This is a genomic window from Hydrogenophaga sp., assembly GCF_035481345.1.
Lineage (GTDB): Bacteria > Pseudomonadota > Gammaproteobacteria > Burkholderiales > Burkholderiaceae_C > Hydrogenophaga.
The window spans coordinates 1-48,036 of record NZ_DATIGV010000175.1; the positions used below are offsets into that span (position 1 = coordinate 1).

Below are 48,036 nucleotides of genomic sequence, written 5' to 3' on the forward strand. Positions count from 1 at the left end.
CCTGTGCGCCGAGTCCGACGTGATCTCGCTGCACGCCCCCTTCAACGAACAGACGCGCCACCTCATCAACGCCGAGCGCATCGCGCGCATGAAGCCCACGGCGATCCTGGTGAACACCGCGCGCGGCGGCCTGGTGCACACCGACGCGTTGTACGAGGCGCTGGCCGCGCGCCGCATCCTCGGCGCGGGGCTGGACGTCTTCGAGCAGGAGCCGCCGGGCATCCACAAGCTCTTCAGCCTGGACAACGTGGTGGTGAGCAACCACATGGGCTGGTACAGCGAAGAGGCCATGCGCGACCTGCAGCGCAAGACGGCCGAGGAGGCCGCGCGCGCGCTGCGTGGCGAGGCCCCATTGAACTGGCTCAACCGGTGGTGAGCCACTCAACACACCACCAAGAACACCCCCCGATTTCAAGAAAGCAGGACATGAAAGAACTGATCGACGGATTCAATCAAGTGGCCGTGGCCTCCGTGGCCGACGCGGTGGACAAGGTCTGCGGCAAGCGCGGCTACATGGCCACCTGCATCAAGCCGCGCATCAACGACAAGCGCATCTGCGGCCCGGCCGCCACCGTGCTGGAAGCGGCCACCGACGAGTTCGTGCCGCCCCAGCACGCGCTCGACCTGATCGACGAGGCCCCGGCGGGCAGCGTCATCGTCATCAGCATCGAAGGCGGTGAGCCCGACGTGGCGGTGTGGGGCGGCCTGATGACGGCCGGCGCCGTGGCCAACGGGCACGCCGGCGCCGTGCTGGACGGTGGCGTGCGCGACCTCACCGAGATCCGCCGCGACTACGGCTTCCCGGTGTACGCGCGCGACGTGAGCCCCGGCACCACGCTGGGCCGCTACCGCACCGTGGCCTCGCAGGTGCCGGTGCGCGTGGGCGACATCCTGGTCCACCCCGGTGACATCGTCGTCGGCGACGTGGACGGCGTGGTGGTGGTGCCGCGCGCCCAGGCCGAAGCGGTGCTGAAGATGGCCAAGGAAATCGACGAGCGCGAACTGGAGCAGGCCAAGCTCATCATCGCGGAGAAGTCGCTGCGCAAGGGCCTGGCCAAGTACGGCCGCATCTGAGATGGCAGGAGGAGCCGTGGTGGCAGAAGACGCGCTCGACATCCTCGCCTTCGGCGAGGCCATGGTCGAGTTCAACCAGACCGGGGAAGGCCAGGGCCGCCTGTACTTGCAGGGCTTCGGCGGCGACACCTCCAACTTCGCCGTGGCCGCCGCGCGCCAGGGCGCGCGCGTGGGCTACCTGGGCGCGCTCGGCGACGACCCCTACGGCGCCCTGCTGCGCCGCCTGTGGGACGAGGAGGGCGTGGACCACGCCAGCGTGCTCGCCGACGCGTCGGCCTTCACCGCCATCTACTTCGTCACGCACGACGAGCGCGGCCACCACTTCAGCTTCTTCCGCACCGGCTCGGCCGCCAGCCGCTACACGGCGGCGCAACTGCCGCGCGATCGCATCGCGGCGGCCAAGGTGCTGCACCTCTCGGGCATCTCGCTGGCCATCTCGCCCACGGCCTGCGACACGGCCTACGCGGCCATGGCCATCGCGCGCGAGGCCGGCACGCTGGTGTCCTTCGACACCAACCTGCGCCTGAAGCTGTGGCCCGTGGACCGCGCGCGCGCGGTGATGAGCGACGTCATCGCGCGCTGCGACATCTGCCTGCCCAGTTACGACGACGTGGTCGCCATCACCGGCCTCACCGACCCCGACGCGCTGGTGGACCACTGCCTGCGCCTGGGCGCGAAGCAGGTGGCGCTCAAGCTGGGCGAGAAGGGCGCGCTGGTGGCGGACGCGAATCAGCGCCACCGCATCGACCCCTTCCCCTGCCAGCCCGTGGACGCCACCGGCGCGGGCGACGCCTTCGGCGGCGCCTTCGTCACGCGCCGCCTGGCCGGCGACAGCCTGCTGGAGGCGGGGCGCTACGCGGCCGCGGTGGCGGCCCTGTCCACGCAGGGCTACGGCGCGGTGGCGCCGATCCCGCGCGCGGACGAGGTGCGCGCGCGGCTCGCGGGCTGATCAGCCGCCGTAGCGGCGCTCCAGTTCCGCCCAGCGCGGGAAGCCGACGATGCGCTTGTAGTCCTCGAAGCCCACGCCGCTGCCCACCATCTTCAGCTCGCCGCTGCGCAGGTCCTCCAGGCTGTCGACCATGGTCTTCACCGAGCGCATCAGCAGCGAGATGCCGTAGATGACGATGCGAAAACCCAGGTCCTCCAGTTCGGCGGGCTTGAGGATGGGCGTGCGACCGCCTTCGAGCATGTTGGCCATCAGCGGCACGCCCTTGAGCGCGCGGCCCACCTGCTGCAGCTCGGCCACCGATTCGGGCGCCTCGATGAAGATGCCGTCGGCGCCCGCTCGCGCGTAGCGCTCGCCGCGGCGCAGCGCCTCGTCCATGCCGATCACCTCGCGCGCGTCGGTGCGCGCGATGATGAAGGTGCGGGGGTCGCGCCGCTGCTCCGCCGCCGCGCGGATGCGCCGCTCCATCTCCTCGCAGGGCAGCAGTTCCTTGCCCGCGATGTGGCCGCAGCGCTTGGGCGAGACCTGGTCCTCGAAGAACAGGGCCTGCGCGCCCATGCGTTCATACGTATGCACCGCGTGCACCACGTTCTTCACGTCGCCGTAGCCGTTGTCCACGTCCACCAGCACGGGCAGGTCGGACACGGCCATGATGTCGCGGTAGGCCGCGCTGAGCTCGCCCAGCGTCGCCAGGCCGATGTCGGGCAGGCCAAGGCGCGCGCCCACCACCGGAAAGCCGCCGATGAAGTAGGCCTTGAAGCCGGCCTGCTGGATGAGCAGCGCGGAGATGGCGTCGTGCGCGCCGGGCAAGACCAGCGGGCGCTCGCTGGCGACGAGCTCGCGGAAATGGGGGGACGGCGCGCTGGCCTGGGGGTCGAGGGACATGGGGTTCACTGATCGATCTTGATGTTGCCTGCCTTGATAACCGCGGCCCAGCGCTGGCCGTCCTCCTGCACGAGCCGCTCCAGCTCGCGTGGGCCGCCGCCCAGGGGCTCGGCGCCTTGCCGCTCGAACTGCGCGCGCAGGTCGGGGTCGCGCAGCACGGTGTTGAGGTGTCGGTTGAGTTCGCTCACCACCTTCGGGTCCAGGCCGGCCGGCCCCATCAGCGCGAACCAGGTGGTGCCGTCGAAGCCCTCGAAGCCCGCCTCGCGCAGCGTGGGCAGATCGGGCGCGAGCGGCGAACGCTGCGCGCTGCCGATGGCCAGGGCCTTCACCTTGCCGGCCTGGGACTGCGGCAGGGTCCAGACGATGCTGTCGAAGGCGAAGTCGATCTGGCCGCCGTTCAGGTCCGGTAGGGCCTGGATGCCCGTCTTGTACGGGATGTGCGTTGTCGGCAGCTTGGCGCGCTGCGCGAAGTCGGCGCCGATGAGGTGCGTGACCGAGCCGTTGCCGCTGGACGAGTAGTTCAGCGGCCCCGTGCGGGCGCGCGCCGCCTGCAGGAACTCGGCCACCGTGGCCACCTTCAGCGCGGGGCTCACCACCAGCACGTTCGGCGCCGTGGCAAGGCGCGCGATCGGCGTGAAGTCGCGCTGCGGATCGTAGGGCAGGGGCCGCAGGTGCGGCAGCACCGCGTGCGTGCTGCTGGTGGCCAGCAGGAAGGTGTAGCCGTCGGGCGCGGCCTTGGCCACGGCTTGCGCACCGATGGAGCCGGCCGCGCCGGCGCGGTTGTCGATCACCACGGGCTGCTTGAGCGCGGCCGAGAGCTTCTCGCCCACGATGCGCGCCAGCGCGTCGGTGCTGCCGCCGGCACCGAAGGGCACGATGAGGCGCAGCGGCCGCTCGGGCCAGGTGGCGGTCTGGGCGTGGGCGGGCGCGAGCAGGGCGCTCAGCAGGGCGAGGCCGCTGGCGCGCAGCCAGCGGGCGCCGTGGAGGGTGAAGGGCATGGCGTGTCTCCGGTTTGTTGTGGTGAATGCACCAGGTTCATGGGATTCGCGCCGCAATGTAGACAAGGCCGGGTGTACCCATCAAATGATTTGTTTCCATTCACCCAGATGCACGCCATTCATAATGGGCCATGGACTTTCGCCGCCTCGACCTGAACCTGCTGGTGGTCTTCGACGCTGTGCTCAGCGAGCGCAGCGTCACGCGCGCCGCCGAGCGCCTGGCGCTCACGCAGCCGGCGGTGAGCCACGCGCTGTCGCGCCTGCGCGCGGCCTGCGGCGACCCGATCGTCGTGCGCCAGGGGCACGGCATGGTGCCCACGCCGAAGGCGGTGGCCCTGCACCCCGAAGTTCGCGCCCTGCTGGCGCGCGCGCAACGCGTGTTCTCGCTGTCCAGCGCCTTCGACCCGCGCCAGTCGCAACGCCAGTTCCACATCGGCTGCTCGGACCACGCGGCCCAGGCCCTGCTGGGCCCGGTGCTGCCCGCGCTGCTGCGCGACGCGCCCGGTGTGCGCCTGCAGCTGCTGCACGCCGGGCGCAGCAACGCCGCCGACATGATCCGCGCTGGCGCGCTCGACCTGGCGCTGGGCGTGTTCAACAGCGCGGACGACACCATCGAGGTGCGCACGGTGCGCGAGTCGCCCTACGTGTGCCTGATGCGCGCCGGGCACCCGCTGGCGGGCGGGCGCTTCACGCTGGCGCGCTACCTCGCGGCCCGGCACCTGCAGGTGCTGGTGCAGCCCGGCGCGTTCGGGGGCATCGACCAGACCCTCGCGCGGCTCGGCCACGAGCGCGACATCCGCCTGGTGGCGCCGCACTTCGGTGCCGCCCTGGGCCTGCTGCTCGGCACCGATCTGGTGTTGACGGTGCCCGACGACCTGGCCCCCGGCGCCCGACTGCCGCCCGGCCTGCTGCGCCGCGCGGTGCCCTTCGATCTGGATCCGTTTCGCCACCAGATCGCCATGAGCCGGCGCGCGAACGACGACCCGGGCGTGGCCTGGCTCGTGTCCACACTGGTGTCGGCGGCTGTGCCGCCGCGCGCGCGGCGGCGTTGAGGCCGGCGGCGCGCCCGTTCAGGGCAGTTCGAGGTCTGTCTTCGTGTGGGGCTTCGCGCCCGTGGCTGGCGCGCGCAACTCCACGAAGAAGGTGCAGCCCTGGTCGGGCGCCGTTTCGCACCACAGCCGGCCTTCGTGGCGCTGCACCACGCGCTGCACCAGCGCCAGGCCCATGCCCACGCCGTCGTAGTCCATGGAGTGGTGCTGCCGCTGGAACATCACGAACAGGGACTTGGCCTTGGCCAGATCGAAGCCCACGCCGTTGTCGCGCACGAACAGCGTGTGCACCTCGCCCACGGCGGGCAGTTGGCCCACCTCGATGCGCGCCTGGGGCACGCGGCGCGTGAACTTGGCCGCGTTGTCGAGCAACTGGCCGAAGACCTCGGCGAGCAGGATCGGATCGCCCGCCACCACGGGCAGCGCCGGGTCGATCACCCACTCGATCTCGCGCGGCGCGCTCTCGGCCCGCAGGCGGCCCACGATGCCCATGATCAGCGGCGTGAGCGAGACCGGCGCCGGCTCGATCGCCACGCGCCCCAGGCGCGCGTATTCCAGCAGGCCGTCGATCATCTGGCCCATGCGCTTGGCGGCGTTGCCGATGGCGGTCTGGAACTGCATCAGCTCGTGGTGCTGCGCCGGGTCCAGCCCCTCCTGGGTGAGCGTGACGTACTGGCCGATGTGGCGCAGCGGCGCGCGCAGGTCGTGCGCCACCGTGTACGAGAAGGCGTCGAGGTCGCGGTTGGCCGCGTCGAGCTGCTGGGTGCGCTCGGTCACGCGGTGCTGCAGCTCCTGGTTGAGGCGCGCCATCACGTCGGCCAGGCGCTTGGATTCGGTGAGGTCGCGCGTGATGACCGACAGGCCTTGCAGGCCGCCCTGCGCGTCGCGCAGCGCGGTCAGCGTGGCGTGCGACCAGAAGCGCGTGCCATCGTGGCGCTGGCTCCAGCCCTCGTGCTCGGCGTGGCCTTCCTCCAGGCACACGTCCAGCATCACCTGCGTGTCGGCCCCGGCGAGCTGGTCGTCCTGCGGCTCGAACAGCGCGTCCAGCGAGCGGCCGAGGATCTGCCCGCGCTCGAAGCCGTGCAGGCGCTGCGCGCTCTCTGTCCAGTCGCTCACGCCGCCGTCGGGGTCGAGGAAGAAGATGGCGTGGTCGCGGATGGCGTGCGACATCAGGCGAAAGCGCTGCTCGCTGGCGTAGAGCTCGGCGCTGCGCTGCGCCACGCGCTCCTCGAGGTCGAGGTTGGCGTTGAAGACGAAGTCCTCGGTGCGGCGCCGTTCGGTGATGTCGATGAGCTCGACGAAGAAGCCGTGCACGCCGCCGTCGTGGCTGTCGGGCAGGTAGTGCACCTCGTAGTAGTGGGGCGTGCCGTCGGCGCCGGGGCGCTCGGCCTCGTGGCTGATGGCCTCGCCGTTGAGCGCCTTGGCCACGCGCGGCAGCACCTCGGGCAGCACCTCGGGGGTCAGCACGCGGCTGAGGTCGATGCCGATGACCTCGTCCGGGGCCAGGCCGTAGCCGGCCGCGTAGGCCGCGTTGCAGAAACGGCAGACCAGGTCCTTGTCGTAGTACGCCAGGCGCGAAGGGGTGCGGTCGGTGATGGCCTGCAGCAGGCGCAGCCGCGCCACGATCTGGCGCTCGATGCGATCGCGCCCGGTGACCTCGACCACGGCGGTGTGCGAGCGCAGGAAGCGGCCGCTGGCGTCGCGCACCGCGAGCGAGACCAGCTCCACGGTGAAGAAGGCGCCGTCCTTGCCGAACAGGCGCAGCGTCAGCGGCGGCGTGCGGCCCTGCGTGCGCAGCTCGTGCAGGTGGTCGCGCAGCTGGTTCAGCTCGGATTCCTCGCGCAGGCGCGCGAGCGTGGGAAAGTCCACGTCGCCGCCGGGCGCCAGGCGCTCCAGGTCGGCGCGGGTGTGGCCGAGCCAGTCGAGCAGGGTGTCGTTGATGGCCTGCACGCGCAGGCCGGTGTCCAGTGCGAGCAGGCCGCACGGGGCGTTGTCCCACAAGGCATGGCCTTCGCCGATCGCGCGCTCGCTGGCCGCTGTATCCATTTGTGCCATTCGTGGCCTCCCACCCGCCGCCGTCGCGCGGGCCGTGACGGGGCTAACCCCGGAGCGGCCACTCTAGCCGCCGATGGCGCGTCATGCAAATCGCCCCGCGCCGCAGCGGTGCCCGCGGCGGCATGGACGGCGGCGCGGGGCTCAGGCCGCGCGCACGAGCGCGGGGGCGGGGGCGTTCGCCTGCTCGCCCAGATACGCCGCCGCCAGGGCTCCGTCGGCGGCGATCTCGGCCGCCGTGCCCTGGGCCACGATGCGCCCGCCTTCCATCACGTAGGCGCGGTCGGCCAGGGCCAGCGCCAGGCCGGCCATCTGGTCCACCAGCAACAGGGTCATGCCCTCGCGGCGCAGCCGGTCCAGCGCGGCGAACAGTTCGGCGATCACCTTGGGCGCCAGGCCGAGGGAGGGCTCGTCGAGCAGCAACACGCGGGGGCGCGACATCAGGGCGCGCGCGATGGCCAGCATCTGCTGCTCCCCGCCCGATAGCAGGCCGGCGCGCTGGTGCAGGCGCTCGCGCAGCCGGGGGAAGCGCTCGAGCTGTTCCTGCACGCGCGCCTCGCGGTCCTCGGGCCGCAGGAAGGCGCCGAGGCGGATGTTGTCGAGCACGCTCAGTTCGGGGAACACCTGGCGGCCTTCGGGCACCAGCACCACGCCGCGCGCCACCACCTGCTCGGCGCCCAGCCCGTGCAGGGCCGCGCCGTCGACATGGATGCCGCCCTGCACGGGGCGGTGCAGGCCCGCTATCGCTTTCATGAGCGTGGACTTGCCGGCCCCGTTGGCGCCCAGCAGGGCCACGGCCTCGCCGCGGCGCACGCGCAGGTCGATGCCGTGCAGCACGGGCTCGGCGCCGTAGCCGGCGATCAGGGCGCCCACGCCCAGGGCTTCTTCGCTGTCCACCGGTGCACGGGGCGCTGGCGCGGCACTGTCCAGGCTTTCGCCCAGGTAGGCGGCCTGCACGGCCGGGTCGGCCTGGACTTCGGCGGGCGTACCCGCCGCCAGGCGCTCGCCGGCGTCCAGCACCACCACGTGGTCGCTGATGCCCATGACCAGGGCCATGTCGTGTTCCACCAGCAGCACCGCCACGCCCGCATCCGCGATGCGGCGCAGCAGCGCGCCCAGGCCTTGCTTGTCCTCGCGCGACAGGCCGGCGGCCGGTTCGTCGAGCAAGAGCGCGTCCGGGTCGGTGGCGAGCGCGCGCGCCACCTCGACCAGACGGCGGTCCACGTGCGGCAGGTCGGCCGCCAGCGTGTGCGGCGAACCCGTGTAGCCGCAAAAGACCAGCAGCTCGTGCGCGCGCCGGGTGCGTTCGGGTGCGCGGCGCCGTGCCGCGCCCAGCAGGGCACCGAGGCGTCCGCGCCCCATGGCGAGCACCACGTTGTCCAGCACGCTCAGCGAACCGAAGAGCTGCGAGGTCTGGTACGTGCGCGCCACACCGGCGCGCGCGATGCGCACCGCCGATTGGCCCGCGAGTTCACGCGCGCCGAGCGAGAACCCGCCCGCCGTGGGCAGGTAGAAGCCGCCCAGCACGTTGAGCGCGGTGGACTTGCCCGCGCCGTTCGGGCCGATCAGGCTGGTCACGCGGCCGGCCTCGGCGCGCAGGCTCAGACCGCCCACCGCGCGCACGCCGCCGAACTGCATGGTGATGCCCTGAGCCGCGAGCCCGGCGCGGGGACGCGCGTGCAGGCCGAGCGCGGCCTCGCCGGTTTCCAGCGCGGGTGGCGCTGCGGGCCACAGGCGCTCGCGCAGGCGCCGCAGCCCCCCGGCCACGCCATCGGGCGCAGCCCACAGCACCACGAGCAGCAGCGCACCGAAGAACAGCAGGCGGTACTCCTCCAGGCCCGACAGCAGTTCGGGCAGCAGGCCCACCACCACGGCGCCCACCAGCGGCCCGGCCACCGAGCCCGCGCCGCCCAGCATCACCACCAGCACGAACAGGATGGACTGCAGGAAGCCGAAGGTGTGGGGCGTGACGAAGCCCGACAGCGGCGCGAACAGCGCGCCCGCGGCCGCGGCCAGCGCGGCCGACACGGCGAAGGCCACGGTCTTGATGAACAGCGGGTTCAGGCCGATCGATTCGGCGGCGGTCTCCGCGTCGCGCACCGCGCGCAGGCCCGCGCCCCAGGTGCCGCGCGAGAGCCAGGCGTAGCCCGCGAGCGCGACGCCGGCCGTGGCGATGGCCAACAGCGCCACCGCGCGTTCGCCCTGCGCGACGCCGAGCGAGGGCGCGGCCAGGCCCATGATGCCGTTCTGCCCGCCCGTGAGCGCACCGGCCTCCACGATGCCGTGCTCGACGATGAAACCGAAGGCGATGGTGATCATCGCCAGGTAGGGGCCCTTCACGCGCAGCGCCGGCAGCGCCAGCAGCGCGCCCGCCAGGCCACCCAGCAGCGCCGCCAGCGGCCACGCGGCCCAGAAGCTCCAGCCGGCCTGGGTGGTGAGGATGGCGACTGTGTAGGCGCCGATGGCGTAGAAGCCCACGTGGCCGAAAGACACCTGGCCCGACAGGCCGAGCAGCACGTTCAGGCCGATGCCCACGATGGCCAGCAGGGCCACGTTGGCGAGCACGAAGACCCAGTAGCCGTTGAGGGTGAGCGCGAGCACCGCGCCCGCGGCCAGCAGCGCCAGCACGGCCGCGATCTGCGCGGGGGTGCCCAGGCCCAGGGGCATGGGCGTGGTGCGGGGGACGGCGGGCCGGTTCATACCTTCTTCACCTCCGCGCGGCCGAACAGGCCGTTGGGGCGCCAGGCCAGCGCGGCGATCACGAGCGCGAAGGTGAGGATCTGCGTGTAGCCCGAACCCAGCGTGGCCGTGATGGTGGCCTCGGCCAGGCCGAAGAGCAGGCCGGCGATCATCACGCCCCAGGCGCTGGTGATGCCGCCGAGGATGGCGACCGCGAAGGCCTTCAGGCCGAACAGCGTGCCCATGTCGGCCGCCACGTTGAACAGCGGCGCGATCAGCACGCCCGCGATGCCGGCGAACAGCGCCGACAGCGCGAAGGCCAGGGTCACCGCGCGCTGGATGGGAATGCCCATGAGCCGCGCCGCCGCGCGGTTCTGCACCACCGCCAGCAGGGCGGTGCCCCAGCGCGTGCGCCGCGACAGCGTGTGCAGCAGCGCGGCCAGCGCCAGGCCCACCACGGGGATGAGCAGTTGCAGCGGGTACACGCCCAGCCCCAGACCACCGATCTCCAGCGGCGATTGCGCCAGGGGCGAGGACAGGCTGCGCGGCTCCTTGCCGTAGGTGAACATCACCAGGTTGTCGAGCACGATGCCCAGGGCCACCGTGGCCATGAGCCAGGCGTCGGAGCCGCGGTTCACGAAGGGCCGCACCGCGAGCCATTCCACCAGCAGGCCGTAGAGCGCGCACAGCGCGAGCGCCAGCGCGATGGCGGCCCACAGGGGCCAGCCGAAGGTCTGCGCGAAGCTGAAGGTGAGCACCGCGCCCAGCATCATCGAGCTGCCCTGGGCGAAGTTGACCGTGCCGCTGACGGCATAGGTCACGTAGAAGCCCAGGGCCATCAGGCCGTACATGCTGCCCAGCCCGAGGCCGCTGATGAGCGCGGAGATCGCCAACATGCGAAGGCCCTCAGTTCGTGGTCATGCCCACGGGCACGATGCGGTTGTCGATGAACTGCGCCCAGACATAGTCGGAGCTGAGCACCGCGTCGTGTTGCGTGGCGCTGAAGGGCTTGTCGTAGGTCTTGATGAGACCCTCGTACTTGCCGATCTTGTAGAAGCCCTGGCGCACCGCGTCGCCCTCGGTGGAGCCGGCCGCCGCGATGGCCAGCGCCGCCAGGTGCGTGCCGTCGTAGGCGTTGGCCACGCCCACGGCGGGCGTGATGTCGGCCGGGCCCTTCACGTTCGGGTACTTGGCCACCATGGCCTTGATCACGCGCTCGCCCACCGGCGACTGCTTGCCGAAGAAGCTGTAGGTCTGCACGAAGTGCACGTCCTTGCCGCTGGGCCCCGCGAGTTCGGTGAAGCGACCGCCCGCCGGGCCCCAGTGCGAGACCACGGGCACCTTCCAGCCCATGCGATCCAGCGACTTGACCACCTGCGCCGAGGGGCCCACGTTGCCCACCATGAACAGCACGTCCGCGCCGTTGGCCTTCAGGCGCGTGAGCTGCGGCACCATGTCCACGTCGTTGGCCTCGAACTTCTCGATGCCCGCGGGCGTGACGTTCTTCGCCGCCATGGCCGCCGCCAGGCCTTTCTGGTTGCTCTCGCCCCAGGGGTTGTTCACCAGGATCAGGCCGGGCTTCTTCGCGCCGAAGTTCTTTTGCGCGTAGGCCAGCATGCCCTCGTCGACGATCTCGTCCACCGCCGAGACGCGGAAGGCGAAGTTGGGGTTGGCGCCGTTCTTCGTGATGCCCGTGCCCGCGGCCCAGGGGCCCATGAAGGGCACCTTCTCCTGGTTCATCAGCGGCACGATGGCCATGGACACCGGCGTGTCCAGGCCGCCGAAGACCACGGCCACCTTCTCGCGGTAGATGAGTTCGCGCGCGGCCACCACGCCCTTGGCGGGGTTGGCCTCGTCGTCGCGGCGCACCAGTTCCAGTTTGCGGCCCAGCACGCCGCCCTTGGCGTTGATCTCGTCGATGGCGATCTGCATGCCGCGCGTGATGGCCTCGCCGGCCAGCGCGGACTGGCCCGACAGCGCGGTGACCAGGCCGAACTTGATGGGCTCGCTGGCGAGCGCCGCGCCGCCGAACGAGGCCGCCGCGAGGGCGATGCCAGCCGCCAGCGCGCCGCGCCGGGTGGGGAAGGAGGAGAAGAGGGACATGGCGGGACTCCTGAAAAGGGGGACGGGGACGGTGGGGGGAAACGCTGCGCCCCGGTCGCAAGTCCTGTGCCAGTGTTCTCAATTCTGCTTTTGTGGTGTTCTCATTCCTGAATATGGATTGTTGACAATCTGGCACACGACTTGCGAACACACCGATAGCGTGCCGGCGCGGGTCCGTGTCGGTGCGAAACGCCCCAGGCCGGTGCGCCGCACCCGCCGCGATCCGTGGAGCCGCCCCATGTCCGACACCGCTGTCCCCACAGCCCCCCTCACGCCCGCGCAGGTCGTGGACGAGTACCTGCGCATCCTCATGGTCCCCGACCCGGCCGGCGCGCGGCGCTTCGTCGCGCCGGGCCTGCGCATCCGCTTCACCGGCCACCGCGAGATGGCCGACCCCGCCGAGTGCGCGGCCTTCAACGCGGGCCGCTACCGCTGGGTGAAGAAGCGCATCGAGCGCACCGAGACCGTGGCCGGCGGCAGCGCGGCCGAGACCGTGGTCTACAGCCTGGGCACGTTGCACGGCGAATGGCCGGACGGCACGCCCTTCGAAGCCAACCGCTACGTGGACCGCTACGTGGTCAGCCACGGCCTCATCACCGAGATGCAGGTGTGGAACGACAGCGCCGAGTGGCTGCTGGAGCCCTCGCTGAACCGCAGGCCCGCGCCATGACCGCCGCAACGACCGCCGCGCAGTACCTCGGCCCCTTGCCCGACCACGGCCGCTTTCCCTACCGCGCCATCACGCAGCGCCCGCATTACCGCTGGCCCAATGGCGCCGGCCTGGCGGCGTACATCGGCTTCAACATCGAGCACTTCGCCTTTGGCGAGGGTTTGGGCGCCAGCATCGGCCCGGCGTCGCCGCAGCCCGACGTGCTCAACTTCAGCTGGCGCGAGTACGGCAACCGCGTGGGCGCCTGGCGCTGCCTGGAGCTGTTCGACAGCCTGGGCCTGCCCACGGCCGCGCTCATCAACACCGCGCTCTACACGCACTGCCCGGAGCTGGTGGCCGCCTTCGTCGCGCGCGGCGACGAGCTGGTGGGCCATGGCCACAGCAACGCCGAGCGCCAGGCCGCGCTCGACGAGGCCGGCGAGCGCGAACTGCTCGCGCATTGCCGCCAGCAGATGCGCCTGCACAGCGGCGCGGAGCCGCGCGGCTGGTTGTCGCCCTGGATATCCGAGAGCCGGCTCACGCCCGACCTGCTGGCCGAGACCGGCTACCACTACACGCTCAACTGGTGCCACGACGACCAGCCCGTGCCGATGCGCACGCGCAGCGGGCGCCCGCTGTGGTCCGTGCCCTACCCGCAGGAGCTCAACGACATTCCCATGATCGTGGCGCGCCAGATGGACGGGAAGGACTTCGCGCAGATGATCGTGGACAACACCGACGAGATGCTCGAACAGGCGCGCGCCCAGCCGCTGGTCATGGGCATCGCGTTGCACCCCTACCTGGTGGGCCAGCCCTACCGCCTGCGCCACCTGCGCCGCGCGCTGCAGCACCTGGCCGCGGCGCGCGACCGGGGCGAGGTCTGGTTCACCACGCCCGGCGAGATCGCCCAACACATGGCCACGCTGGCCGCACACGAACCCAAGGCTTTTGCATGAGCGCCGCCGGGCCGTTCCCCAGGCGCTCAGCCCCACAGTGCGCCGCACGGAGGATTGATCAGTGAACCCCTTTCCCATTGAAGACCGCGTCGGCGCCTGGGTGCCGCACGGGCGTTTCGTCATCGAAGGCCAGGCGCAGGGCCCGTTGCGCGGCCTGTCCTTCGCGGCCAAGGACGTGTTCCACGTCGCCGACCATCCCACGGGCGCAGGCAACCCCACCTGGCTGGCCACGCACCCCGTGCCCACGGCGCACGCGCCGGTGATCGAACGCCTGTTGGGCGCGGGCGCCACGCTCATGGGCAAGGTGCTCACCGACGAGCTGGCCTACAGCCTGCACGGCGACAACGCGCACCTGGGCACGCCGCTGAACACGCGCTACCCCGACCGTGTGCCCGGCGGCTCGTCCAGCGGCTCGGCCGCGGCCGTGGGTGCGCGCCTGGTGGACTTCGCGCTCGGCACCGACACCGGCGGCTCCACCCGTGTGCCCGCCAGCTACGGTGGCCTGTGGGGCCTGCGCACCACGCACGGCCTGGTCAGCGCCGAGGGCCTGGTGCCGCTGCACCCGGGCTTCGACACCGTGACCTGGCTCGCGCACGCCTTCGACAGCTTCGAGCGCGTGGGCCGTGTGCTGCTGCCGGCCAGCGCCTGGTCGCCGCGCCGCCTGCTGGTGCCCCAGGACGCCTGGGACCTGGCCGACCCGCTGTTCGCCGCGCCGCTGGCGCGTGTGCGCGACGCGCTGGCCGCGCGCCTGGGCGTGGCGGCCGAGGTGTCGCGCTGGGCGGGCGATCAGGCCCTGGCCGACTGGCGCCAGGTCTACGCCACGGCCGGGGCGCACGAGGGCTGGCGCGTGCACGGCGACTGGATCACGGCGGCGCAGCCCGTGTTCGGCGAGGCCATCGCCGCGCGCTGGGCCGGCGCCAGCCGCGTGAGCGACGCGCAGGCACAGGCCGCGAACGCCGAGTGGGCGCGCATCCGCGCCGCCGTGCGCGGCCTGCTGGGCGACGATGGGGTCGCCGTGCTGCCCTCGGCCGCCAGCCTGGCGCCGCGCCGCGACGCCGCGCCCGCCGAGGTGGACGCGGTGCGCCTGCGCACCATGGCCATCACCTGCATCGCCGGCCTGGCGGGCCTGCCGCAGGTGAGCCTGCCGGTGGACACGCCCGAGGGCGAGGTGGTGGGCGTCTCCCTGCTCGGCGCGCCGGGCAGCGACCTCGCGCTCATCCGCCTCGCGGGCGAGATCCACGCCACCCTCTGACCCCGCCATTTGGTGCAGACTGCGCGCCATGCCGAACGCCGCCGCCCCGTCAAAGAAAAAGCCGCCGCGCCGCGCCGCCACCCGCGCGGCCGATCTCGACCTCGACCCGTCAGCCCCGCGTGCCGCCGGTGCGCTGGCCGATGCGCCCGGCGACGACGTCGAGGCGCGCATCTACCGTGCCGTGTTCGAGAGCGTGATGAGCCAGCGCCTGCCGCCCGGCACCAAGCTGCCCGAGGCGCCGCTGTGTGAGCTGTTCGGCGTGAGCCGCGCAGTGGTGCGCAAGGTGCTGCAGCGGCTCGCGCACGACCACATCGTGCAGCTGCGGCCCAACCGCGGCGCCACCGTGGCGGTGCCCACGCGCGAGGAAACGCAGCAGATCTTCGAGGCGCGCCGTGCGCTGGAGGCGGCCATCGTGCGCCTGGTGGCCGAGCGCGCCACCCCGGCCGACCTCAAGGCCCTGCGCACGCAGTTGCAGGCCGAGACCAAGGTGATGCACCGGCACGACCAGCCCGCCTGGGCGCGCCTGGCCAGCACCTACCACCTGCGCCTGGCCGAGCTTTCAGGCAACCCGATCCTGCACCGCTACCTGGTGGAGATCGTCTCGCGCTGCTCGCTCATCGTGGCGCTGCACCAGCCGCCGGGCAACGCGGCCTGCGAACACGACGAGCACGAGGGCATCGTCGAGCGCATCGCGCGCGGCGACGCGGATGGCGCGGTGGCGCTGATGGACCGGCACCTGCGCGACCTGGAGCGCCACCTGATGCTGGACAAGCCCGCGCCGCGCAAGGACCTGGCGCACCTGCTGGGACTGGGCTGAGGCCTGATCGCGCGGCGCGCCGGGGCGCCGCTCAGCGCATGCGCAGCATCAGCTCGGCCTGCGCGGTGCCGCCCACGGTGATGTGCTCCGTCATGGCGCGCTGCGCCTCGGGCTCGTCGCCGCGCACGATGGCGCGCACGATGGCGCCGTGTTCGCGGTGCGAGGCCTTCATGCGGCCCGGCCGCTCGAAGGACACCGGCCGGTAGGCGGCCAGCCGCTCGCGGATGCGCACGATCTGCCCGGCCAGGTAGCTGTTGTCGCAGCCCTGGTAGATGAGGTCGTGCAGGCGCAGGTTGAGCGCCGTGTAGGCGGGGATGTCGTCGCTCTCCACGGCCTGTTCGGCTTCGCGCTGCACGGCGTCCAGCGCCTGGCGCTGTTCGTTGCTCATGCGGCGCGCGCTCAGGCGGGCGGCCTCCGCTTCGAGCACCGCCAGCACCTCCAGCATGCCGAACACCTCGCGCGGCTCCAGCCGCGTGACGACCGCGCCGCGCCGGGGCGAGAAATTCATCAGCCCGGCGGCGGCCAGTTGCAGCAGCGCCTCCTTGGCCGGCGTGCGCGAGATGCCGAAGCGCTCGGCCACGGCCTTCACGTCCAGGGCGTCGCCGGGGCGCAGGCGGCCCTGGCGGATGTCGTCCTCCAGCGCCAGGCGCACCTCGTCGGTCACGGTGGCCGCCGGGGATTCGGCCAGGGTCGTCGTGTCGTTCATGGGTGGGCAGTGTACGGGGCCGGCGCCGGGCAGGAATTCATGCATCGCGGTTTACCCTGATAAGGAATCCACTTGACGGTGGAAACCCGTCCATATAAATTTATATACACAAAACGGAGACCAAAATGAATGCAAGAGACGAGGGCCTGAGCGATCTGCCCGAACTGGTGATCGCCGACGGCGTGGCCACGGTGACCCTGCGCCGCCCGCGCGTGCTCAACCGCCTGCAGGCCGAGGACGTGATCCGCCTGCGCGAGATCTGGGCCGAGGTGGAACGCGATCCGTCCGTGCGCGTGCTGGTGCTCACCGGCACCGGCCGCGCTTTCAGCAGCGGCTACGACCTGGACGAACTCGGCGAGCGCAGCGGCGCCATCGCGCCCGCCGGCCGGGCCGAGCGGCCGCTGCCCGACTTTCCGGCGATGACGCTGGAGCTGGAAAACCTGCGCGTGCCCACCGTGTGCCGCCTCAACGGCCCGGTCTACGGCGGCGCCACCGACCTGGCGCTGAGCTGCGATTTCCGCGTCGGCCGCAGCGACTGCGAGATGTTCATGCCCGCCAGCCGCCTGGGCCTGCACTACTACACCGAGGGCCTGATCCGCTGGTCGCACCGCCTGGGCACCAACGCGGCGCGCCGCCTGTTCCTCACGTCGATGACCATCAAGGCCGAGGAGATGCACCGCATCGGCTACCTCACCGACGTGGTGGCGCCCGAGGCCCTGGACGAGGCGGTGGACGCGCTGGTGCGCACCCTGGCCGCGCAGGCCCCGCTGGCGGTGGCGGGCATGAAGCGCTCGCTCAACCAGGTGGCGCGTGGCGAGCTCGACGTGGCCGCCAGCGACGCGCGCCACCGCGCCAGCCTGGCATCCGAGGACCTGCGCGAGGGCATGAGTGCCTGGCAGGAACGCCGCGCCCCCGTGTTCAAGGGACGCTGAAGGGCGAGGGGCCGCAGAGCCCCCGCCGGTCATCACAACGAAGGAGACAAGACATGAGCATTCAACGACGCACCCTGCTGCGCCTGGCGGGCGCGGGCCCGGCGGCGCTGGCCCTGCCCACGCTGCACGCCAGCGCCTGGCCCTCGCAGGCCTTCAAGCTGCACATCGGTTACAGCACCGGCGGCGCGGCCGACATCGTGGCCCGCACCCTGGCCGTGCGGCTGGAAAAGCTGCTGGGCCAGCCGGTGGTGTTCGAGTACCGTCCCGGCGCGGGCGGCGCCATCGCCGCGGCCTACGTGGCGCGCCAGCCCGCCGACGGCTACCAGCTCTACCTGGCCGACACCGGCAGCATGGCCATCATTCCCAACCTGCGCAGCGTGCCCTACGACCCGGTGCGCGACTTCACGCCGCTGGGCTACGTGGGCGCCAGCGGCCTGGTGCTGCTGGTCAACAACGATGTGCCCGCCGCCGACGTGCCCTCGCTGGTGAAGCTGCTGAAGGAGAAACCCGAGGCCTACGCGTACTCGAGCTCGGGCATCGGCTCGCCGCACCAGTTGGCGGGCGAGCTGTTCAAGCAGCTCACCGGCACGCAGATCCGCCACGTGCCCTACCGGGGTGCCGCGCCCGCGATGAACGACCTCATGGCCGGCCAGGTGCAGGTGGCCTTCGCCACCATCGCGCCCGCGCTGCCGCTGATCCAGGCCGGGCGCATGCGCGCCATCGCGGTCACCTCGGCGAAGCGCGCGTCCAGCCTGAAGAACGTCCCCACCATCGCCGAGCAGGGCGTGGCGGGCTACGAGGCCACGCCCTGGTTCGCCATGGTGGCGCCGCCGCAACTGCCCACGGCCATTGCGCAGCGCCTGCAGCAGGCCATGGCGCAGACCATCGCCGACCCCGAGGTGGTGGCCACGCTGGAGCGCTACGGCGTGGAGGACGCGGTCGCGCAGACGCCGGCCTGGTTGCAGGAGCGCGTGCGCGCCGACCACGCGAAGTGGGGTGAGGTCATCAAGACCGCCGGTATCAAGATGGACAACTGACACCCCCTGCCGCGCTTCGCGCGACCCCCCAAGGGGGGCGGCACCGGCGGCCCGGCAAAGCCGGTTCCGTGGCGCCCTGGCCTGGACCACTTCAAGTCAACACCGATGAATGAATCCAACGACATTTCCGAGGACTTCGATCGCCCGCTCGCGGGCCTGAAGGTGCTCGAGCTCTCGCAGATCATGGCCGGCCCGGTGTGCGGCGTGCTGTTGTCCGACATGGGCGCCGACGTGATCAAGGTGGAGCGTTTCCCGGGCGGCGACGACGCGCGCGGCTACCAGCGCCCGGGCGACCCGGGCCTGTCGCCGGCCTTCACCATGATCAACCGCGGCAAGCGCTCGGTGGCGCTGGACATCCGCACGCCCGAGGGCCGCGAGGCCCTGCTGCGCCTGGTGGCGCAGGTGGACGTGGTGACCGAGAACTTCCGCGTCGGCACCATGGAGCGCCTGGGCCTGGGGCACGAGGTGCTGATGCAGGCCAACCCGCGCCTGATCTACGCCGCCATCTCGGGCTACGGCCGCGTCGGCCCGCTGGCGCAGCAGGGCGGCTTCGACCTGATCCTGCAGGCCTTCTCGGGGCTGATCAGCGTCACGGGCGAGGAGGGCCGCGCGGGCGTCAAGCCCGGCATCTCGGTGGCCGACGTGAACGCCGGCATCCTGGCCGCGCTGGGCGTGCTGGCGGCCTACATCCGCCGCCTGCGCACGGGGCGCGGCGGGCGGGTGGACACGTCTTTGCTGCAGGCCTGCCTGCAGCAGACCTACTGGTTCGCCGCGGCGTACTTCTCCAAGGGCGTCGTCGCCAGGCCCATGGGCACGGCGCACCCGCTCATCGCGCCGTACCAGACCTTCGCCTGCGCCGACGGCGCCATCGCCATCGGCGGCGGCAACCAGGCCAACTGGCTGCGCATCGCCGCCACCCTGGGCCACCCCGAGTGGGCGGACGACCCGCGCTTCTCCACCGGCGCCGGGCGCCTGGGCCACCGGCACGCGCTGGAGGCCCTGATGACCGAGGTGCTGCGCACGAACACCGTGGCCCACTGGACGCAGGCACTGGCCGCCGCCGGTGTGCCCGTGGGCCCGGTGCAGGACGTGGGGCAGGCCCTGAGCCACCCGCAAACCCACGCCGTGGGCATGGTGATCGACAACCCCGACCCGCGCACCGGCCTGGACAAGGCGGTGGGCTGCCCGGTGCACTTCGACGGCCACAGCCCCACGCGCACCGGCCCCGCGCCGCTGGTGGGCGAGCACACGCAAGAGGTGCTGCGCGCGTTCGGCTTCGACGAGGAGGCCCTGCGCCGCCTGGCCGAGGCGGGCGCGATCCCGCCGGCCCACCAGCGCGCGCTGGCCTGAGTGGGGTTGCGGGGCGTGATCTGTCGCACGCCTCGCGCAGCGGGGCGGGTGGTGGGCCCGACCCGGGATGCATACCCTCTGTGCACAGAGGCCATCGTCACGTAGAGTCGCCGCACGCCCGATGAAAGAGCCGTCAGGGAGGCTGGCGGAGTGGGCGGGAGGACGCCTCGGCATGGCGGGAAACCGCAAACGCTCGGTACAACTCTGGTTGCCACTGCTGCCCGCGGCGGTGGCGCTGCTCCTGCTCGCGCTGATGGTCTGGTCGGTGGAGCGCGTGGTGGGCGACGAACTCGAGCGCCGCGCCGAGCAGCGCGTGGAGCAGACGTCGGCGATTTTCGCCGACCGGCTCTCGCGTGTGCTCAACGGCCAGGCCACCCAGCTCGACCTGCTCACGCTGGCGCCGCGCCAGAAGGTCTCGCGCGAGGGCTGGCGCTTACAGATGGATCGCCTGCGCGAACGCAACCGGGGCTATGTGTGGATCGGCGCCACCGACGCCGATGGCCTGGTGCTCGCCGCCAGCGATGGCCTGCTGGAAGGCGTGTCCATCGCCCAGCGGCCGGTGTACCTGAAGGGCCGCGAGGGCGCCTGGTTCGGTAGCCTGAACTCGCCCGTGAGCCTGCGCGAGCCGCTCACCTCGCACGACCGGCCCGCGCCTCGGAACCTCGCCGACATCGCGATGCCCTACGAGGACGCGGAGGGCCGCCCCGCCGGCGTGCTCGCCGCCCACCTGGACGCCGCGTTCTACGACGGGCTGCGCGAGGACGTGCTGGGCCCACCGGCCGCACGGCGCGGCCTGCAACTGGAACTGGCCGACGTGAGCGGCCGGCGCCTGCTGGGCGAGCGCGCGCCGCTGTCGCCCACGCAATGGCAGGACCTGCTGGACACGCCGGTGGGCGCGCCGCGGGTGTTCCACACCGAGGACGGCGAGAGCGTCCTGCTTGTGCGCCACGGGGTCGACCGCGCGACCTTGTCGCTGACCACCGAGTGGCAGGTGGTGGCCTGGCAGCCCATGGCCCTGGCGCTGGCGCCGGTGCGCGAACTCGAGCGCTACGTGCTGCTGTGGGGTGGCGCCACCGTGCTGCTGGTCGGCCTGGGCGGTTTCTGGCTGTCGAGCCGGCTCGCGCGGCCGTTCAACCAGATGATCGACGTGGTGGCCGAGCGCCTGGGCCCGCAGTCGGACGCCGCGCCGGGCACGGTGCTGCGCGTCATCGCCGAGCAGATGCGCCGGCTGCCCGCGCAGGGCAGCGGCGGCTCGCGCAGCGAGCAGACCCTGACCCAGGTGCTGCACGACGCCAGCCGTCTGCAGGCCGTGCTGCAGCACCTGCCCTCACCCATGTACCTGGTGGACATGGACTTTCGCGTGCTGTTCTGGAACGACGCCGCCGAGCGCATGTTCGGCTGGAGCGCCGCCGAGGCCGAGGGCCGCCACGTGGACGAGATCTTCCGCGACAAGGACCCGGACAACAGCGCGCGCCGCGCCATCCGCCCCGCGATGCTCGCGGAGCAGGGGCCCTGGTCCTTCGAGACCCACCTGCTGCGACGCGACGGCAGCGACATCTGGGGCGAGTGGCGGCTCACCAAGGTCTTTGGTGCCGACGGCGAGGCCATCGGCCTGCTGGCCCAGGTGCGCGACCTCACCGTGGAGCGCCTGAGCGAGATGCGCCTGCGCGAACAGGGCGAGGTGCTGTCCGCGCTGATCAACTCCGCCAGCGACGCCGTCATCAGCGTGGACCTGCATGGGCGCATCAGCCTGTTCAACCCCGCGGCCGCGCGCATCTTCGGCCGCGAGGCCGAGGCCATGATCGGCCAGCCGCTGGACAGCCTGCTGCCGCCCGAGCACCGCGGCGAGCACCTGGCGCTGATGCAGCGCTTCTCCAAGTCGACCACCAGCACCCGGCCCATGGGCTTCGGCCGCGTCAAGGGGGTGCGCGCCGACGGCGCCGAGCTGGAGCTGGAGGCTTCCATCTCGCACATCACCGTGCGCGGGCAGAAGCTGCTCACCGCCATCCTGCGCGACGTGACGGAGCGCGTGCGCGCCGAGCAGGCATTGGCGCGCTACCAGCTCGAGCTCTCCGAACTCACCCAGCGCCTGCTGACGCAGGAGCAGACCACCACGCGCGAACTCGCGCAGACGCTGCACGACCAGCTCGGCCAGACGCTGGGCGCGATCCGCCTGTCCTTCGATTCGCTGTCGCAGATGAGCCGCGAGCTGCTGCCGCCGCGCGCGCAGGAGCGCTCGGCCACCGTGGGCCGCCAGATCGACCACGCCATCGCCGAGGTGCGCCAGGCCCTGGTGCGGCTGCGCCCGCCCATGCTGGAGGACCTGGGACTGACAGCCGCGCTGGACAACGAGATCCGCCAGCGCGCGGCCGAGGCCGAGCCGGTGACGCTGCACCTGCAGACCGTGGGCGAGGTGATCACCCAGCGCTGGCCCGACGACGTGGAATACGCCGCCTTCATGGTGGCGCGCGAATCCGTGGCCAACGCGCTCAAGCACGCCGCGGCCAGTCGCGTGGTGGTGCGCATCGAGGGCGATGCGACCCACCTGCGGCTGGACATCGTCGACGACGGCACGGGACTTGCCGAGGAGATGGCCTTCGGCCGGCCCGGGCACCTGGGCATGGTCGGCATGCGCGAGCGCGCGCTGGCCATCGGGGCGCGGCTCAGCGCGCGCGCGCGCAGCGGGCGCGGCACACGCGTGACGCTGATCTGGACGGCCCGCCCCGACAGCGTCTTCGGCGAGCTGGAGGTCCTGAACGACCCCGAGAACTGATACACACGACAGAGAGGAGCCCCATGAGCGACATCTACCTGGTTGACGACCACGCCATGCTGCGTGACGGCCTGAAGGCCGTGCTGGAGGACGCCGGCCACCGCGTGGTCGGCGAATCCGCCGACCCCACGGCGGCCCTGGCCGAGATCGTGCGGCTCTCGCCTTCGGTGGTGCTGCTGGACCTGCACCTGGGCCTGCGCTCGGGCTTCGAACTGCTGGAGCAGCTCGTGCAACGCAAGTCACCCGCGCGGGTGATCATGCTCACCATGTCGGCCCAGCCGCGGCACGTGGCCGAGGCCATGCGCCTGGGTGCCTTCGGCTATGTGCTCAAGGGCTCGCCCGCGCGCGAGGTGCTGGAAGCCGTTGAGGCCGTGGCCGCCGGCCGCAAGCACCTGGGCGGGCCGGTGGCCCAACTCGCGGTGGAAGGCCTCACGCAGACCGAGGACAACGACCCCCTGGCCTCGCTGTCGGTGCGCGAGCGCCAGGTGATCCAGCTCGTGGTGCAGGGGCACACCAGCGCGGCCATCGGAGAGCAGCTGCACCTGTCGCCCAAGACGGTGGAGAGCTACCGCAGCCGGCTCATGGCCAAGCTCGGCGTGAGCGACCTGCCGGCGTTGGTGCGGCTGGCGATCCGTGAAGGCTTGATCAGCGCGGACGATCTCTGACACGCGCAGGGGGGCATACCCCCTGCCGGCGCATCCAGATTTCCCCGCAGCGCCGCCGCGCCGCGGCGCGCACCATCGGTCGCCATGAACCTGGAGATCGACATGCGCAACCCGACCTTGCCCCCGCCGCAGGACGACGCTCTGGTGGTGCTCGCGGTGTGCCCGCGCGGCCAGATCCTGGAGGACGTGCGCGCCGAGGTGGCGTCCTGGCCCGTGGCGGCCCGCGTGCGCTGGACGGCCGACCCGATCGACGCGCTGCGCATTGCCTTGCTGCATCCGTCCGTGCTGGTGGTCGTCGACGCCCGGCTCGATCGAGCGGGCGGCCGTGCCTTGGTGAGCCAGTTGGCGCGCTGGCGCGCCGATCTCGAGGTCTTTGCCTTCGACGACCCACCCGTCGAGGGCCCGCGCGCCCAGCCCAGCCTGTGGCACTGGTCGGAACTGCCGCGCGTGCTGCGCTGGTGGGTCCGGCGCCACCTGGTGCAACTGCCGCGCGCCCCGCTGTTCGACAGCCGCCCGCCCGCCGAGACCGAACCCCTGCCGCGCGCCGCCTGAGGCTGCGTGGCGCCCCGGTGGCCTCCCGGCCGTCGGAATCAGGCTTTCCTGACACAAGCTTGTCGTTTTCCAGCCGAAAGTCCTGAAATCCCTTGGAGGCCCCCATGCGCAACAACGGACCCGTCACCCAGCGCGAGCACCCCATGCAGGACGGCCAGACCCTGGTTTCCACCACCGACCTCAAGAGCCGCATCGTCTATTGCAACCCCTCGTTCGTCGAGGTCAGCGGCTACGAGCGCGAGGAACTGATCGGCCAGCCGCACAACATGATTCGCCACCCGGACATGCCGCAGGAAGCCTTCCGCGACATGTGGGCCACCATCCAGGGCGGCCACCCCTGGTCGGGCCTGGTGAAGAACCGGCGCAAGAACGGTGACCACTACTGGGTGCTGGCCAACGTGACGCCGGTGATCGACGGCGGACGCACCACGGGCTTCATGTCGGTGCGCACCAAGCCCACGCGCGAGCAGGTGCAGGCGGCCGAGGCGCTGTACGCCCGCATGCGCGAGGAGGCCGCGGCCGGGCGCGCGCTGCACGTGCTGTCCGCCGGCGAGTTGCAGCACCGCTCGCCGCTGGCGCGCCTGGGCCGAGCGGCGCGCTGGGCGTTCGGGCAGCGCACCGTGCTCTCGCTGCTGGCCATGGGCGCGGCCGGCGCGCTGCTGGGCGCCTATGTGCCCAGCCACGCCGGGGCCATCGGCATCACCAGCGTGGCCGCGCTGCTGGCGGGGGCCTGGCTGCAGCGCCGGGGCGACCAGCCGCTGGGCCGCATCCTGCAATCGGCCAACCGGCTCGCCGCCGGCGACCTGGCCACGCGCCGCGCCGACCGCGCGGGCGGCCTGATCGGGCGCATCCACCGTGGCCTGTCCCAGCTCAACGTGAACCTCCAGGCCGTGGTGAGCGACGTGCGCACACAGGTCGAGGGCATGCACCACGCCACCCGCGAGATCAGCGCGGGCAGCGCCGACCTGAGTTCGCGCACCGAGGCGCAGGCCGGCAACCTGCAGCAGACGGCGGCCTCGCTCGAGCAGATGACGGCCACCATCAAGGCCAACGCCGATTCCGCCGGTCGCGCGGCCGAGCTGGCGCGCGAGGCGCGCGGCCAGGCCGAACGCGGCGGCGAAGCCATCGAGGCGGTGGCGCGGCGCATGGCCGACATCCAGTCCGCCAGCGAGCGCATCACCGAGATCGTGGGCGTGATCGACGGCATTTCCTTCCAGACCAACCTGCTGGCGCTCAACGCGGCGGTGGAGGCCGCGCGTGCCGGCGAGCATGGTCGCGGGTTTGCCGTGGTGGCGGGCGAGGTGCGCTCGCTCGCGGCCCGCGCGCGCGAATCGGCGAAAGAGATCAAGTCGCTGATCCAGGCCGCTCAGCAGCAGGTGCAGGCCGGCGCGCAACTGGTGGGTGAGACGCGCGTGACCGTGCAGGACAGCGCCGGCAGCATCGGCCGCGTGAGCGCGCTGGTGGCCGAGATCAGCGCCGCCTCCCACGAACAATCCCAGGGCGTGATCCAGGTGAATGCGGCCGTGGCCCAGCTGGACAGCCTGACGCAGCAGAATGCGGCCATGGTCGAACAACTGTCCGCTTCCGCCGCTTCGCTGGCGGCGCAGGCCGCCACCGTCACCGAGACCGTGCGCGTCTTCAAGCTCTGAGCCCCCATGCAGATCTGGCGCGTCGACTCCCGTTCCTGGCTGTGGGTGACCGCCACGCTGTTGTGCGGTGGCCTGCTGACGGTCGTGGCCGTCGAGCACCGTGAGCAGGCCAACGAAGCCTATGTGCAGGCCCGGTTCGAGCTGCAGTCGCGCGAGTTGGCCGACGACATCGCCCACCGCTTCGAGATCGTCGAACACGGCCTGCGCGCGGCGCGCGGCGTGGCCCAGCAGGCCGGCGAGTACGGGCTCAGCGCGGCGGACTTTCGCGCCTACATGCAATCGCGGGACCTCGAGCGCGAGTACCCCGGTGTGCGCGGTTTCGGCTTCATGCGCCGCGTGCCGGCTGGCGGCGAAGCGGCCTACCGGCCATTGCGCCAGCGACTGGGCGTGGCGGACGCGCCGATCCACAGCCGCCAGCCGAACGCGGGCGAACGCATCGTGGTCGAGCTGGTGGAGCCGCTGGAGCGCAACCACCAGGCCGTGGGCCTGGATATCGCGCCCGAGCCAGGCCGCCGCGCCATGGCCACCGAGGCGGTGCGGCGCAACCGGCCCCTGATGACGCGCCCGACCGCGCTGGTGCAGGCTCCCGGGGCGCCCGCCTTCGTCGTGATGCTGCCGGTGTTTCGCCGTGGCATGCCCCTGGACACCCCGCAGGCCCGCGACGCGGCGGCCTATGGCTGGGTCTATTCGCCGCTCGTGTTCGCCGAGGTGATCGAAAGCCTGGCCTTGCAGGAGAAGCACGTCGCGCTCACGCTCACCGATATCACCGAGCCCGAACTGGCCGAACCGTTCTTCAGCACGGTGGCGCTGGGGGAGGCGCCGCAGGCCGGCGCCCCGGCGCAGGCGCTTCTGCGGGTGCCCTTCGGCCGCTCCTGGGCCATCCACACGGAGGCCCGGCCCTCGTTCGCCGCCCAGTTCAATCTGCCGCGCCCGGCCCTGGTGGCCTGGGTCGGGGCGCTGGGCACCCTGCTGGTCGCCGCGCTGCAGTGGCTCTGGCTGAACCTGCGCCGCCGCCACCGGCTGAGCGCCGAACTCAACGCCCACCTGGAAGAGCGGGTCGCCGAGCGCACGCGCTGGCTGGAGGACGCCGAGCGCTTCCAGCGCACGGTGCTGGACGCCGTGCCGTCCATGATCAGCTACTGGGACGCCGGCCAGATCAACCGGGTGGCCAACCGCGCCAACCTGCGCTGGCATCGGCCCCGTGGTGGCTCGCTGGCCGGCGCCAGCGTGCGCGAGGCCGTGGGAGAGGCGATCTACGAGCGCCTGAAGCCACGGATCGAGGCCGTGCTGGACGGCCGCCAGCAGGTGTTCGAGGTGTCCGTTGCCAACCCCGCCACGGGCGAGCCGCGCGAGCTGCGCCTGAACTACCTGCCGGACTCGCGCCACGGCGTGGTGCATGGCTGGTACGCCATCGTCGACGACGTGACCGAGCGCAACCGCAACCGCCGCGATCTGGAGACGGCGCTGGCGCTGCAAGCCACCGAGCGCTTGCGCCTGGAGAGCATCCTGTCCGGCACCAACGCCGGCACCTGGGAATGGAACGTCCAGACCCGCGAGGCGCGGTTCAACGAGCGCTGGGCCGAGATGCTGGGCCACGACTACGACGAGCTGCGGCCCACCAATGTGCGGGCCTGGGTGGACCACGTGCACCCGGAGGATCTGGCCCTGGCGCGCCAGCGCCTGCGGCGCCACATCGAGGGCGAGCTGTCGTTCTACGAGTGCGAGGTGCGCATGCGCCACGCCGATGGCCACTGGATCTGGGTGCTCGACCGCGGCCAGTTGCAGACGCGCACCGCCGACGGTGAACCGGAATGGATGTACGGCACCGCGCAGGACATCAGCGCGAGCAAGGCCATCGAGCAGAGCCTGCGCGAAGCCACGCGCGCGGCCGAGGCCGCCAGCCAGAGCAAGAGCGCCTTCCTGGCCAACATGAGCCATGAGATCCGCACCCCGCTCAATGCCGTGCTGGGCGTGGCCCACCTGCTGGCCGACACGCCGCTGGACGCCGGGCAGCGCCAGTTGCTCAACAGCGCGCAGACGGCGGGCCGTTCGCTGCTGGGCATCGTCAATGACGTGCTCGACCTGGCCAAGATCGAGGCCGGCGAGATGCGCCTGGCCGACGACCCCTTCGCGCTGTGCGGTCTGTTGCGCGAGGTGGAGTCGGTGTATGCGCTGCCGGCGCGCGAGAAGGGCCTGACGCTCTCGCTGCGCGTGCCCGAGGACGTGCCACCCTACGTGAGGGGTGATGCCGCGCGGCTGCGCCAGGTGCTGGTCAACCTGGTGGGCAACGCGCTCAAGTTCACGCAGCAGGGCGGCGTCGTCATCAGCGCCGAGGTGCTGCCGGGCGAGGGCGACCCGCAGTTGCGCCTGAGCGTGCGCGACAGCGGCATCGGCATATCACCCGAGGTGCAGGCGCGGCTCTTCCAGCCCTTCACCCAGGCCGATGAAACCACCACGCGGCGCTTCGGCGGCACGGGCCTGGGCCTGTCCATCGTGCGCCGCCTGGTCGAACTCATGGGCGGTGAGGTGGGCCTGAACAGCGAACCCGGCCGGGGCAGCGAGTTCTGGCTGCGCGTGGCGCTGCACCCGGCGCAGGCCTCGGACCTGCCCTTGCCCGCGCCGGCACCGGCGTCCAGCGACTCCCATGGCCTGGCGGGCCTGGCCGTGCTGCTGGTGGACGACAGCGAGATCAACCTGGACATCGCGCGGCGCATGCTGGAGCGCCAGGGCGCGCGCGTGCAGACCTGCGGCGACGGCGAGCAGGCCCTGGGCTGGTTGCGCGCCTCGCCGGCCGCCTTCGACGTCGTGCTCATGGACGTGCAGATGCCGGTGATGGACGGGCTGGAGGCCACCGACCGCATCCGCCACGAGCTGCGCCTGGTGGACCTGCCGGTGATCGCGCTGACGGCCGGCGCGCTGGCGGACGAGCGCCGCCGCGCGCTGCAGGCGGGCTTCACCAACTTCCTGGCCAAGCCGATCGACCCCGAGGAACTGATCGAAGCGGTGCGCCGCGCCGCGTCGGCGCGCGGTGCGGCCACGGCGCCCGCGCCGCTTGCCGTGCTTGCCGCCGCGCCGCGGCCGGTCCCGCCGCCGCCTCCGCCAGGCGCGCTGCCGGCGGGCTGGCCGTCCATCGACGGCATCGACGTCAAGGCCGCGCGACGCCAGCTCGGCGGCGACCACGTGCTGTTCCAGCGCCTGCTTGCGCGTCTGCTGGCGGAACATGGCGATTGGGTGGCCTTGTCAGCCGATGCCACGGTTGGTTGGGACACAACGGCCCGCGTGGCCTGGCGCGCCCGCGCCCACCGCCTGCGCGGCAGCGCCGGTGTGCTGGGGGCGCAGGCCCTGGCCCGCGCAGCCACCGCGCTGGAGTCGGCGCTGGAGCCGGACGCCGACCCCGCGCCTGCCGGACCCGCGCTGGCCGCCGTCCGCACCGCCTTCGACGCCTTGCGGGCCGCCGCACCCGACGAAGGCGTCGCACGGCGTTCGCCAGTGGAGGTGGCGCCCGTCACCGAGGCCGAGGCCCGTGCGTCCGCTGCGCGCATCGAGCGCCTGGCCGAGCAATTGCAGGCGCAGGACCTGGACGGTGTCGAGACCTTCGAGGCCTGCCGCGCCGCGCTGGAGATCCGCCTGGGTGTCGAGCGCGTGCAAGCCTTGGCGACGGCCATCGACAACCTGGACTTCAGCGGCGCGCTGCTGCTGCTGCTGGACGAGGGCGTGCGCAACGGCAGCGCCGCCTGAGGGGGCGGTCGCCCAGTCCGGCCTGCGGGGTGGTGCAGGGCCCGAACCGGACGCGGCGCGGCACCAGACGGTCTGACGGACCTGTGACGGCCATGCGGGCGAAGGAACGGCCGCGGCGACTGCGGCGACCCAGGGCTCTTTCGCATGGGAACCGGTATGCGCCGTCTTCTTCGAGAACCTTCGGACAGCACGACACGAAAGGAGCGCCGCACGACGGAATGCGAGACCCGCATCCGGAAGCGCGAGGCTTCGGGCGCCATGGAGGCCTTGGTGGCAGAAGCCGGCCTGCGAATCGATGGACTTGGCGCCCTGGCCGACCTCGAGCCCTTGCTGCGGTGCCTGACACCGCCGGTTCTCGAAGCGCAGCCGGCGCTGCTTGAGCGGCTGGCCCAGGGGGTGGTGCAGGCATTCAAGACGGAGCCCCACAACCTGGCGCGGGCGATGGACCTTTGCTGCCGCGCGCTGGTGAAACATGTGCGGGACCTGCCGGAGTGGGCACCGCCCGCCCCCTGGATCGAAGAGGCCGACGCCGCGCTGGTGCTGTGGATCGAGCGGACCCCCGACCTGGCGCTGGACGTCGCCAGGGCATTGTTGGCGGGTGTCGCGGACGTGGGAAAGCTTGCGCAGGCGTTTCCTGCGGCGAACAAGGCCTACAACCAGGCCCTGGGTGAATGGCGGTCCCGCCAACTCAATCTTGGCGCCATGCCGGATGACGTCATCAACATCGTGGTGGGCCACCTGGACCCTGATCGAGACCCTCTTCAACGGCAGGTCGGACGGCTTGCCGTGGCGAGCGCCGAGTACCTGGCATACCGTGGTCTGGCGGGTGTGAACAAACGGCTGAGCACGCTCATGCGGTTTCATTTGCGCAAGTCCGGGGCGGCCCGGCTCGGTAGGGAATTCGAGCGCCTGGTTGCCCGGCGCGTCGAGGCGCGCGAGCAGATCCGCCCTCTGGCGGAGCACACGCGCTTGGACGAGGTACTGGCTTGGCAGTTGTCCGTCTGGGGTCCGTCGATCTGGAACCAGCTGGCCCCTTATCTGCCACTCGTCCTGTCCAATCCGCCCCTGCGCGAGTGGGTATCGGTCAAGCTGCTCGCGGCTCAAAGCCGTGATGCCGTGCTGAGTGCATTCGAGTCCATGCTGGCCTCGGTCGAGTCTGACCTGGAGCGTTATGGGGTTTGCCGTGACCTGACCGAGAGGATGGCGCTGGAGGCAGCGCCTCGTTATCTGCTGGGGTTGGCCTACCAGTACTGGGTGGCGCCCGACGATTGGGCTTTCAAGCGATTGCTTGATGCCCTGATGGGGGCGCTTCCCCACATGGCCACCTCCCACCAGAAGAATTTGTTGCTGGAACTGGCGGCCCTTGTGCGGGGGGACGGTGAGCGCACGCGCCGGATCGACGACTTGCTTGAGACCCGTCCTTCCCTGGCGCGACATTCGCTGCTCAAGCCCTGTCTGTGTCTGGTGCGAGGCACCACGACCGGCATGAGCCCGGAGGACGTGAGCGAGGCGCTGAAGGAGATGATTTTTGGGATGCTGGACGAGGCAATGCCCTTGGCCTTGGCCTTGGCCATCAAACATGCCGCGCATGTGCCAGGCATGGAGGCCCATGGGTCGATGCTGCGTGCGAGTCTGCTCAGTTTGTTGGCAGACAGGACCCGCAAGCCCATGGATGCGCCACGTCCGCACCGGTATGACGTGGTCCTGGCGTTGTTCAAGCCGGGGGCGATCCTGGATAGTCTGGAGGTCAGCAGGGGTGGTGCGCGCGAGCTCCTGAAGCGACTGCTGACGCCGACGACGCACCGGAATCTGCCCTTGTGGCAAGCCTGGGCCACCTGGCCAGGGGTTGGTGAAGACGAGCGGCGCGAGTGGGTGAAAGCCGCGATGGCGGACACCGTAGACGACACGCTGCGGGACGCCTTGCAGAAGTTGCTGCCGCCAGCCGAACCCGAGAACCCGGGTCATTGAGAAGGCCCGCGCTCAGCCGGTCTCGCACGGCTCCCTGCGCCGAGTTCGTGGCCGTGCCGATGTGCTGGCCGACGATCAGCGCCGCGCCCCGAGGGCGGCGTTCAGTTCACCGGTTCGCCGGCCGGGGCGGCGCCGATGCCCTGGGCGATCGCCTGCAGTGCCTCGGCCTCGGTGCGGTAGAGGTGCAGGCGCTCGCTCTCGGGCAAATGCCCGGCGGTGCGCAGCACGCGCTCCACCGGCAGCTTCACGCCCACCAGGTGCAGGTGCACGCGGCGGTCGTCGAGTTGCTCGCGCAGGCGGCCGAAGGCCTCGGCGCCGGTGGCGTCGATCCAGTTGATGGGGTGGGCGACCAGCATGACGTGCGCGGTGCCGGGGTGGTCCTGCAGGTGGTCGGCCACGGCGCGTTCCAGGCCGTTCGCGGTGGCGAAGTCCAGCGCCGCGTCCATGCGCAGCGCGTACAGGCGCGGCGCCAGCGGCGGCAGTTGCCACAGGTGGCGGTCGCGCAGGCTGCCGTCCGGGTGCAGGCCCACTTCGATGATGCGCGGGTGCAGGCGCAGGTAGAGAAAGAGCGTGAGCGCCATCACCACGCCCGCGAGCACGCCCCAGTACAGGCGCGGCGCGGCCAGCAGGGTGATGGCGAAGGTGGCGGCGGCGATCAGCGCCTCCACGCGCGAGACGCGCCACAGGTGCACGAAGGCGCGCGGCTTGATGAGGCCCCAGACCGGCAGCACCACGATGGCCGCCAGCACCGCCAGCGGCACGTGGTGCAGCAGGGGCATGGCCAGCAGCAGCGCCAGCAGCACCACCGCCACCGAGAACACCGTGGCCCAGGCGGTCTTCGCGCCCGCGTACAGGTTGAGCGCCGAGCGCGAGAACGAGGAACTGGTGGGCATGGCGCCCGTGAAGCCCGAGGCGAGCTTGGCCAGGCCCTGGCCGATGAGGTCCTGGTCCTGGTCCCAGCGCGCGCCGCGCTGGCCGCTGTCCACCTTGGCGCTGCTGGCCGTTTCCAGGAAGCTCACCAGCGTGATCATCAGCGTGGGCAGCACGAGCGAACCCAGCGTTTCCCAGCCCGGCCAGCCGGGCACGAAGAACGCGGGCAGGCCTTGCGGCAGCGTGCCGATGACCGGGCCGCCGGCCGATTCGAAGCCGAGCAGGCGGCTCAGGCCCGCGCTGACGAGCACCAGCACCAGCACCGAAGGAAAGCCCGGCTTGAGCCGGCGGGCGCCGACCAGCAGCGCCAGCGCGCCGATGCCGAACGCGAAGGCTTGCCAGTGCCAGTCCTGGCCCGAGAGCAACGCAGCCATGCTGCCGAAGCCGGTGAGCGCGGGCAGTTGCGAGGCGATGATCAGCACCGCCGCGGCTTGGGTGAAGGCCATGAGCACGGGTGAGTTGACGAGGTTGAGCAGCCAGCCGTAGCGCACCGCGCCCAGCAGCACCTGCAACGCGCCCGACAGCAGCGCCAGCCACACCGCGAGCTGCACCCACTCGGCGCTGCCCGGTGTGGCCAGTGGCGTGAGGGACGCACTCACCAGCAGGCAGGTGAGCGCCGTGGGCCCCACCGACAGGCGCGGCGAAGCGGAGAACAGCACGGCGATGAGCGCGGGCAGCAGCGCGGCGTAGATGCCCGTGACCAGGGGCATGCCGGCGAGCGCGGCGTAGGCCACGCCCTGGGGGATGACCATGAGGCCCACGGTGAGGCCGGCGAGGGCCTCGTTGCGCAGCAGGGCCGCGTCCGGGCGTGGCCAGCGCAGGAAGGGGAACAGGCGTTGCCAGCGGGTCATGGGGGCGATCGTAGCGGGCGCGTCGGCGCGCCCGCCAGGCTCAGCGCTGCGGCATGTCCTTGTAGGAATAGCCCAGGCTCACCGTCGCGTCCTCGGGGATGGCGGGCATGCTGGCGTTCCAGGCCTCCCAGCGCTCGCGCATCGCCGCCAGGCGCTCGGGCTCGCGTGGCGCCAGGTTGGCGCGCTCGCGCGCGTCGCGGGCGATGTTGAAGAGGTAGTCGTGGCCGTCCACGCGCAGGTACTTCCAGTCGCCCTCGCGCAGCGCGCGCTGGCCGCGGTGGTTCATGCGCCAGTGCATGGGGCGCTCGATGCGCTGGCTCGCATCGCGCCACACGGGCAGCAGCGAGACGCCGTCGGGCGCGTGCGTGTCGGCCGGCGCCACGCCGGCCGCATCGAGCAGGGTGCGCGAGAAGTCCATGCTCATGCCGTGCTGCGCGGTGCTGCCGCCGGCCGGCACCTGCGCGGGCCAGTGCACGATCCAGGGCACGCGGATGCCGCCCTCGGTGAGGTCCATCTTGCCGCCCACCAGGGGCCAGTTGTCGGAGAAGCGCTCGCCGCCGTTGTCGCTGGTGAAGACGACGATGGTGTTGTCGGCCAGGCCATGGCGCTTGAGCGCGTCCATGATCCAGCCGATGCCTTCGTCCATGTGGTGGATCATGCGGCGGTAGCTCTCCACGTTGCCGCCGTGCAGGTGGAACAGGTTCTTCGCCACGTCCGGCGCCACGTGGGCGTCGTCGCGCGTTTCCCAGGGCCAGTGCGGCGCGGTGTAGTGCAGGCTCAGCATGAAGGGCGTGCCGGCCTTGGCACCCTCGGCCATGCGGTCCACGTAGTCCACGGCGCGGCGGCTCAGCAGGTCGGTGAGGTAGCCCTCCTCGGCCTTTTCCTCTTCGCCGAACCAGAGGTCGTGGTCGCCGGTGCTGGCGCAGTGGGTGAAGTAGTCCACGCCGCCGGCCATGGGACCGAAGAACTCTTCGTAGCCCGAGCGCAGCGGCCCGAAGGCCGGCGGGTAGCCCAGGTGCCATTTGCCGATGAGCGCGGTGCGGTAGCCGCGGGCCCGCAGCAGCGAGGGCAGGGTGGGGTGCTCGGGCGGCAGGCCCAGGGTCTGGCTCTTGCGCGCCTTGCTGTTGATGGGCTCCTCGGCCGCGCCGCGCAGGCGGTACTGGTAGCGCATGGTCATCAGCGCGAAGCGCGTGGGCGAACACACGGGCGAATTGGAATAGCCCTCGGTGAACTTCAGACCACCGGCGGCCAGCGCGTCGATGTTCGGGGAGACGGGGCCGAAGCCGGCCTCGCGGCCGCCGTAGCAGCCCAGGTCGGCGTAGCCGAGGTCGTCGCAGACGATGTAGAGGATGTTGGGGCGGTTCATGCCGGGATCATTCCACTTTCATGCCGGTGGCCTTGACGATGGCGCCGTAGCGCGCGTTCAGCTCGGCCAGGCGCTTGCTGGCCGCGGCGCCGCTGAGGCCTTCGTAGAACAGGTCCAGGCCGCTCAGGCGCGACTTCACGTCGGGGCGCTGCAGCGCGTCGGCGATGGCCTTGGCGATCTGCTGCACCAGCGCATCGGGCGTGGCGGCCGGCGCCATCACCACGTAGAGCACCTCCTGCTCCAGGCCCTTGAGGCCCAGCTCGCCCACGGTGGGGATCTCGGGCGCGAGCGCCGAGCGCTGGCGGCTGGTGACGGCCAGCGCGGTGATCTTGCCGGCCTTGACGTGCGGCAGCATGCCCGGCGTGGCCAGCGTGCCGCCGTCCACCTCGCCCGAGAGCACGGCCGTGACGGCCGGCGTGTTGCCGCGGTAGGGGATGTGGCTGAGCTTGTGCCGGGTGGCCTCGGCGAACACCTCCACCGCGAGGTGGCCCGGGCTGCCGCTGCCGGCCGAGCTGAAGTTGAAGGTCTTGGACTTGCTCTGGTCCACCAGTTGCTGCAAGGTCTTCAGGCCGGTGGAGGGGTTCACACCGATCAGCAGGCCCGATGAGGCCATGACGATCACCGGCTTGAGGTCCGCCTGCTTGAAGCCCTGGTTGGGGTAGAGGTGCGGGTTGATGGTGAAGGTGGTGTCGATGCCGAACAGCAGGGTGTTGCCGTCGCCCGCGGCCTTGGCGGCGTCGGCCGCGCCGATGTTGCCGGCCGCGCCGGGCTTGTTGTCCACCACGAAGCTCTGCTTGAACTGCTCCTGCAGCACCTGCGAGACCGAGCGCGCGAGGATGTCCGAGGGGCCGCCAGCGGGGAAGTTGTTCACGAAGCGCACGGTCTGTGTGGGCCAGGTGCCCTGCGCGTGCAGGGCGGGGGTGGCGAAGGCGGCGGCGAGGGCCAGGCCCAGGAAGGCGCGTCGTGCGGTCATGAAGAACAACTCCTTGGATGCAGAGAAAGAGGGCTCAGTCGAGCTGGATGCCGGTGGCCTTGATCGGGGCCTCCCAGCGCTTGAGGTCGGCCGCCTGCGCGGCGGCCAGTTCGGCGGGCGAGGAGCCCACGGGCTCGTAGCCCAGGCCGAGCAGGCGCTCGCGCAGGGCGGGCGCCTTCACCGCGGCGGCCACGGCCTTGGAGAGGCGGTCGCGCGCGGCGGGGTTCATGTTCGCGGGGCCGTACATGGCGAACCAGGCGGTGGCCACCATGTCGATGCCGCTTTCCTTGAGCGTGGGCACCTCGGGCACCTGCGGGTCGCGCTGCGCGCCCGTCACGGCCAGGATGCGCACCTTGTTCGTGCGGTGCAGCTCGGCGGTCTCGGAGACGACGTCGAACTTGTAGTCGATGTGCCCGCCCAGCAGCGCGGTGTTGGCCGGGCCGCCGCCCTGGAAGGGCACGTGGTTCAGCTTGGCACCGACCTGCTGCTCGAACAGCACGCCCATGAAGTGCGGCAGCGTGCCCAGGCCCGGCGTGCCGTACGAGGCCACGCCCGGCTGCGCCTTGGCGGCCTGCACCATCTCGCCCACGGTCCTGGCCTTGCTGGCGGGGCCGGCCACCACGCCGAACTGGAAGTTGGCGATCAGCGAGACCGGGCTGAAGTCCTTCACCGCGTCGTAGTCGAGCTTCTTGTAGACGTGCGGGAACAGCACCATGGGACCGCTGGGCAGCACGATCACGGTCTGGCCGTCGGGCTCGGCGCGCTTGACCTGGTTGAGGGCGATGCGCCCGCCCGCGCCGGGTTTGTTCTCCACCACGATGGGCGCGTACTGCTCGCGCAGGTTCTCGCCGATCAGGCGCGCCAGGGTGTCGGCCGAGCCACCGGGCGGAAAGCCCACCACGATCTTCAGCGGGGTCTTGTCCTGCGCCATGGCGAGGCCGCCCAGGGTGAGGGCGGCGAGCAGGCTGGCGTGGAGCAGTCGGCGGGTGAGGGGCATGGTGTGTCTCCGGGTGGTGTTGTCGTCTGGCGCGCGGGTGGGCCCGCTTGGAGCCGGCCATGCTAGGCATTCACAATGGATTGCAGAAATCAACCGTTCTACGGGATTACCCTAGGGCCGTCATGACACACCCCCCGGACCGCCTGCTGCAGCCCGAGCGCCAGGCCGAATTCCTGCTTTACCGCCTGTACCGCATCCACATCACGGCCGGACGGAAGGTGGTGCAGATGTGCGAGGCGCGGCACGGCATGACGCGGCGCGAATGGCGCGTGTTGTCCTTCCTGGCGGAGAACGAGGGGGTGCTGTCGTCCGAGCTGGCCGAGCGAGCGATGCTCGACCGCGCGCGCACCTCGCGCACGCTCACCTCGCTGGCGGGCAAGCGCCTGATCGAGCGCCGGCCCAAGCCGCACGACCGCCGCGAGGTGCAGGTCTTCCTGAGCGAGGACGGGCGGCGGGTGCACGACGACATCTTTCCCCGCATCGCCGCGATCAACCAGGCACTGGTGGCCGAGCTCACGCCCGACGAACGCCGGGCGCTGGACCGGATCGTGGACGCGGTGCAATCCTCGGCGGACCGGCTGCTCGGCGATGACCCGCCGCTGGCCCGCGACAACCCCGACGACGAACCCTGAACACCGAGCCACGCATGCCCATTCAATACGCGCGATTCCTCGTCGGCCATGAGCGCACGCTGGCGGCCAACCGGCAGGTGGGCCTGCTGCTGGCCTTCGTGGCAGGCGCCATCAACGCCGGCGGCTTTCTCGCCGTGCGGCAGTACACCTCGCATGTGACGGGACTGGTCTCCTCGGTGGCCGATCACCTGGTGCTGGGCGAGGGTGAGCTGGTGGTGTCGGCGCTGGCGGCGGTGCTGGCCTTCCTGCTGGGCGCCATGTGCTGCGCGGTGATGGTCAACTTCGCGCGGCGGCGTCAACTGGCCAGCGAGTACGCGCTGCCGCTGCTGCTGGAAGCCCTGCTGATCCTGTGCTTCGGCCTGATGGGCGCCTGGCTCGCGCGCTTCGAGGGCCTGCTGATCCCGGCCACGGTGGTGCTGCTGTGTTTCATCATGGGCCTGCAGAACGCGGTGGTGACCAAGCTCTCGAACGCGGTCATCCGCACCACGCACATGACCGGCGTGGTGACCGACCTGGGCATCGAGCTGGGCAAGCTGCTGTACTGGAACCGGGTGAAGGGAGGCTTGCCCGTGGTGCGAGCCGACCGCGACCGCATGCGCGTGCTGGCTGGCCTGCTGGCCGCTTTCGTGGGCGGCGGCGTGGTGGGCGCCTACGGCTTCAAGCGCCTGGGCTACGGCTTCACGGTGCCGCTGGCGGTGCTGCTCACGGTGGTGGCGCTGGTGCCGGTGTGGGACGACTGGCGCGATCGCGGGCGCCTGCCCCATACCTGAGGCGCAGCGGATCAGGGCCGCGGCGTGTGCCGCAGCATCAGCGCCACCAGCGTGATCACGGTGAGGGGCAACACGAAGCTGAGCATGGCGATGGAGTAGGCGCCCAGGGCGGCGTGGTCCTGCGCGGCGAGGATGAGGTAGGTCACGTAGGCCAGGTAGTAGCCCACGAACACCGTGCCCTCCCAGCGCGCGATCTCCCGGCCGGTCATGAACACCGGGAGGCAGGCCAGCGAGACGGCCAGCATCACCCACAGGTCGAAGGCCATCACGGCCGGTGGCACCTGCAAGCCCGCACCGCCGGCCACCAGGCCCGAGATCCCCAGGCAGCCCAGGATGTTGAAGGTGTTGCTGCCCACCACGTTGCCCACCGCCAGGTCGCGCTCGCCCTTGAGCGCGGCCGCCAGCGAGGTGGCGACCTCGGGCATGGACGTGCCCAGGGCGACCACCGTCAGACCGATCACGACCTCGGACAGGCCCAGGTACTGCGCAAACACGACCGCCGCGCGCACCAGGCCTTCGGCGCCCATCACCAGCAGCACCAGGCCCGCGACGATGAGCGCGATCTGCGCCGGCAGCTTCGCGTCCCAGGCGCCGGGCGCGGCCGCCTGTATCTCGGCCTCATAGTCGCCTTGGGCGTCGCGGCTCTCGCGGCGCGATTGCCACACCAGGAACACCGTGTAAGCCACCATCGCCGCGGTGAGCATGGCCGCCTCGTACCAGCGCACCTGCCCGTCAACGGCGAACACCACGAGCAGCAGGCCCGCGCCGATCATGATGGGCACCTCCTGGCGTATGAGCTGCAGATGCACCACCAGGGGCGTGATGAGCGCGGAGATGCCCAGGATCAGCAGCACGTTTAGGACGTTGCTGCCCACCACATTGCCGATGGCGATGTCGGTCTGACCGGCGGCCACCGCACCGATCGACACCGCGAGCTCGGGGGAACTGGTGCCGAAGGCCACGATGGTCAGGCCCACCACCAGCGGCGATATCCCGGCGGACAGCGCCAGCCGGGACGCGCCGCGCACCAGCAGGTTGGCGCCGAGGATGAGGCCAGCCAGGCCGCCGATGAAGTAGAGCAGGGTCATGGTGATCCGGGGCTGCGTGGGGGACGGTGCCCGATCGTGCCACGATGGGGTGCCGGGCCCAAGGCCCTCGCGCCGCGGGGCTCAGCGCGTGCAGGCCACCCGGCGCCACAGCATGGCCGGGTCGGGGGCGCGTTCGCCGCGCCAGGCAATGACCTGGTCCGGCCGCACCAGGAGCAGCGCCTCGCCCAGGGCCTCGCGCACCTCGGGTTCGTCGCCCAGGCGCAGCGTCACGCTCAAGCCGGCAGCCGCACCCGCGTCGGCCAGCGCCTGTGCGGCGTCGCGCATGGCCTGCGGCGCCAGCACGGTCCATTCGAAACCCAGTTCGTCGAACAGCGAGCGCTCGCCGCCGAGCCAGGCGTGCGGCAGGCGGCCGCCGGGGTTGTTCGAGGCCTCGTAGTGGTTGGCCGCGTCGGGCGGCACGCGCGCGGGGTCGCTCACGACGATGGGCGAGCCGTCGTAGCGCTCGCCAAACGTCACGCCCGGGATGTTGAACTCGCGCCGCACGTGTTCGTTGAGCACCCCGCTGGCCTGTTCGCGCAGCGCCTCACCTTCGGTGCCTTCGGCTTCCAGCGCCGCGGTGGTCTGGAAGAGACCGATGGAATCGGCGAAGCCGCGCGCGTAGTTCGTGTTGCGCAGGCCGATGGGTCGGCGCTCGGTCTCGTAGCTGTCGAGCAGCGACGGGGCCGACAGCCCCTTGAGCACCGACGCCAGCTTCCACCCCAGGTTCACCGCGTCGCCCACCGCGGTGTTGTAGCCCAGCCCGCCCGTGGGCGTGAACAGGTGCACCGCGTCGCCGGCCAGGAACACGCGGCCCTGCTGGTAGCGATCGGCCACCAGCGAGTGGCCCGCGATCCAGGTGCCGGTGGAGAGCACCTCGATGGGGATGTCCATGCCGCTGGCCTGCGCGAAGAGGCGCTTCGCGTCCTCATGTGTCCAGCCCGCCGGGTCCTCGTGCGCGTGCACGGCGGCGTGGAAGGCGAACTCGCCCTGGCCGTCCACCGAGGCCATGAAGACGCGCCGCTCGTGGTTCACGCTGACGTACATCCAGGCGATGTCGTGAGGCAGCCGCTCGTAGAACGTGGGGGCGCGCAGGTAGACCGCGAACATGCGGCCTCCCATGAATTCGCGCTGCACGCCGGTGGCGCCGCCATAGGCGATGCCCAGCGATTGCCGCACCACGCTGCGCGCGCCATCGGCGCCCACCAGGTAGCGCGCGCGCACCTTCACCGCCGGGCCCGCGCCATCGGCGGGCGCGACGCGCGCGTTCACGCCCTCGGCGTCCTGGTCGAAGTCCACCAACCTCCAGCCAAAAGCCACGGGCCGGCCGGTGCGCGCCTCGGCGTGCTGGCGCAGCACCGCCTCCACGAACTTCTGCGACACGCGGTGCGGCAGCTCGGCCGCGTTCCAGGCGCCGCGCAGGCCGCGCACGTGTTCGCTGGCCTGCGCGGCGGTGGGCAGGCGCAGCCGCGCCAGCTCGTGCGTGGCGAAGCGCGTGAAGTAGGCGATGTCGGTGGGGTGGTCGCCCGGCAGGCCCAGGGCGCGGATCTCGTCGGCGATGCCGATGCGGCGGAAGTGCTCCATGGTGCGCGCCTGCGTGGCATTGGCCTGCGGGTTGAAGGCCGTGGTGGCCTTCGGGTCCACCAGCAGGCAGCGGATGCCGCGCAGGCCCAGTTCGTTGGCCAGCATCAGGCCGCAGGGGCCGGCGCCCGCGATGAGAACGTCCACCTCCATCGTCGCGCCCTGGCGCTGCGCGTCTTGCAACTCCTTCACCGGTACTCCTTTGTTCGCTGTTGGCCGATCCGCGATTGGACCGCCGGAAATGCGTCGAAGCGCCGCGCGGGGGGGCGTGGAAAAGAGTTTTTCAGAGGGCCGGCGTGTATGGTGTCGCTTCGCACTGGAGGAATGAACCATGCAACTCATCGTCTCGGCCGGCCTGATCCTGGCCATCGTGCTGTGGGGTGTGATCTCGCCGGCCTCGCTGGCCTCGGTGTTCGACACTTTGCTGGCCTTCATCACGCGCGACTTCGGCTGGTTCTATCTGTGGGTGGTGCTGGGCCTGGTGATCCTGGCCCTCGTGCTGGCTTTCAGCCGCTACGGCGATCTCAAGCTGGGAGGCGAGGACGAAGAGCCCGAGTTCTCCCTCATGTCCTGGTTCGCGATGCTGTTCGCGGCCGGCATGGGCATCGGCCTGGTGTTCTGGGGCGTGGCCGAACCCGTCTCGCACTACGGTACGCCGCCGCCGGGCATCGCATCGCAGACGCCCGAGGCCGCCAACGCCGCCATGCGCTACAGCTTCTTCCATTGGGGCTTGCATCCCTGGGCCGTGTACAGCGTGGTGGCGCTAGCCATCGCCTTCTTTCAGTTCCGCAAGGGCGGTTCGGCGCTCGTCAGCACGGCGGTCGAATCGCTTCCGTGGGGTTTCGCCAAGCGACTGGGGCCGGTGGTCAACGTGCTGGCCGTCATCGCCACGGCCTTCGGCGTGGCGGCCTCGCTGGGCATGGGCGCCCTGCAGATCAACAGCGGCCTGGCCGCGGTGGCCGGCTTGCCGGTGAACCCGGCGTGGCAGGTGGGCATCATCGTGGTCACCACAGTGCTGTTCGTGGTGTCCTCCGTGTCGGGCGTCGGGCGTGGCATCAAGTGGCTGTCCAATGCCAACCTGATGCTGGCCGCGCTGCTGGCGCTCGGCATCTTCGTGCTCGGCCCCACGGTGGCCATCATCGACACCTTCACCACCACGCTGGGCAGCTACGTCAGCGAGTTCGTGCGCATGAGCCTGCGCACGACCCCGTTTCGCGACAGCGGCTGGGTGGGCGGATGGACCATCTTCTACTGGGCCTGGTGGGTGAGCTGGTCGCCATTCGTGGGACTGTTCATCGCGCGCGTGTCGCGCGGACGCAGCATCCGCGAATTTGTGCTGGGCACGGTGCTGGCGCCCACGCTGGCGGGTTTCCTGTGGTTCTCGGTGTTTGGCGGCACGGCGCTCACGCTGGAGGTGATGCGCGGCATCCCGCTGTCCGATGCGGTGAGCGCCGACGTCTCCACCGCGCTGTTCGCCATGTTCGACGCGTTACCGCTGGGCGCCGTGATGAGTGTGGTGGCCACGCTGCTGGTGGTGGTGTTCTTCATCACCTCGGGCGACTCGGCCACCTTGGTGCTGAGCATGATGAGCACCGGCGGCAACGAGAACCCGCCCGCGCGCGTGAAGGTCATCTGGGGCGCGCTGATCTCTGGCATCGCGATCTCGCTGCTGCTGGCGGGTGGCTTGAAGGCGGTGCAGACGGCCACCATCGTGTTCGCGGTGCCTTTCGCGCTGGTGATCGTGCTCATGGCGATCGCGCTGTGGCGTGGTGTGCGCGACGACTGGCACGAGGAGAACCGCCGCGAACGCGCGCTGCGCCGGCGCATGCGCGAGATGCTGAAATGACCCCCCGCCAGCGGGCCGGTGCGGCCGCTCGCGCGCCAGGCCATCAAGGCCCTGGGGGCGGCGTCAGACCAGCACGTCGCGGATCGAGGGGTCCTTGTCGAACTGCGACTTGGCGAAGGGGCACAGCGCCACGACCCGGGTCTTCGTCTCGCGTGCCCAGGCCACCAGGGCGTCCAGCAACTGCCGTCCCACGCCCTGGCCCTTGAGGCGCTCATCGACGTGGGTGTGGTCGATGATGATCAGCGTGGGGTTGGTGCGGCTGTACGTCATCTCGGCGATGCGTTCGCCGTTTTGCGGCACGTAGAAGGCGCCGGTGTTGCCGGTTTCCTGGTGTTCGATCGGATGGGTCATGTCGGTGGCGGCGGAGGGTCGATCCAATGGACCGGAACGCCTTGCCGCAGCGTGTTGTGCACCTCGGCCACCGCATCGGTTTCGCGCAGCAGCCGCGCGATGGCGTCCGGGGATGCTGGCGACTGTACCCGGGCCTGGTAGCGCACGTCGCGCGCCGCCAGCCCGATGCCGTCGAAGTCGGCCTCGGCGCGCACCTCCACGCTGTCCAGTGCCAGCCCCAGGCGCGCGGCTTCCCGGTACAGGTCGTTGCAGTAGCAGGTGGCCAGGGCGAGCATGAGGAACTCGCCGCCGTTGGTGGCCGAGCCGGCGCCGGAGGCCTTGGGCGCGACGGCCAGCGTGTGTTCAGCCTCTGCCGTGCGCAGGACGACCTGGTGCTGGCCGTGCCCGTTGGTGACGCAGGCCGAGATGCGCATGGATCAGGTCACCCCGTGCTCGCGGCTGGCCTGGCGCCCGCGCCGCGGGTGGCGCTTGCCGTTGAGCAACTGGCTGATCCAGCCGTGGCGCACGAAGAGCTCGTAGCTGCCCAGGCAGACCAGCGTGGTGGCGGCGATGTTGATGGCCATCTTGGTCAGCGCGGACAGCGGCTGCTCGAACAGCAGGGCGCCGAACAGGATGGTGAGCGGGTAGTGCAGCAGGTAGACCCAGTAGGCGCTGTCGGACAGGTAGCCCAGCACCGCGTGGCGCGAGGGCACCAGGCGCAGCGCCAGGCCGATGGCGGCGAAGCTCCAGAGCCAGCTGATGCAGTGGTAGGCATAGGCGGTCAGCAGCACCGGGCCCTGGCGCAGGTTCACCGCGGTGGCGATGAGGTAGCAGGCCAGGCCGGCCACGGCATAGCCCGCCCAGTGGCGCTGGAACTGCGCGAACAGCTCGGTCTGCCGACCGTGCAGCATCAGGCCGAAGGCGAAGAAGCAGCCGTGGTAGAGCCACTCGTTCCACTCGGGCAGGAAGTCGCCGGCGGGTGCGAGGATGCCGTTCGGGTAGGCCGCGCTGGCCGCCAGCAGCGGCAAGGCCAGCACAGCGGAGCCCCAGGGCTGGCGCGCCAGCCAGGCCAGCGCCGACTCCATCGGCGCGAACCAGGCGCGCGGCAGACGCCACAGCGCGGCCGTGGCCACGCAGAACCACAGCAGCATCCACAGGAACCACAGGTGGATGGTGTTGGGGCTGTCGAGGATGGGCAGGCGCGGCACCACGTCGGTGTCCAGTCCCCATTGATCGAGGACCATGCGGTTCATGAACAGCAGCGCCGCCGCGCCCGAGGCCAGCCACAGCAGGGGCCAGAACAGCACGAAGGGCAGGCCCAGGCGCATCAGGCGGTGGCGCAGCAGGCCCTCGGGGCCGCGCGAGCGCACCAGCAGCGCCGCGAAAAAGCCACCCAGGATGAAGAAGGCCGGCATGCGAAAGGCGTGGATGGAGGACACCATCACGTCGGCCACCAGGGTGCGCTGCTCGTCGCGCCAGGCGTTGGGCAGGCGCTGGATGGCATAGATGGCCTCGACGTGCAGCACGATGCCCAGCCACATGAGCAGCGCGCGCAGGTTGTCCAGCGCGTGCAGGCGTGTGCCGGTGTCGGCGGGCGGTGGGTGCTCGCTCATCGGTGTGACCGAACGTAACGGGGTGCAGACCTTAGCAGTACTTTGCCCATCGTGCTACCCCGGCGGGGGGGCACGCGCCCCTGGCGCGCACCCCGGGACCGCTTCAGTTCAATCCGCCGGCGTCCAGTTCAAGCGCCAGCGTGCTGCGCGCGCCGATATCGGCGCGGTGCCGCTCGAGCCAGGCCTGCGCGGCCTCGCGGCCCTGCTGGAACAGGCGTTCCAGGAAGGCGGCGTCGGTGCGCGTCTTGCTGCCCGCGCCCAGCGCCGCGAGCTCGGGTCCGCCGTCCACCCGGTGCAGCCGCAGCGCGGCGATGCGGCGGAACACCGGGCTGCGCAATCGCCGCGCGGCCCAGCCTTCGGCGGCCAGTACTTGCTTCAGCAACACGATGTTGCGCAGCTCCTTGAGCAGGCTGGCGTTGAAGGTGACCTCGTTGATGCGGTCGAGGATCTCGTTGGCGCGCACGGGCAGCTCCTCGCGCTGGGCGGGGTTGATCTGCACCAGCAGCAGGTCGTCGCCGGGGCTCTCCAGCACCAGCGGCAGCAGCGAGGGGTTGCCCGCGTAGCCGCCGTCCCAGTAGGCCTCGCCGTCGATCTCCACCGCCTGGAACAGCAGCGGCAGGCAGGCCGAGGCGAGGACCACCTCGGGCGAGAGTTCGTCCTGGCGGAAGATGCGCAGCTCGCCGGTCTTCACGCGCGTGGCGGCGATGAAGAGTTGCGTGCGGTGGCAGGCGCGCACGCGGTCGAAGTCGATGGTGTCGCGCAGGATGTCGCGCAGCGGGTTGAGGTTGAGCGGGTTGAGCTGGTAGGGCGAGGCCTGGGTGCTGAGCCACTGCGCGTAGGAGCGGATGGGCTCCAGCCAGGGGGCGGCCCAGGGGCTGTCGGGGTCGACCCAGGGCGCCCCGGGCGCGTGCGCCAGGCCGCCGAAGGGGTTGATCTCGCCCACCCGCGTCCAGAGCCGGCGCAGCGCGGCGCGCGCGCCTTCGCGCCCGCCTTCCATCAGGCCGCTGGCCAGCGCCACCGCGTTCATGGCCCCGGCGCTGGTGCCGCTGATGCCGGTGAGGCGCAGGGACCTTTCTTCCAGCAGGCGGTCCAGCACGCCCCAGGTGAAGGCGCCATGCGAGCCGCCGCCCTGCAGGGCGAGGCCGAGGGAAGTTTTCGCAAGATGGGAAACGGGCGTCGCCATACCCCATTGTTGCACTGCAGCATGAACCTGGGGTGAACGCGGGTCTCGGTGACAATGCCCGGCTCCATGACGAATGCCGAGCCCCGCGACGACCAAGAGAACCTGCCCCAAGGGGCGCTGGCGCGCGAGGCCATCGCGCTGGCCGCCTTCGACCATGTGGTCGCGCGCGCGCCGGGCTTTCGGGCGCGCGCCGGTCAGCGCGAGATGGCGGCCTTCATCGCCGAGACCTTGTCGGGCGTGAAGCTGGGCGACGACAGCGTCTCGGGCGAGGCGGGTGCGCCCGAGCGGGGCATCGCCGTGGTGCAGGCCGGCACGGGGGTGGGCAAGTCGGCGGCGTATGCGGCCACCGTGATCCCGCTGGCGCTGGCGCAGCAGCGGCGCGTGGTCATCAGCACCGCCACCGTGGCGCTGCAGGAACAGCTCATCAACAAGGACCTGCCGGCCCTGGCCGCGCTGATGCCGCAACCCTTCGCCTACGCGCTGGCCAAGGGCCGGGGGCGCTACGTCTGCCGGCTCAAGCTCGACCAGCTCGCCGAGGGCGGTGCGCAGGACGCGGACCTGTTCGGCGAGGAAAGCGCCAGCCCGGCCAGCGCCGCCGCGAAGGACGACTGGGCGCAGCGCGCGCGCCAGTACGCGCAATGGACCATCGCGCTCGACCAGGGCGACTGGAACGGCGACCGCGACCGCCTGGACGAACCGCCTGACGCCGCGCTGTGGGCGCCGGTGGCGGCCGAGCGCCACACCTGCACCGCGCGCCACTGCCCGGCCTACAACAGCTGCAGCTACTACCAGGCGCGCAACCGGCTCGCGCAGGCGCAGGTGATCGTGGTCAACCACGACCTGCTGCTCGCCACACTGGACCTGCACGCCCTGCCGGCCCCGTCCGACTGCTACCTCGTGCTCGACGAGGCGCACCACCTCCCCGGTGTGGCGCAGGGCCAGTTCACCTCGCAGATGGACCTGATGCGCCCCGGCTGGCTCGACCCCCTGCCCAAGGCCTTCGACGAGGTGGCCAAAGCCATCTCGCACCGACACAACCTGGACGTGGCCGAGTCCGCGCGCGCCGCCAAGGCCGCGCTGGGCGAGCTGGCGCGCCTGGGCATGGACCTGCTGGGCCCGGCCGTGCGCGAACTGCCCGCGGAGGCGCCGCCGCTGGTGCACCGCTTCGACGCCGGCCTGTTGCCCCCGGGCTGGGCCGAGCCCCTGGGCAGCCTGCAGGCGCACGCGCAGGGCCTGCTCAAGCTGGCCGAGGCCCTGGCCACGCAACTGCGCGCCAACGCGCGCGACAACCCCGGCGAGGCCGCGCGCAGCGCCGAGCACTACGCGCGCATCGGCCGCTTCGCGCCGCGCCTGCAAAGCCTGCACGAGACCGCGAGCCAGTGGTTGCTGGCGGCCGGCGAGGGCGCGCCGCCGCAGGCCAAGTGGCTGCAGGCGCGCGTGGAGCGTGGCCTGGTGGCCATGAGCGCGCACGCCTGCCCGCTGCAGCCCGGCAGCCTGCTGCACAGCCACCTGTGGCGCCAGGTGCGCGGCGCGGTGGTCACCTCGGCCTCGCTCGTCACCTGCGGCGGCTTCGATCACTTCCTGCATGAGGCCGGCCTGGCCTGGGACGCGGCCGTGGCCACGCGCGAGGTGCAGAGCCCCTTCGACCACGCGAAGCAGGGCCGCCTGGTGGTGGTGCAAACCCGCGCCGACCCCAAGGACGTGGACGGCTACACGCGCGAGATGCTGGAGCTGCTGCTGGGCGATCTGCGCGAGGTGAAGCGCGGCGCGCTGGTGCTGTTCACCTCGCGCGCGCAGATGCGATCGGCCCAGCAGTTGCTGGAGCGCGGCGAACACGCGCGCCTGCGCGAGCGCGTGCTGGTGCAGGGCGAGGCCTCGCGCACGGTGCTGCTCAAGCGGCACGCGCAGCGCGTGGGCGACGGGGAGGTCTCCATCCTGTTCGGTCTGCAGTCGTTCGGCGAGGGCCTGGACCTGCCGGGCGAACTCTGTGAATGGGTCTTCATCACCAAGCTGCCCTTCGCTTCGCCCAGCGACCCGGTGGGCCAGGCGCGCGCGGAATGGCTCAAGGCGCAGGGGCGCGACCCCTTCAGCGAACTCGTGGTGCCGGCCACGGGCGCGCGATTGCTGCAGTGGACCGGCCGCGCGCTGCGCACCGAAACCGACGAGGCCACCGTGGTCTGCTACGACGCGCGGCTGCTGCGCCAGGGTTATGGCCGGCGCATGCTGCAAGGGCTGCCGCCCTACCGGCTGCAGCGACGGCAGGCGGGGGTGACGGCGGACGTGTGACGTGTGAGGCATAGTGCACCCCCATGATCTACGCCGTCCTCAAACTCCTCCATGTGCTTGCCATCGTCTTCTGGGTCGGTGGCATGGCGTTCGCGCACTTGTGCCTGCGGCCTTCCGTGACGATGCTGGAGCCGCCCGAACGCCTGCGCCTGCTGCACGCCGTGATGAAGCGTTTCTTCAGAGGTGTGCTGGTGGCGGCGCTGCTGGCGCTGGCCACGGGCCTGTGGATGATCGGCCGCGTGGCGAAGGAGTCGGTGCAGGCCGGCCTGAACTTCGCGATGCCGCTGGACTGGACCGTCATGGCCACGCTGGGCATCGTGATGATCGCGATCTTCGGCCACATCCGCTTCGCGCTGTTCAAGCGGATGTCGCGCGCCGTGGCGGCCAGCGACTGGCCGGCCGCCGGTGCGGCGATGGCCTCGATCCGTCTGTGGGTGCTGGTTAACCTCGTCATCGGCGTGCTGGTCATCGCCATCGCGCTGCTGATGAGCTGATCGCGGCGACCGGTATCGAACACCGGTGCCGCTCGCCGGCCCGGGCGTTCAGCCGTCCTGCGCTGCCAGGCCCGGCGGCGGCAGGCGCTCGCCCCACAGGCGCCGCCACAGCCAGTCCAGGCCCTGCTCCACGTCGATGCGCATGCCGTCCAGCCGAGAGGGGCGCGGGCCGTTCGCGCGCTCGGCCTCGGTGCCCAGGTCGAAGCGGAAGGTGTAGCTGGGCTCCTGGCCCATGCGCAGGTCGGTCACGTACAGGCGGCCCTCGTCTT

General features: G+C 71.5%; 39 protein-coding genes and 1 pseudogene. 22 read left to right on the top strand and 18 right to left on the bottom strand.

The features are described from left to right. The 3 genes from VLG41_RS17750 to VLG41_RS17760 all read left to right on the top strand — a co-directional run. Nucleotides 1-376: NAD(P)-dependent oxidoreductase (locus VLG41_RS17750; protein ID WP_325350717.1), on the top strand; the 376-nt coding region annotated here is incomplete at its 5' end. A 50-nt stretch (nt 377-426) separates the two neighbouring features. Further along, complete coding sequence (locus VLG41_RS17755) at nt 427-1,074, top strand: RraA family protein (RefSeq protein WP_325350718.1); 648 nt, start codon at nt 427-429, stop codon at nt 1,072-1,074. A 19-nt stretch (nt 1,075-1,093) separates the two neighbouring features. Next, on the top strand, nt 1,094-2,023 hold the full coding sequence (locus tag VLG41_RS17760; RefSeq protein WP_325350719.1) for a sugar kinase: 930 nt from the start codon (nt 1,094-1,096) through the stop codon (nt 2,021-2,023). On the opposite strand, the gene VLG41_RS17765 is transcribed toward VLG41_RS17760, so the two are convergent. Beyond that, nucleotides 2,024-2,905 (bottom strand): isocitrate lyase/PEP mutase family protein, encoded by an 882-nt coding sequence (locus VLG41_RS17765; RefSeq protein WP_325350720.1) that lies wholly within the window; start codon nt 2,903-2,905, stop codon nt 2,024-2,026. A gap of 5 nt (nt 2,906-2,910) precedes the next feature. Further along, nucleotides 2,911-3,903 carry a tripartite tricarboxylate transporter substrate binding protein gene (locus VLG41_RS17770; RefSeq protein ID WP_325350721.1) on the bottom strand — a complete coding sequence of 331 codons (993 nt, stop codon included), beginning with the start codon at nt 3,901-3,903 and terminating at the stop codon, nt 2,911-2,913. A 131-nt stretch (nt 3,904-4,034) separates the two neighbouring features. Between VLG41_RS17770 and VLG41_RS17775 the strand changes: the two genes are divergently transcribed. After that, nucleotides 4,035-4,955: a LysR family transcriptional regulator gene (locus VLG41_RS17775; protein WP_325350722.1), complete on the top strand. Its 921-nt coding sequence runs from the start codon at nt 4,035-4,037 to the stop codon at nt 4,953-4,955. A gap of 18 nt (nt 4,956-4,973) precedes the next feature. Here VLG41_RS17775 and VLG41_RS17780 read toward each other — a convergent pair whose 3' ends face one another. From VLG41_RS17780 to VLG41_RS17795, 4 genes are all read right to left on the bottom strand, one after another. After that, entirely contained in the window at nt 4,974-6,998 is a 2,025-nt protein-coding gene (locus VLG41_RS17780) for a PAS domain-containing sensor histidine kinase (RefSeq protein WP_325350723.1), read from the bottom strand. 150 nt (nt 6,999-7,148) lie between these two features. Beyond that, nucleotides 7,149-9,704, bottom strand: coding sequence for an ATP-binding cassette domain-containing protein (locus VLG41_RS17785; RefSeq protein WP_325350724.1), 2,556 nt, complete (start codon nt 9,702-9,704; stop codon nt 7,149-7,151). Then, complete coding sequence (locus VLG41_RS17790; protein WP_325350725.1) at nt 9,701-10,579, bottom strand: branched-chain amino acid ABC transporter permease; 879 nt, start codon at nt 10,577-10,579, stop codon at nt 9,701-9,703. Before VLG41_RS17790 ends, VLG41_RS17785 begins: the two co-directional genes overlap by 4 nt. 10 nt (nt 10,580-10,589) lie before the next feature. Beyond that, entirely contained in the window at nt 10,590-11,786 is a 1,197-nt protein-coding gene (locus VLG41_RS17795; RefSeq protein WP_325350726.1) for an ABC transporter substrate-binding protein, read from the bottom strand. Nucleotides 11,787-12,024: 238 nt separating this feature from the next. Here VLG41_RS17795 and VLG41_RS17800 point away from each other — a divergent pair, with 238 nt between their 5' ends. The 4 genes from VLG41_RS17800 (at nt 12,025) to VLG41_RS17815 (ending at nt 15,460) form a co-directional block, all read left to right on the top strand. After that, nucleotides 12,025-12,456, top strand: coding sequence for a nuclear transport factor 2 family protein (locus VLG41_RS17800; RefSeq protein WP_325350727.1), 432 nt, complete (start codon nt 12,025-12,027; stop codon nt 12,454-12,456). Beyond that, nucleotides 12,453-13,391: a polysaccharide deacetylase family protein gene (locus VLG41_RS17805; RefSeq protein WP_325350728.1), complete on the top strand. Its 939-nt coding sequence runs from the start codon at nt 12,453-12,455 to the stop codon at nt 13,389-13,391. Before VLG41_RS17800 ends, VLG41_RS17805 begins: the two co-directional genes overlap by 4 nt. A 61-nt stretch (nt 13,392-13,452) precedes the next feature. Beyond that, nucleotides 13,453-14,643 (top strand): amidase, encoded by a 1,191-nt coding sequence (locus VLG41_RS17810; protein ID WP_325350729.1) that lies wholly within the window; start codon nt 13,453-13,455, stop codon nt 14,641-14,643. Between the two features lie 28 nt (nt 14,644-14,671). After that, nucleotides 14,672-15,460, top strand: a complete 789-nt coding sequence (locus VLG41_RS17815; RefSeq protein ID WP_325350730.1) for a GntR family transcriptional regulator — start codon at nt 14,672-14,674, stop codon at nt 15,458-15,460. A gap of 31 nt (nt 15,461-15,491) precedes the next feature. On the opposite strand, the gene VLG41_RS17820 is transcribed toward VLG41_RS17815, so the two are convergent. Continuing rightward, nucleotides 15,492-16,166 (bottom strand): GntR family transcriptional regulator, encoded by a 675-nt coding sequence (locus tag VLG41_RS17820; protein ID WP_325350731.1) that lies wholly within the window; start codon nt 16,164-16,166, stop codon nt 15,492-15,494. Between the two features lie 125 nt (nt 16,167-16,291). On the opposite strand from VLG41_RS17820, the gene VLG41_RS17825 reads away from it, so the two are divergent. From VLG41_RS17825 to VLG41_RS17865, 9 genes are all read left to right on the top strand, one after another. Continuing rightward, entirely contained in the window at nt 16,292-17,098 is an 807-nt protein-coding gene (locus VLG41_RS17825; RefSeq protein ID WP_325350732.1) for an enoyl-CoA hydratase/isomerase family protein, read from the top strand. A 53-nt stretch (nt 17,099-17,151) separates the two neighbouring features. Further along, nucleotides 17,152-18,135, top strand: a complete 984-nt coding sequence (locus VLG41_RS17830; RefSeq protein WP_325350733.1) for a tripartite tricarboxylate transporter substrate binding protein — start codon at nt 17,152-17,154, stop codon at nt 18,133-18,135. Between the two features lie 105 nt (nt 18,136-18,240). Beyond that, complete coding sequence (locus VLG41_RS17835; protein WP_325350734.1) at nt 18,241-19,485, top strand: CoA transferase; 1,245 nt, start codon at nt 18,241-18,243, stop codon at nt 19,483-19,485. A 172-nt stretch (nt 19,486-19,657) separates the two neighbouring features. Continuing rightward, the gene (locus tag VLG41_RS17840; protein ID WP_325350735.1) at nt 19,658-22,258 is read left to right on the top strand and encodes a PAS domain S-box protein; all 2,601 of its coding nucleotides are present in this window, start codon (nt 19,658-19,660) and stop codon (nt 22,256-22,258) included. 23 nt (nt 22,259-22,281) lie between these two features. Continuing rightward, nucleotides 22,282-22,923, top strand: coding sequence for a response regulator transcription factor (locus tag VLG41_RS17845; RefSeq protein ID WP_325350736.1), 642 nt, complete (start codon nt 22,282-22,284; stop codon nt 22,921-22,923). 84 nt (nt 22,924-23,007) lie between these two features. Beyond that, the gene (locus VLG41_RS17850; protein ID WP_325350737.1) at nt 23,008-23,475 is read left to right on the top strand and encodes a hypothetical protein; all 468 of its coding nucleotides are present in this window, start codon (nt 23,008-23,010) and stop codon (nt 23,473-23,475) included. A gap of 104 nt (nt 23,476-23,579) precedes the next feature. Next, entirely contained in the window at nt 23,580-25,124 is a 1,545-nt protein-coding gene (locus VLG41_RS17855) for a methyl-accepting chemotaxis protein (protein WP_325350738.1), read from the top strand. A 6-nt stretch (nt 25,125-25,130) separates the two neighbouring features. Then, nucleotides 25,131-28,862 (top strand): CHASE domain-containing protein, encoded by a 3,732-nt coding sequence (locus tag VLG41_RS17860; RefSeq protein ID WP_325350739.1) that lies wholly within the window; start codon nt 25,131-25,133, stop codon nt 28,860-28,862. 156 nt (nt 28,863-29,018) lie between these two features. Then, nucleotides 29,019-30,830, top strand: a complete 1,812-nt coding sequence (locus VLG41_RS17865; protein ID WP_325350740.1) for a hypothetical protein — start codon at nt 29,019-29,021, stop codon at nt 30,828-30,830. A gap of 101 nt (nt 30,831-30,931) precedes the next feature. Here VLG41_RS17865 and VLG41_RS17870 read toward each other — a convergent pair whose 3' ends face one another. From VLG41_RS17870 to VLG41_RS17885, 4 genes are read right to left on the bottom strand one after another with little or no spacing between them, the layout of a single operon-like run. Beyond that, nucleotides 30,932-32,611, bottom strand: coding sequence for a SulP family inorganic anion transporter (locus tag VLG41_RS17870; protein ID WP_325350741.1), 1,680 nt, complete (start codon nt 32,609-32,611; stop codon nt 30,932-30,934). 40 nt (nt 32,612-32,651) lie between these two features. Next, nucleotides 32,652-33,977 (bottom strand): sulfatase family protein, encoded by a 1,326-nt coding sequence (locus tag VLG41_RS17875; RefSeq protein WP_325350742.1) that lies wholly within the window; start codon nt 33,975-33,977, stop codon nt 32,652-32,654. 7 nt (nt 33,978-33,984) lie between these two features. Further along, nucleotides 33,985-34,950, bottom strand: a complete 966-nt coding sequence (locus VLG41_RS17880) for a tripartite tricarboxylate transporter substrate binding protein (protein WP_325350743.1) — start codon at nt 34,948-34,950, stop codon at nt 33,985-33,987. 34 nt (nt 34,951-34,984) lie between these two features. Further along, entirely contained in the window at nt 34,985-35,947 is a 963-nt protein-coding gene (locus tag VLG41_RS17885) for a Bug family tripartite tricarboxylate transporter substrate binding protein (RefSeq protein ID WP_325350744.1), read from the bottom strand. Nucleotides 35,948-36,069: 122 nt separating this feature from the next. On the opposite strand from VLG41_RS17885, the gene VLG41_RS17890 reads away from it, so the two are divergent. Together VLG41_RS17890 and VLG41_RS17895 are read left to right on the top strand one after the other, a co-directional pair. Next, complete coding sequence (locus VLG41_RS17890; protein ID WP_325350745.1) at nt 36,070-36,579, top strand: MarR family transcriptional regulator; 510 nt, start codon at nt 36,070-36,072, stop codon at nt 36,577-36,579. 14 nt (nt 36,580-36,593) lie between these two features. After that, entirely contained in the window at nt 36,594-37,349 is a 756-nt protein-coding gene (locus tag VLG41_RS17895) for a YoaK family protein (RefSeq protein WP_325350746.1), read from the top strand. Between the two features lie 11 nt (nt 37,350-37,360). Here the strand turns inward: VLG41_RS17895 and VLG41_RS17900 are convergent, their stop codons facing one another. Together VLG41_RS17900 and VLG41_RS17905 are read right to left on the bottom strand one after the other, a co-directional pair. Then, nucleotides 37,361-38,437, bottom strand: a complete 1,077-nt coding sequence (locus tag VLG41_RS17900) for a calcium/sodium antiporter (protein ID WP_325350747.1) — start codon at nt 38,435-38,437, stop codon at nt 37,361-37,363. Between the two features lie 81 nt (nt 38,438-38,518). Continuing rightward, nucleotides 38,519-40,207: an FAD-dependent oxidoreductase gene (locus tag VLG41_RS17905; protein ID WP_325350748.1), complete on the bottom strand. Its 1,689-nt coding sequence runs from the start codon at nt 40,205-40,207 to the stop codon at nt 38,519-38,521. A gap of 139 nt (nt 40,208-40,346) precedes the next feature. On the opposite strand from VLG41_RS17905, the gene VLG41_RS17910 reads away from it, so the two are divergent. Beyond that, nucleotides 40,347-41,861 (top strand): BCCT family transporter, encoded by a 1,515-nt coding sequence (locus tag VLG41_RS17910; protein WP_325350749.1) that lies wholly within the window; start codon nt 40,347-40,349, stop codon nt 41,859-41,861. A 63-nt stretch (nt 41,862-41,924) separates the two neighbouring features. Here the strand turns inward: VLG41_RS17910 and VLG41_RS17915 are convergent, their stop codons facing one another. The 4 genes from VLG41_RS17915 to VLG41_RS17930 all read right to left on the bottom strand — a co-directional run bounded on the left by VLG41_RS17915 (nt 41,925) and on the right by VLG41_RS17930 (nt 44,987). After that, nucleotides 41,925-42,212, bottom strand: coding sequence for a GNAT family N-acetyltransferase (locus VLG41_RS17915; protein ID WP_325350750.1), 288 nt, complete (start codon nt 42,210-42,212; stop codon nt 41,925-41,927). After that, nucleotides 42,209-42,625, bottom strand: a complete 417-nt coding sequence (locus VLG41_RS17920; RefSeq protein WP_325350751.1) for an OsmC family protein — start codon at nt 42,623-42,625, stop codon at nt 42,209-42,211. Before VLG41_RS17920 ends, VLG41_RS17915 begins: the two co-directional genes overlap by 4 nt. A 3-nt stretch (nt 42,626-42,628) precedes the next feature. Then, nucleotides 42,629-43,804, bottom strand: a complete 1,176-nt coding sequence (locus VLG41_RS17925; RefSeq protein WP_325350752.1) for an acyltransferase family protein — start codon at nt 43,802-43,804, stop codon at nt 42,629-42,631. Between the two features lie 103 nt (nt 43,805-43,907). Continuing rightward, nucleotides 43,908-44,987, bottom strand: a complete 1,080-nt coding sequence (locus VLG41_RS17930) for a patatin-like phospholipase family protein (protein WP_325350753.1) — start codon at nt 44,985-44,987, stop codon at nt 43,908-43,910. Nucleotides 44,988-45,053: 66 nt separating this feature from the next. Here VLG41_RS17930 and dinG point away from each other — a divergent pair, with 66 nt between their 5' ends. Beyond that, a complete protein-coding gene (gene dinG, locus VLG41_RS17935) occupies nt 45,054-47,273 on the top strand; it encodes an ATP-dependent DNA helicase DinG (protein ID WP_325350754.1) in 2,220 nt (739 codons plus the stop codon). 23 nt (nt 47,274-47,296) lie between these two features. Then, nucleotides 47,297-47,767 (top strand): CopD family protein, encoded by a 471-nt coding sequence (locus VLG41_RS17940; protein WP_325350755.1) that lies wholly within the window; start codon nt 47,297-47,299, stop codon nt 47,765-47,767. A 48-nt stretch (nt 47,768-47,815) separates the two neighbouring features. Here VLG41_RS17940 and VLG41_RS17945 read toward each other — a convergent pair. Continuing rightward, nucleotides 47,816-48,036: pseudogene (locus VLG41_RS17945) on the bottom strand (metal-dependent hydrolase); the annotation flags it as partial.

Coding starts and splice junctions, on each gene's coding strand:
- VLG41_RS17755 (WP_325350718.1), top strand. CDS start 427: ATGAAAGAACTGATCGACGGATTCAATCAAGTGGCCGTGGCCTCCGTG.
- VLG41_RS17765 (WP_325350720.1), bottom strand. CDS start 2,905: ATGTCCCTCGACCCCCAGGCCAGCGCGCCGTCCCCCCATTTCCGCGAG.
- VLG41_RS17770 (WP_325350721.1), bottom strand. CDS start 3,903: ATGCCCTTCACCCTCCACGGCGCCCGCTGGCTGCGCGCCAGCGGCCTC.
- VLG41_RS17775 (WP_325350722.1), top strand. CDS start 4,035: ATGGACTTTCGCCGCCTCGACCTGAACCTGCTGGTGGTCTTCGACGCT.
- VLG41_RS17780 (WP_325350723.1), bottom strand. CDS start 6,998: ATGGATACAGCGGCCAGCGAGCGCGCGATCGGCGAAGGCCATGCCTTG.
- VLG41_RS17785 (WP_325350724.1), bottom strand. CDS start 9,704: ATGAACCGGCCCGCCGTCCCCCGCACCACGCCCATGCCCCTGGGCCTG.
- VLG41_RS17790 (WP_325350725.1), bottom strand. CDS start 10,579: ATGTTGGCGATCTCCGCGCTCATCAGCGGCCTCGGGCTGGGCAGCATG.
- VLG41_RS17795 (WP_325350726.1), bottom strand. CDS start 11,786: ATGTCCCTCTTCTCCTCCTTCCCCACCCGGCGCGGCGCGCTGGCGGCT.
- VLG41_RS17800 (WP_325350727.1), top strand. CDS start 12,025: ATGTCCGACACCGCTGTCCCCACAGCCCCCCTCACGCCCGCGCAGGTC.
- VLG41_RS17805 (WP_325350728.1), top strand. CDS start 12,453: ATGACCGCCGCAACGACCGCCGCGCAGTACCTCGGCCCCTTGCCCGAC.
- VLG41_RS17815 (WP_325350730.1), top strand. CDS start 14,672: ATGCCGAACGCCGCCGCCCCGTCAAAGAAAAAGCCGCCGCGCCGCGCC.
- VLG41_RS17820 (WP_325350731.1), bottom strand. CDS start 16,166: ATGAACGACACGACGACCCTGGCCGAATCCCCGGCGGCCACCGTGACC.
- VLG41_RS17825 (WP_325350732.1), top strand. CDS start 16,292: ATGAATGCAAGAGACGAGGGCCTGAGCGATCTGCCCGAACTGGTGATC.
- VLG41_RS17830 (WP_325350733.1), top strand. CDS start 17,152: ATGAGCATTCAACGACGCACCCTGCTGCGCCTGGCGGGCGCGGGCCCG.
- VLG41_RS17835 (WP_325350734.1), top strand. CDS start 18,241: ATGAATGAATCCAACGACATTTCCGAGGACTTCGATCGCCCGCTCGCG.
- VLG41_RS17840 (WP_325350735.1), top strand. CDS start 19,658: ATGGCGGGAAACCGCAAACGCTCGGTACAACTCTGGTTGCCACTGCTG.
- VLG41_RS17845 (WP_325350736.1), top strand. CDS start 22,282: ATGAGCGACATCTACCTGGTTGACGACCACGCCATGCTGCGTGACGGC.
- VLG41_RS17850 (WP_325350737.1), top strand. CDS start 23,008: ATGAACCTGGAGATCGACATGCGCAACCCGACCTTGCCCCCGCCGCAG.
- VLG41_RS17855 (WP_325350738.1), top strand. CDS start 23,580: ATGCGCAACAACGGACCCGTCACCCAGCGCGAGCACCCCATGCAGGAC.
- VLG41_RS17860 (WP_325350739.1), top strand. CDS start 25,131: ATGCAGATCTGGCGCGTCGACTCCCGTTCCTGGCTGTGGGTGACCGCC.
- VLG41_RS17865 (WP_325350740.1), top strand. CDS start 29,019: ATGCGCCGTCTTCTTCGAGAACCTTCGGACAGCACGACACGAAAGGAG.
- VLG41_RS17870 (WP_325350741.1), bottom strand. CDS start 32,611: ATGACCCGCTGGCAACGCCTGTTCCCCTTCCTGCGCTGGCCACGCCCG.
- VLG41_RS17875 (WP_325350742.1), bottom strand. CDS start 33,977: ATGAACCGCCCCAACATCCTCTACATCGTCTGCGACGACCTCGGCTAC.
- VLG41_RS17880 (WP_325350743.1), bottom strand. CDS start 34,950: ATGACCGCACGACGCGCCTTCCTGGGCCTGGCCCTCGCCGCCGCCTTC.
- VLG41_RS17885 (WP_325350744.1), bottom strand. CDS start 35,947: ATGCCCCTCACCCGCCGACTGCTCCACGCCAGCCTGCTCGCCGCCCTC.
- VLG41_RS17890 (WP_325350745.1), top strand. CDS start 36,070: ATGACACACCCCCCGGACCGCCTGCTGCAGCCCGAGCGCCAGGCCGAA.
- VLG41_RS17895 (WP_325350746.1), top strand. CDS start 36,594: ATGCCCATTCAATACGCGCGATTCCTCGTCGGCCATGAGCGCACGCTG.
- VLG41_RS17900 (WP_325350747.1), bottom strand. CDS start 38,437: ATGACCCTGCTCTACTTCATCGGCGGCCTGGCTGGCCTCATCCTCGGC.
- VLG41_RS17910 (WP_325350749.1), top strand. CDS start 40,347: ATGCAACTCATCGTCTCGGCCGGCCTGATCCTGGCCATCGTGCTGTGG.
- VLG41_RS17915 (WP_325350750.1), bottom strand. CDS start 42,212: ATGACCCATCCGATCGAACACCAGGAAACCGGCAACACCGGCGCCTTC.
- VLG41_RS17920 (WP_325350751.1), bottom strand. CDS start 42,625: ATGCGCATCTCGGCCTGCGTCACCAACGGGCACGGCCAGCACCAGGTC.
- VLG41_RS17925 (WP_325350752.1), bottom strand. CDS start 43,804: ATGAGCGAGCACCCACCGCCCGCCGACACCGGCACACGCCTGCACGCG.
- VLG41_RS17930 (WP_325350753.1), bottom strand. CDS start 44,987: ATGGCGACGCCCGTTTCCCATCTTGCGAAAACTTCCCTCGGCCTCGCC.
- dinG (WP_325350754.1), top strand. CDS start 45,054: ATGACGAATGCCGAGCCCCGCGACGACCAAGAGAACCTGCCCCAAGGG.
- VLG41_RS17940 (WP_325350755.1), top strand. CDS start 47,297: ATGATCTACGCCGTCCTCAAACTCCTCCATGTGCTTGCCATCGTCTTC.